Raw genomic sequence first — 57,671 nt, 5'->3', positions numbered from 1 at the left:
GTACGCGAGAAACGCGGGCTCTGCTATGCTGTGGGCGCTAATTACAACACGCTCAAAGACGAAGCGGGAATCTCCTGCTACGCCGGCACAACGCCGGACAAGGCTGAGGAAACGCTCGAAGTGGTTATAGATGAATTCAAAAAGCTCAAAGACGGCGTTTCCGAAGATGAGCTCGCCCGCGCAAAAGCAGGGCTCAAGAGCACAACAGTAATGCGGAGCGAATCTTCAATGTCTCGGGCGTCTTCAATCGGCGGAGACTACAACCTCCTCGGCGAGGTACGCTGCCTTTCGGAAATCAAAAGGCGGATTGAAGCGGTTACTCTGGACAGCCTCCAAGAATTCCTCGATTCAAATCCGTTTGAGGAATTCTGCGTTGTGAGCATCGGCCCGAAAGAAATTGAAGCAGCAAAGAAAATTTGAGGTATCAGAATGCAGTTTAAGAGTAAAGTCCTTGATAACGGACTCAAAATAGTAGGCGAGACCACCAGCTCCTCACTTTCCGCAGCTGTGGGATTTTTCGTTAAAACCGGCTCACGCGATGAATCTGCTGAGAACAGCGGGGTATCCCATTTCCTCGAGCATATGGTGTTTAAAGGCACTGAGAATATGAGTGCGCTGGAAGTGAATGCTGCTTTCGACCGCACAGGAGCCCAGTTCAACGCATTTACCAGCGAGGAGAATACGGTTTTCTTTGCGGGTGTATTGCCGGAATTTCTCGAAGATGTTACCGCTATCTGGGCGGATCTGATGCGCCCTTCGCTCAGGACAGATGATTTCGATATGGAGAAGAATGTAATCCTTGAAGAGATTGCGATGTATGAGGATATGCCGCAGTTTGATGTTGTGGATAAGGCCAAAGAGCTGCACTTCTCCGGCCATCCCTGCGGAAACAGCATCCTCGGCACGAGCGAATCGATCAAAAATCTCAAGGCAGAGCAGATGCTCGAATACTTCCGCCGAAGATACAGCCCCTCAAACATTACAGTCTGCTGCTGCGGGAATTTCAACTGGGATAAATTCGCTGCGCAGATTGAAAAGCTCTGCGGGCATTGGGAAAAGGTTGATACCAAACGGGAAACCACCTTCACTGAAGGCACAGCACAAACCAAAACCTACACAAAGAAGAACCTCTCCCGAGAGCATATATGTATGGTGAGCCCGGGCGTTTCAGCGCAGGATGAAAGGCATTATGCGATGAACCTGCTGAGCCTGATTATCGGCGATGAAAAGGGCTCACGGTTTTACTGGCAGCTCGTGGATACGGCAATCGCCGAGATCGCCTCAATGCATTTCGAGGATATGGACGGCGTTGGAGCTGTTTACAGCTATTTCCAGTGCAGCCCCGAGAATTCCGAGAAAACAATCCAGACTGCAAAAAAGGTGCTGGAAGATGTGCGCGATCAGGGCATTACAGAAGAAGAGCTCGATAAGGCCAAGCACAAAGCCCTTAGCGCCCTTACGCTGAAAAACGAACTGCCCATGGGCAGACTCATCAGCGTGGCCTTCGACAGCGTGTATCTCGATAAATACATCCCCACGAAAGAGCAGATCGAGAAGATCAGGGCTGTGAGCGTGGAGGATGTGAACTCTGCTGCAAGGCTCTTCGATATGGTAAACTGCTCGCAGGCCGTTCTTACGCCCGAAAAATAAACAATAAACAAAACGAGAATCAAAGCCCCTTGCCCTGCCGGCTGGGGCTTTTTCATTTTACAGCGGCTTGCAGGCAGGCTGGAATAAGTTAAAATATTTCTGCCGTTAAACTGTTATTGTTTTAAGGATCGCAAAATGACTGATGCTGATAATAACCAATCCATTCCCAATATGCCTCAGGAGAAAAGAGGCAGGAGCCTTGAGATATGGTATAAAATTCTCTTCTCGCTATTGCTTTTAACCCCTGCTGCCTTACTTCTCTTGGCATTTGCAGTTGCGGGGAGTTTGTTTATTTACATCATTTTTGCAATTTTATTTGGATTACTATGCATTGCAGTTCTTTGCCTTGCTCTTAAGAAAAAGAATCAAATCCAGAGCGAGGGTGGCGCTGTTAGAAAAGATGAATTTGCAATCCCAGGCTTAATAACGCCCGCTGTTTGTTTTATTTCATTAGCGGCAGTGTTTGCAGGAACATTTTTGATGGAAACCGGGATCTACTCCCTTGGGTCTGATTGGAGAATTGGACAAGTTGGAAGATCTGTAACACTTTACAGCAATAACCATAACGGCAGATTCCCTGATGCGGATAAATGGTGCGACCAGCTCATAGAATCTCAGGGAGAAGGCAGCCTTATGTATCAGAAGGAAAATGCAAACTGCCCGTTTGCATTAAATGAAAATGCCCTCACCCTTGGCAAAGATGCGCCTGATGATATGGTTCTGATTTTCCCCGCCAAAGAGGGCTGGAACAGCTCCGGCGGCCTTGAGCTTTTCCAAGCCGATTCCGGTTCTTATTTTGTGAAAGTGTTTTTGGCCGGCGGGAAAACTGAAACGATACGCCCCAAAGACGCAGAAAATCTGCGTTGGAGCATTGATGATAAGATGAACATCCCCGAGCCTCCCGCTTATGCCTCTACAAGTATTGGGGCATTGATTTGCCTCTCTGCTGCAGGGGTGTTTCTCCGCAAACGCTCAGTATATCTCCGCCGGCGGGCAGGTTTGGCGGCTTTTATCACCGTGCTCTCAGCAGGAGCTGGGGCAGGATTTGCGGCTCTCGCTGAGATGATCTTCTATTCTCAGCACGTTAGGAATTACGGTATCGGCTGGGCTGCAGGCGGGGCGGCGGGAATTGCTGCCGGCGCAGTTTTCACAGGCCTTCTCTGCAAATGGAAGAGCGAATCCCCAGAGGGCTTCAAGCTGATGGGCTGGGCAACCGCAGCGGGAGCTCTAACAGGCCTTCTCGCATCTTCAGCGGCGCATCTGATCCTGATGGCAGCTTACGATTTCTTCCTGCCCCACCCGATTATGTTCGCCTCGCCTTTCGGGACGTACTCCGGATTACTGCTCGGCGGGCTGAGCATCGTCTTCCTTCAAGAACTGCCAAGGAAAAACACTCAATCTATCGAGCAGCAATAATGGATTTGAAAACCGCTTCTCGGTTTGCATATCATTTCTTTCGGTGTCTGGGCAGGCTGCCTGCAAAGCATCTTCTCTATCTTGCCCGAAAGATGGGCAGCGAGAACCCGCATATGCATAGCGGGAAGCTCTGGATAAACACGTTCTTCCCGCCTATTCCATCGCCGGCATTCGATCGGTTTATGGATTCAGTTTTGGCCAGAGCAAGAACGCCGTACTCGGCATATTTCGCTGTTACGAGCCGCTGCCCGCATTCATGCGCCCATTGCAGTTTCGCCGGCAGGCAGGCTGGAGAGCTGCCGACCGCTGATGCCCTCGAAATTATCTCGCAGATTGATTCGCTGGGCTGCCCTGTAATCGGGTTCACAGGCGGCGAGCCTCTGCTACGCAAAGACCTGCCCGAGCTGATAGAAGCCGCCTCGAAAAACGCCTCTACGGTGCTTTTTACCACTGCCTCAGGTCTCACTGAGCCAATCGCCCGCAAATTGAAAGATGCCGGGCTGAGCAGTGTTATGGTGGGGATTGAATCGGCGGAGATGGCAGAGCACAACCGGCTTCGCGGCAGGGAAAATTCCTTCCGTCAGGCTTTTGAGGGCATTAAAATCGCAAAGCAGGCTGGGCTCTATGCCGCAGCTTCCACAATCGCATTCAGAGAAAAGATTCGCTCTTGCGAAATAGAAAAAATCGCACGATTTTGCGAAAGCCTTGGTGCGATGGAGCTCCGCATACTCGAACCGATTCCAACAGGCGGCGTTTGCGGGGATGATTCGATTATCCTCTCGAGCGAAGAATCAAGAGAGATGGCGGATTTCCAGAAACGCTGGAACAGGAGAAAAACAAGCCTTGCGGTTTGCAGCTTCTCGCACCTTGAATCGGGCGAGATGTTCGGCTGCGGAGCCGGCTATCACCACCTCTTCATCGATTCGGCGGGGAACGTGTGCCCCTGCGACCTCACGCCGCTCTCATTCGGAAACGCCCTTGAAAAGCCGCTCAGCGAAATATGGCAGGAGATGGAGCAGTTTTTCCCGCTGCCCAGAAGAGGCTGCTTTATGAAAGAGGCAGCGAAAAAAGGCATTCTGCCCGCCGCCGGCAGTGCGCTGCCCGCAGGGCCCGAAACAAGCCGAAACATCTGCCGCCAGCTACCCCGCAGAGGCCGGCTCCCGAAGGTGTACGAAAATTACCTCAACCGATAAATAATCCCCCCAAGATGCTTTTAAAGCATTCTCGAGCGGCCGCACTGCCTTCAACTCTTCAATGTTATAACCCACAAAACTTCAAACACGCCCCGTTTTGCTGGAGGGGCTGTAAGGGTTGGTATAACTGCTTAAAAAAATTAAAAAAACCGGTAAATCTACCGGTCTAAAGTTTGCGTTATGCAATAAACTGTGATAAAATAAAATAATCGAAGTTTTTAGTAATATTTATGAGAATTAGAGAAGAAAGTTTGGCGTTTTATTATGAAAAGAGCAGTCTTTTATCTGGCAGTATGCACAATACTTGCCTCTGCGAGTTTTGCAGTTTATCAGGAAAATTTCGGAAACGGCAGTAATCAGTTTACTATCAGTTTCGTTGACATCTCCGGCGATGCGAGCAGTGCAAACGGAACGAATATCGGAGAAGGAAAAACTTTTTCAGACCCGGGCTACCAGTACCGTATGGGCACCCGTGAGATTACCAACGCCCAGTGGGATAAGTTTAAGGCTGATTACGGACAGGTAACCGGCGATCCTTCCAGCGCCTATGACAGCGATCCTGAGATGGGCACTAATGCCCCCACCGGCAGGGTTAGCTGGTATGAGGCTGCGCAGTTCGTGAACTATCTGAACACAAGCAAGGGACATCAGGCGGCGTATAAGTTTACCGGCACGCAGGGAACAAGCAATTACGCCCTCGATACATGGAGCACAGCAGAGGCGGCTGGCGGAACAAACCTCTACCGCCATAAAGACGCCCAATTCTTCCTGCCCACAGAGGATGAATGGGTGAAGGCGGCATACTGGAACGGAAGCAGTATCCAGACCTACGCAACAAAAGACGGTTCAGTACCAGAAGCTGGTGTGGATACAAATTATAACGATGCCAATCCTGATACTTGGGACGCAGGCAGCGGCGCAGAAGAGCTCAACGGCACATACGATATGATGGGTAACGTTTTCGAGTGGATGGAAAGCCCTTTCAGTGATCAAAACACCGCCGCAGACAGCGAACGAGTATACCGCGGCGGCTCTTATTACAATGGTGCCGATGTACTTGCTTCATCTGACCGCAGAGATATGAGTCCTTATGGTGAGTACGGAGATATAGGTTTTCGCGTGGGCACCGTCCCCGAGCCGGCAACAATGGCTCTCCTCGGCATTGGCGGTCTCTTTATTCGCCGCCGCAGGGCACGCTAAGGGTTGGTTGGGGGTTGCCTGTGATGGGCATCTGCTGACCACTTATTCCGTACGCCGCAGACGGACTACATGCGTGGCTCGGTTTAAATATCTCGTTTTGTGAAATCGCTGCGTAATACTAAAGACAATCAGAGCCGTGCGTGGGGAGGGATGTGATAAATTAGACAGGATTAACAAGATTTACAGGATGGGATAAAGATTTCATATTAATTTTAATTTGGCTTTCTCCATCAAAAGAACTTATCTTAAATCATTAGAGAAAAATTAGTGCTGATTAGTGGCTGAAAAATTTCTCTCCGCCTTTTTCTTATTTAATATTTATCCTGTAGATCCTTGCCCCGTAGCCAAAGCGGTTCGGGGCTGTAAATCCCGTCAAAATTGTATCTCCCCTCTCCGCCGCAGGCGGACTGACTCTGTCAAAAAAAACACTGTCCACATCAGAGCAGGATTGTGTATTTCGTTGAAGCGTCCTTGCCGGCAGAAAGCCTACCCTCATTTATGTACCTGTTTCCTCCAATGTAAATTTGGATTTATGGCAGTGTCCCAAATTGTGTGTCTGAAGGTTCTTTTCAGCATTTATGCTTATAAAAGGAATCCCTCTTTCTTTAGACACGCTAATTGGGGCGGTCTCGCGCCGAGGAATTTACAGCGAATTAACATATTAAATTCATTGAATTTGCGGATTTTTGATCGTTTTGCAGGTTTGTGGATTAAATCGGCGCATAAAAAAACGGGAGGCGGCCGGAGAAACCACCCCCCGAGATCACAATGAAAGCATTTACGTCCGAGTTTATTCTTCGTACAGCACAGAGTGGAGCTTGCGAAGCTTGGCCTCGTCAAATTTAACCACATCTCTGTCGTACGTCATAAGTCCGTTCACCTCGCCTTCCACGTCTGTGGTCTGTGTGTACACAGCAGCGGAGAGGTCTTGGTTTTTCTTCATTTCCACGATCTGGTCGAATTTATGCTTGTAGTTCTGGAAGAGCTCTTCCTTGGAATCGTAAGACTGATACCCCCAGTTCCTTCTGTTCGGATCCCAGAGGTGTCCTTTGATTGCGTAGCCTATTCCGCCGAATTCGCCTACAGCGGTCGCCCTGTCCTTCTCGTTTACATCCGGTTTGCGGAGGTCTTTGTGGTATGTGTGGATATCGAGGATATCGCCGCAGTCTCTCAGAGCCCATCCGCTCACAGCATCCACGAGCCTTGTTGGGTCGAGGTCTTTCACCATCCGGCTGATTCTGCATGTGTCATACTGCCCCCAGCCTTCGTTAAACGGCACCCAAACCACAACGCTCGGGCTGTTGTAGTGCTGGCTTATCATCTTCCTGAGCTCCAGCTCAAACTGGGCTTCCACCTCGGAATCCTTATACTGATCGGACTGATTTCCGCCCACGTGTTCGGGGCTGCCGCTTTTCCCGGGATTTGGTTCAATCATCCCCGACGGCATATCCTGCCAAACCATAATCCCCATCTTATCGCACCAGTAGAACCATCTGTCCGGCTCAATTTTGATGTGCTTGCGGATCATATTGAAGCCCATCTTCTTGGTCATTTCAATGTCATACTTCATCGCCTCATCAGACGGCGGTGTATGCAGTCCGTCCGGCCACCACCCTTGGTCGAGAGTTCCGTAATGGAAGAGCGGCTTGTTGTTGAGCATAAGAACCTTTGTATGATCGCCTTGTCCAAGGCTGATTTTACGCATTCCAAAGTAGCTCTTTACTGTATCAAGAAGCTTGCCTGAGCTGCTGTTTTTACCTTCAAAGAGCTCAAGCTTCAAGTCGTAGAGGAAGGGATTATCCGGAGACCACAGCTTCTGATCATCAATCTTAATTTCAAGAGGCTTATAAACGTGCCCTGTTTTCTGAGCAACACGGCTGCCGTTTTCGTAAACGCTGCAGCGAACAGAATAATTGCCAATCTCAGGGCTGTCCATAATCGGAATTATCGTAACTTTGCTGCTGTCTATATCCGGAGTGATCTCAACGTCCGCAAGATGCGCCTTTTTATTCACCGCTTCGAGCCATACTGTCTGCCAGATACCGGAATTTGGTGTGTACCATATACCGTGCTGAGAATTTTTCTGCTTGCCTCTTGCCTGCGAGCCGTAGCTGGAGGGATCTGTTACCATCACGGTAATGCTCTGCTCGCCGGTGGATTTGAGGCAGTCTGTGATATCGAAGGTGAAGCGGTCGTATCCGCCTTTGTGCCCGCCAACGTATGAATCGTTCACCCAAACGGCTGTTTTCCAGTCAACAGCTTCAAAATTCAGCAATACTTTCTTGCCGCTGAAATCATCGGGGCATTCGAATGTCCTGTGATACCAAATTTTATCGTCCGGTTCTACAAGCTCTCCCACACCTGAAAGCGAAGATTCAACGCCGAAAGGCACGAGAATTTCTTTGTCGAAATATTTTGGTTTCTCGGATGAACTGCCTGCCACTCTAAGATCCCAAAGCCCGTTGAGGCACATCCAGCCGCTTCTTTCAAACTGCGGCCTCGGGTATTCATCCCAAACTGTTTCCGGATTTATTTCTTCTGCCCATCTGGTTTTAATCTTATCGCCCACTGGTTTCCAGTCGGCAAAAGACACGGCTGCTGCTCCCAGCAGGATAAGTAATGTAACTTTTTTCATAGAATCGGTTTCTCCATAATTTAATTAAAATGTTTCCGCTTACTTTATTATCATAGATGGGCTCAAATTTTTACAAAAAAAATGTTTTTTTAATAAACTTTTTTAGAATAAAATCTGAATCGCAGCATTTTTATTCGCTTCGGAACACTTCACTTGGTTACCGATAGTTCCAATTTTCATCATAAAACCGTTATTTGGTCAGTTTCTGGGGGATTTTAGTTTCTTATTTGAATCATTACTTCCATCCCCTTATTATTTTTCGGGAATTCGAGCCGCCAGAGGCCTCCGCCCATATCTGTGATTTTCTTTGCCTCGCTGCATTCAACTGGTCTTTTGTTGTAAACAACCAAAGGACCAGACTTAACGAATTTTACAGTTAGGGTTTTGGACTTGTATTCAGCAGATTCAACTGCAGCAGCAGAAAGATATTTATCCGGCCTTCCGATTACTGCCCAGCCCTCTTTAATCGGCGAGAGCTGTACAAAACGGTCTGAAAATCCGTCCAGCTCAAATTCATACTTTGTGCCAAGCTTTCCGCCGGTTTGTTTATACCAGTCGTAATAGGCAAGGCCTTCTTCGGGAATTTCCCAAGACGGCACAGCCGGCTGGATAAACGAAGATGCGGATTTATAATCGGATTCTCTCACAGCCGCTTTCACCGGCGAATCTGGGGTTGGGTTTGCCAGATTGTATGCAATAATTGAAGCTGCCCCGTTCGGCAGGGGTGCAATCACCCTGTAGGCCTGCGGGGTGGATAAAGCTGAAAGCATCACAGAATCGGGCAGCGGAATTGCCGGAGCGAGCGGACGCAGGAGCTTGCCGTTTTCCCAGCACAGCGGCTCAATCAATTCAGGAACAAAATCCTTCGGCGCATCAGAGAGGTAAATCGGAGCCCCCGCTACAGCCTTGCTAACCGCCATCATACGCCCGGAAACCGGATCGCAGGAATGGAACATATCATGGTCCGGCCATACAGCTTGCCCCACCCAGAGCGTATTCTGATAAGACTGGAGCAAATGGGATTTCGCCTTATCTTCGTGATTAAGCAGATAATCAACGCTCACTCTTGAAACGGCGCTGTATTTTGTATTCATAACGCTGATCAGGTCAACGCAGAAACAGTTTATCAATCCATCGGTAAACTTTTTGCAGGCCTTCTCCAAAGACTGAGCGTTTTCAGCTACCGCCTCGACGGCATTTTTCCGACCCTTGTAATAGCCAACCTGCCGGTTCTGGTTGTCAATCTTCACAAAATCGAATCCATGCTCTTTCGCTGAGCCGATCAAGGCATTGTAGAATTTCTGCGAAGAGCCAGGGTCGTCTTTGGGCATCATAACCGTAAAGTCTTCATTTCCCCTTTTCTGATGGATACTGATAAGATGCGGGTCGAGCTCTTCAAGCTGATGATCTGGGCTCAGCCCCTGCCAGAGGCCGTTCATCGTATGCCAGATTCCTGTCCACTTGATTTTATCCGAACGCTCCTCCATAAGCGGGGCAAATCCTTCGGGGAAGGTTTCGGGGTTAGCCTGAAATGAAAGCATCTGGCTGGTTCTCATCCCCGAACCGCTTTGATGCTGATGCCCGTCATCAACCAGCACCCACCGAACAGGCACGGGGGAGCTCTCTATTTTTTCCATCGCTCCAACGAGCAGTTCAGAGCTAATCTCCCTGCGGTACTGCTCCCAGCTGCACCATCCCAAATATTTGAACGGCTCGGGATAGTTCTTCTGGTAACGGGGAGCAACGCGATCCTCAAATTTCCTGCAGTTGAGAATCTTTTTCCATGCATCATTGAAAACCTCAACCGGGCTGGATGCCTCTGCCCAAGCAAGCAGAGGTATATCTCCGGAAACACGGGCCTTTCCGAAAGTAGCAAGATTTATAGTAAATTTGCCGCTGTCGTGAATCTGGAAATAGCTCATAGTTTCAGCGCCTGCGAGCCCTTGGAGAAGGAGGTAACGACCGCTTTTTAGCTGAAAGAGAACCTGTAGGCCGTTTCTTGAGGGCTGGCGGGTTGTTGGGTCGGGATCGAAATCGCTGCTGATTATTTCTTCAAGACCTTTGGCTGCCCATGGGAAAATTCGATTTGCCGCTCCGAGCAAACGATTCCGCCCGTCGGTGCTGAAATACACAACCGATTCAACCGGCGGCAGACTTACTTCAAAGCTTTTCAGAATCCCGTTTTCAGGCGTTTCAGAAAAGCCTTGCAGTATCTTTAACCCGCTTCCTTTTAAGGCTTTTGCATCAAGCGCATCAGCCTTAGCTGCCATAGTGCTGACAAGCAAGATCAGCAGCAGGCTTATTTTTCCCATTGAATTTCGATTGAACATAACTTCATTACCTTTCAAAAGTATAATATTTTATTTAATTCTTAGATTTTTAAGCCAAAAGCTTTAGAAAGCATAACCTTCTGTAATGTTCATCAGCAGAGTCAGCTATGCTCTCTTCACCTAATAATCTATAATTTCAAAGCGAATTATTACGAAAAAAATGATAAGTTTTGAAAAATATAAAAAAAACCTTGACAAATAAGAGCAGCTCCTATATAGTTTGCACTAAGATTTAGATTGGCGGAAAAACCTTATGAAATCTACTGAAGAAAAAATTGAACAATTTATAGATTTGTGCAGGGGAAACGGGCTCAGGGTAACCCCGCAGCGTGTGGCTGTTTACAGAGTCCTCGCTGAGACTAATTCCCACCCTTCAGCGGAAATGGTGCACAGGGAAGTAAAAAAAGAGCACCCTGGCATTTCGCTGGATACGGTAAACAGAACTCTGCTTACGTTTAATCAGATTGGAGCGGCTTTCATAGTTGAGGGAAGCGGCGATGTTCGCAGGTTTGACGGCGATCTTGAAAAGCACCAGCACATAAAATGTGTGAGATGCAAAAGAATATTCGATTTTCATCACAAGCCGTTTGATGAAATAGAAACGCCTGAAGATATGCCGGAAGGGTTTAAAATTTTGAAAAAGTCGGTATATTTTGAAGGATATTGTAAACAGTGCTTAATTGAAATTGAAAAAACAGGTAATTAGTTAATTTTTCTAAAACAATAATATCAAAGGAGAACTATATGGAACTTAAGGGAAGTAAAACAGAAGCTAATCTTCTAAAGGCATTTGCAGGCGAATCGCAGGCAAGAAACCGTTATACATACTTTGCCGAGAAGGCAAGAGAAGAGGGTTATGAACAGATTGCAAATATCTTCGAGGAAACAGCTAATCACGAAAAAGAGCATGCCAAGAGGCTGTTCAGCTTTATGGAAGGAAGAGAAGTAGAGATAACCGCCGCTTACCCGGCAGGCAAAGTCGGCACTACTGTAGAGAATCTGCAGGAAGGCTTCGAGGGGGAGAACTACGAAGTAACAACGATGTATCCGAATTTTGCAGACGAGGCCGAACAAGAAGGCTTTAAGGACATTGCAAGACTCTTCAGAAACATCGCAAAGGCTGAAATGCACCACCGCCAGAGATACACTGACCTGAAGAAAAACCTTGAAGAAGGAAAAGTTTTCTCAAGAGACGGCAATTACATCTGGATGTGCATCAACTGCGGATACCTTCATGAGGGAAAAGAAGCGCCAAGCATCTGCCCGACATGCAGGTATCCAAAGGCCTATTTCCAGCTTAAGCCTGAGAATTACTAAAATCTGTAAAAATTTGCAGCGCCGGAGCCTTTATACTTCGGCGCTTCTTATAAAAATCTTTGAATTATCCCGCCAAGACTGTAGAATCAGTTTTAGAGCAGCGAAGTATTTAAATCAGGGATTGGAGAGAATATGGCGGAAATAAAAAACAACATCTACTACGTTGGTGCAAAAGACTGGGACAGGAAGTTCTTTGATGAGCTCGTTCCACTCAGCGAAGGCACAACTTACAACGCTTACTTCATCAAGGGCAGCGAGAAAAACGTTCTGATAGACAGCGTTGACCCCGAAAAATTTGATACGCTTCTGTCTAATCTGGAGCGGCTCGGCGTTGAAAAAATCGACTATATTGTAAGCCTTCACTGCGAGCAGGACCATTCAGGCTGCATTCCTGTAATACTTCAGGAATTCCCTGAATGCAAAGTGGTTACAAACGAAAAGAACTGCGGGCTCCTTCAGGAACACCTGCATATCAGTCCTGAGCAGATACAAGTTATCGAGGAGTGGGAGACACTCAGCCTCGGCGATAAGACCCTTCAGTTTTTCTTTATCCCGTGGGTGCACTGGCCTGAGACAATGGCCGCATACCTGCAGGAAGACAAGGTGCTTTTCCCGTGCGATATGTTCGGCTCTCATTATGCCACAAGCGAGATGTTCGCAAAATCCGACGCTTATCAGCTCGAGCTTATAAAAAGCTACTATGCTGAGATTATGATGCCTTACAAGAAGGTGATAGTTAAAAATCTGGAAAAGATCGACCAGCTCGATATTGATATGATAGCTGCAAGCCACGGCCCGATATACGACGACCCGCAGTTCCCGATAAACGCTTATAAAGACTGGGTGAGCGATAAGGTTACAAACCACGTGGTGATTCCGTATATCTCCATGCACCACAGCACGAGGATTATGGTGGAGCATCTGATTGATGAGCTTACCGAAAGGGGCATCCATGCACGGCCTTACAACCTGATTGGCTGCGATATAAGCCAGCTTGCCTCCTCTCTTGTTGACAGTGCTACGGTAGTTCTTGCGGGACCTCAGATTCTCGCAGGCCCGCATCCGGCTCTTGCCAACGCTGCTTTCCTTGCAAATATGCTCAAGCCCAAAACGAAATTCGTTTCGATTATGGGCAGCTACGGCTGGGGCGGAAAGATGGTGGAAAAGCTTCAGGCAGCTATACCGAACATAAAGGCGGAGCTTATCGAACCATTGATGATAAAAGGTATGCCTCGTGAAGATGACCTGCAGCTTATTAATGAGTTTGCAGACAAAATACTTGAAAAACACAGGTCAGAAGGGCTGGTTGAGTAAGGCCGGCGTTTGTTTGAGCTGTAACTTTAATTTAGGAGTAACTAAAATGGCTAAGAGACAACAGATTTATTTTTGCCCTGTATGCAGCAATGTAGTAGAGGTTTACTGCGGAGCCGACGGCGAGCTTTACTGCTGCGGCGCTCCTATGAGGCTTCTTGAAGGCAACACAACCGATGCGGCCACAGAAAAGCACGTGCCGGTAATCGAAAAGACCACCGACGGGTACAAAGTGTCCGTAGGGAGTGTTTTGCATCCGATGGCTCCGGAGCATTACATAATGTGGATTGAGCTTGTAGCAGACGGCTTCAGTTATGTGAAATTCCTTAAACCGGGAGATGAGCCGATTGCAGAATTCAAGGTTGATGCTGAGAAGATAACTGCAAGAGAGTACTGCAATAAACACGGGCTTTGGAAGGCTGAGCAATGATAAAAGAAAAAGTAAACAAAGCTATTAACTCCCAGATTAATGCCGAGCTGTACTCTTCATACCTCTATCTGGCTATGAGTGCTTGGTTTGCAGATAACGGTATGCCCGGCGCTGCCAACTGGACAAAGATTCAGGCGCAGGAAGAGCTTACCCATGCGGACAAGTTCTTTGAGTATGTTCTTGAGCGGGGCGGAAAGATCGAGCTTGATAAGATCGATAAGCCTGAAGGCAGCTGGGACAGCCCTATTGAGGTGTTTGAGGCAGTGCTCGCCCACGAGCAGAAGGTTACATCTTTGATTAACGATCTTATGGACGTTGCTATCAGCGAGAACGACCACGCCTCCAAGATATTCCTCAACTGGTTTGTTGAAGAGCAGGTGGAAGAAGAGGCCAGTGTGCAGGATATCATAGACAAAGCTAAAATGGCCTGCGAGACAAAAGGCGGGCTGTTTATGATAGACAAAGAGCTTGGCCAGCGGGTATTTCATCCGGCGCCGGCAGAAGAATAACACCACGGGAGAAGCCTATGAACGCAATGGAAGTTTTGGAAGTAGCCAAGACGATGGAAACAGACGGAATTGAGTTTTACTCAAGGGCCGCTGAGTCCGCTGATACTGAGTCTGCTGGAAAGCTGCTTGAGGAGCTTGCCGGTTGGGAGAAAAACCATTTCGAATATTTCGAAAAGCTTCAGGAGGCGGTTAAAAAGGCAGACAGCTTCAACCCCGACAACGAGGCAATGAAGTATCTTGACTATTTCGTGAAGTATGCGGTTTTCTCCCCCGAGAAAGACCTCGCTAAAAAAGCCCGCTCTCTTGATACGACGGGAGTTTTGAGCTATGCAATAGGGATGGAGAAGGACTCAGTTTGCTACTACCTCGGCGTAAAGGCATCACTGAAGACAGAGCAGGCCAAAGAAACTGTAGAAGAGATTATTAACGAAGAGATGAGTCATATAACGATTCTCAGCGAAGAATTGAGCAAGGTTTAGGAGAAATGCTATGCAAAAGTATGAATGCGATGTGTGCGGCTATATTTACGACCCTGCTGTAGGCGATCCTGACAGCGGGATTGAACCGGGAACATCATTCGACGATCTCCCCGACGACTGGGTATGCCCGGAATGCGGGGTTGGCAAAGATGAATTCAGCCCGGTAGAATAAGATTTATCGCCGGCAGGTTAGCAGCTTGCCGGCTTTTTCTTTTTTCAGCATAAAAGCTGTTTGCACAATCCTTTTCTGAACCCCCTCCCGCACCTCATAAACTTTTAAGCTTGCCGCTGCATTAAATGAGCTTAGAATATTTCTATCAGGTTTTACCAATAACCACTGTTTTATGTTTACAGGAGAGGCGAGATGGCTGAAAACGGTTTGATATATTTCTATATTATGGATGGGGACGGTTCTGCTCAAGAAGGCGGATGGCAGGAAATTGAAAAATGGCTGCCAGAGCAAGGCCCCTGCTGGCTGCATTTGGACTATACCGCATCTGATCCTGAAAAATGGCTTGCCGAGAAAAGCGGGCTTGATGAGGCAACAGTATCGGCGTTATTATCCGAAGAAAGCCGGCCGAGAGTTTCGATTATAGATAAAGGGGCGTTGATTGCGCTTAGAGGGGTTAATTTGAGCCCAAACTCTGAACCTGAAGATATGGTGGCAATAAGGCTTTGGGTGGATGAGAATCGAATTATCAGCACCCGAAAAAGAAAGCTGCTTTCTGAAAACGATATAATACAATCTTTCATCGATAACAAAGGCCCGAAAACCACAGGAGAATTTATAAGCGATTTGGCCGAACACCTGATTGGAAGAATAGAGAGTACTGTCCAGAACATAGAAGACGGCCTCGACGATCTTGAAGAGCAGCTTATCGCAACAGAATCCTATGACCTCCGCACAGATCTCTCAGAGATAAGAAGAGAAGCTATAATGCTCAGAAGATATCTGAACCCGCAAAAAGAAGCCATGGCCAGACTCCAAACGGACCGCTTCCACTGGCTGAGCGAGAACAACCGCCGGCATCTGCGGGAAACTAACGACAATCTAATCAGATACACCGAAGACCTCGATTCCATCAGAGACCGCGCAGCGGTAGCTCAGGAACAGCTTGCGGGCAAACTATCAGAACAGTTGAACTCCAGAATGTATATACTTTCACTTGTTGCTGCTCTTTTTCTGCCGTTAAGCTTTCTGACAGGACTTCTGGGTATTAATGTTGCCGGAATTCCCGGGGCAGAAGCGGAATCGGCTTTCTGGATATTCATATTGATATTGGCTGCGGCGGTGATAACACAAATAATCATATTCAAAAGGAAAAAGTGGCTTTAGGAAATATAGCGGCATAAGGCAAAAGCGGAATGAGCAATGGTACAGGTAACAGTTTAGGTTCACTGCCTCCAGCTATTCAAAACACAAGGCCTTTTCGGAGGCGAAACTCTGCGGCGATCATTAGTGCAAGGCGAGCTTATACTTATCAGACGCCGAAGGTGAGCAGATCTGCGAGCGAGCCGGCGGTAATCAGGAAAACCTCGCAGTACACAAGCCTTATTGCTCGCGAGGGCTTTTGCCCGACAGCACCGAAAGCAAGCAGAATCGCCCCCGCTGAGGAGGCGAGATAAACCTCTCTGCACAAGCCGGCAAAATAAGGAATCAGAGTAATTAGAGAGGCTGCGGGGATGATGATTTTCGCTGCGAGAAGGTAATTTTTCTCCCTGCTTTTTAGATTTGCATTGCTGAACTTGCTGTCTCCCTCAATATCGCGTACGTCTTTAAGCATCTCATAGCCCAGCGAGCTGAAGAAAAGCCAGAACGGGTGGATGTAGAGCACGGTAAGGCGGGGAGTCTGCACGGGTTCTGCAAGGATAAACGCAAGCGGATAGAGCGAGGTGGTGAGCCCGGCAGCAAGCAGCACCTTGATAATGCCTGCAGATTTCGATTTAGTATCGTAAAGTACAAGCAAAACTGAAAGCCCCGCAGCGGCAAGCGAGAAATCTGTCCCGCAGAAAATGGCCGCTCCAAGACCGGCGGCAAACAAACAGCCGCTGAAGATTAGAGCCGCCTTTATGCTCAGCCCTCCGCTCGGAAGCACGCGTGAAGGTTTGTTTACAGCATCAATCTCTCTGTCGCATATATCATTCAGGCAGTATGCAGCGCAGATTATGCAGAAAAGCGAGCCGAAGGCGATAAGCGTTTTCCCCCAGACCCCGGCGAGCGAGCCGCCTCTGAGATACATCATTATCACTATAAAACCGCCTGCAAGCGGAAGCGAATAATACAGCCGAATAAGCCTTAGAAGCGAAGCAGTCATTTTACTGCAATCCCCGCAAGGTAACGATGTGTTATCGGGATCTTGCCCTTGGATTTGTATTTCTCTTCGATCAGCTCGGCGAATCTGGCGTAAATCTCTTCCCTGTCTTCCGGCCGGCAGGCGTATTCAAAGCCCGCTGCTGCGCCCGTTGCGGTTAGCTTTTCGATAGCCTCTTTGCCTGAGCCGGCATAATATGTTTTCCTGCCCTGATCGCTGTAGATTTTGGTAAGGCCGGAGATTCTAAAGAAAAATCCCAGCATTCCCGGGCCTGTAAGAAACTTAAACCGCATAAGGTTTTCGAGCTTCTCTGGGCTCTCGGCGAAAGTGAGAAACGAGCAGGATAAAATCTCCCGCAGAGAAAAGATTGAATTGTCGATCACTGCCGTCTTTCCGCCCGGCTTGAGCACGCGGGAAATTTCCCTTATCACGCTCATCGGCTTGGTGTATCCAAGCCCCCAGCAGCAGGTGATAATATCGCAGCTTGCCTTCTCCTTCTGCCTGAGAAAATCGAGTACGTCTGAATTAACGAAGCGGCAGGAATCGCCGCAGTTCTCTCTTGCTTTCTCCAGCATACCTCCTGAAGAATCCACTCCAATCACCTCGCCGCCGGTGCGTCTTGCAAGCAGTTCTGAGGCGTAGCCTGTTCCGCAGGTGAGATCTATACATTTGCTTCCGGCAGGCGGGGCGAGGCGGTTTATCATTGATTCGGTGAGCCCGCGCATATGATTTGTCCAGCTTTCGTCGTAGCCGGAGCTGATCCGGTCGTAGCTTTGGGTTACAAGTGTTTCACAGTCGGCGGGGCGGGCGAAATAGAGCTTTAGCAGACGCCGGAACATCTCAATGTAATGTCTTTGTTTTTTATCGCTCATAGAAAATGTTTCCGCCGGACGAATGCGCAGAAAATCATCTTTCTGCAAGCCCTTTTGCCTATTGTATTACAACTTCTTTACTGCCTTTGCAGATTTCACCGATTTGCCAAGCCTGCTGTCCATTCTTGGTGAGAATTTCAACAGCCTTATCGGCCTTCTCCGGGCTCACAACCATAACAAAGCCGACGCCCATATTAAACACGCGGTACATCTCGCTTTCCTCAACAGGTCCGGTTTTTTGGAGGAACGGGAAAATATCGGGCTTTTCCCAGCTTTTTCTTTTGATTACAGCCTTAGTCCCTTCAGGAAGCACTCTCGGGATATTACCCACAAGCCCCCCGCCTGTAATATGCGCCATCGCCTTAATCTCGCTGGCTGCCTTAAGCTCTTCCAGCACAGCAAGCACCGGCTGGACGTAGAGCTTTGTTGGCTCTAAGAGAACCTCGCCAAGCTTTCTCCCCCCAAGCGAATCTACGGGAGAATCGAGCGAGAGCTTAGCTTTATTAAAGCAGATATTGCGCACAAGCGAATAGCCGTTTGAATGCACACCGGAGGAGGACAGGCCAATAATTACATCGCCCGGCTCGGCGCTGTCTCCTTTAATAATCTCATCTTTTTCCACAACCCCCACAGCAAAACCTGCCATATCGAAATCGTTTTTGGAGTATATACCGGGCATTTCCGCCGTTTCTCCGCCAATCAGGGAGCAGCCCGCTTCACGGCAGGCAGCGGCAATCCCCTCCACCAACACTGCCACCTTCTCGGGGTTAAGCTCATCTGCTGCCAGGTAGTCGAGGAAGAAGAGCGGGGCAGCACCCAGCACAATCATATCATTAACGCTCATGGCCACCAGATCCTGCCCTACAGTATCAAACTTGCACATATCCCTTGCGAGCATAACCTTAGTGCCCACGCCGTCTGTGCAGGAAACGAGAACGGGATTTTTGTAGTTCTTTGAAAAATTATTGCTGTTTTCAAGGCTGAAAAGCCCTGCAAAACCCCCGTGCAGATCCATCACTCTCGGCCCGAAAGTGGAGCCTACAGAGCCCTTGATCTTCTCCACCATCTCATCGTTGGCTTCAATATTCACGCCGGAAGACTGGTAGGTGAGATAATCGCTCATCGGCTGTCCTCTATCTGGAAAAGCATCTTGTGATTGCTTCCTCCCATGGCATCTTTGCTTCGGGCTCGGTGGGTTGGAGCCTTGTATTTGCCCGTCCAGCATGCAGTGCAGTAATGCTCGGGGGGCAGGTTTACGCAGCTCAGCATACCTTCTACGGAAAGATATCCGATGCTGTCTGCCTCGAGGTATCGGCTGAGCTCATCCATATCCATTCTGTTTGCCACCAGTTCATCTTTGGATGCAAAGTCAACGCCGTAGAAGCAGGGGAATTTCAGCGGCGGGCAGCTCACGCGTATATGCACTTCTTTAGCTCCCGCTTCTCGAAGATTTTTCACCTTCCCCCTTGTGGTTGTTCCTCGAACGATTGAATCATCCACTACGACCACCCGTTTGCCTTCAACCGCCTCCTTTATCACCGCAAGCTTCAGCCTCACGGCCAGATCACGCATCTCCTGTGTTGGGGCAATGAAAGAGCGGCCTATATAATGGCTTCGAACAAATCCCATATCAAACGGAATCCCGCTCCGGTTCGCATAGCCGATCGCTGAGGCGGTCCCGGAATCCGGAATAGGGATCACAACATCCGCATCAGCAGGGTGTTCGACTGCAAGCTGAGCCCCGAAATTCTTCCTTGCTGTATGCACGTTTTCGCCAAAAACCTTGCTGTTTTGGCGTGAAAAATATACGTGTTCGAAGATGCAGTGCGACGGCTTTACAGAGCCCGGTTCAATGAAAAACCTGCTTGAGAGGCCGTCGTCGCTGAGCGTTACAATCTCTCCTGGCTCCACATCCCGCACAAGTTCGCCGCCGATAGCATCGAATGCGCAGCTCTCACTTGCCACACACCAAGCTCCGTTCTTAGATTTGCCGATGCTGAGCGGCCTTATTCCATGGGGATCTCTTGCTGCTTCAATCCTGTCAGGGAAGAGGTATAAAACGCAAAAAGCCCCGTCGAGATGCCTCATAACGTGGGCTATTGTGTCTGTTTTGTTTATATGGGCGGGCTTGGCAAGCATATGAATAAGTATTTCCGTGTCGGAGGTGGTTTTGAAGATGCTGCCTGTGGATTCGTATTCTTCTCGGAGGATATCGGCGTTGGTAATATTCCCGTTATGAGCAACTGCCACCTCGCCCTGCGAGTACGCCGCCACCATCGGCTGGGCGTTATCACGCATGCTCGCTCCGGCCGTGGAATATCGAACATGTCCTATACCGCCTGAAGCGCCGTCGCTGAGCTTGGGGATTATATTCATGGATGATTTGCGGAAAACCTTCGATACAGTGCCCATGCCTGCGAAATGCTTGAGCGAACTGCGGTCTGTTGTGGTCATTCCGGCAGATTCCTGGCCCCTGTGCTGAAGGCTGTGAAGCCCGAAATATATTTTTTCTGCGGGGTTTTCAGTGTTCCAGATTCCGAAAACACCGCATTCTTCTCTCTTGTAGCTCATAAGTATGTCTCAAAAGTATAATGAACTGAACCTTAACCCTGAGCTAATAGTTTACTGAAATATGAGTTTAAGTCAATCTGAACCCCCAGCCCCCAAGCCAGCCATCTTTTGTGATGATGAGATTTTTTGCTCCCTGCCGGCGTGATCCCTGCACCGACCAGCACGGGCTTTTTTTGGCGTGTGGCTCGTGGCAAGTGTTGATCAAAAAATTTTTTGCCTTTTGCCTTCTCATTTCCTTGAACCTTAAAAATCCTGTAGATCCTGTAAATCCCGTCAAAAAAATCCTCTGTGTAATTCGTGCAATCTGTGGATTAAATATTTCCTCTGTGTCTGCCCGCCTGCGGCGTATAGATTCGGCTTTAAAAAAGCTTTGCCCAGCCCTGACGCAGATTAATTATGGCCTGCAATTTTCATTGCAAAACTCTGCTTAAACATAAAACCTCGTACCAACGCCTGAGCTGCGGATTGAATTGCTTGAAAATTTGGTTAAACAGTATATACTATTTGCATAGAAATTTTTATTTATGGAAAAGCTTTATGCAAAAATATACCGTTAAGCAGCTCGCAGATAAGTTCGGCTGCGAGGTAAAAGGCGATCCTGAAACCGTCATACACACCGCCGCACCGATACAGGAGGCGGGCGAGGGGGCTGTTACGTTTCTCTCGAATCGGAAGTATTTCAAGTTTTTGAAAGACACGAAGGCCGATGCTGTGATCCTTGATCAGGAGGCAGAGACCTCCGCCAAGGCCCTGCTGATTTGCAGCTCGCCTTACTATGCCTTCTGCAGGATAGTTGAGTTTATGTTCGGCCACAGAAAACACCGTGAGCCTTCAATCAGCGAGAAGGCATTTATAAGCGATTCTGCTGAGATAGGCCATGGATGCACGATTTACGAAAACGTATTCATCGATGAAAATGCCTCTGTCGGTGAGGGCTGCGTGCTGTATCCCGGGGCGTTTGTGGGCAGGGATACAAAGCTCGGCGATGGCTGCATACTCTATCCGAATGCGGTTGTTTTTGAGGACTGCAGAATAGGCAGCCGGGTAATACTGCAATCGAACTGCTCAATCGGTCAGGACGGGTTCGGTTTTGCCGAAAACGACGGATTTCACCACAAGATCCCGCATATCAAGAGCGTTGTTCTCGGGGACGATGTGGAGATAGGGGCGAATGCTGCGGTAGAGCGTGGTTCGATGAGAGACACTCTCATCGGCGACTGCGCCAAAATAGGCGATTGCGTTGTTATCGGCCACGGCGCCAGAATCGGCAGGGGGTGTATGCTTGTCCCTCAGGTAGGTATTGCCGGAACGGCCGAGCTAGGGCAGTACTGCCTTTTAGGCGGTCAGTCTGCGGTTGTGGGGCATATAAAGGTGGGCAATCAGGTTATGGTTGGCGGAAAGTCTGCGGTAATGAACGATATTCCCGACGGCAAGCGTGTTATCGGGCAGCCGGCGATGGATGAAAACGAAGCGAAAAGAATGTTCGTCTCATTTCCGAAAGTTCCCGAGATGCGCAAGCAGATAAGGCAGCTTGAAAAACGAATTAAAGCTCTTGAGGCCGGCAGGGAGGAGTAAAGTTGGCAGTGAAAGCCCCAGATGAAGCCGTTGTAGGGCTGATTGCGGGTCAGGGAAGGCTGCCGTTTAATGTTGCCGAGGGGATTCGCAGGGCGGGCAAGAAAATTGCGTGCGTTGGAATTGCGGGCAATGCCGAACCGGAGCTTGCGGATTTGTGTGATTTTTACAGGCCTGTTCCAATAAGCAGGCTTGGGACGTGGATAAAATGGCTCCGCAGGTTCGGAGCGAGAGAAACAATAATGGTTGGCAGGGTGGCCAAGGCAGACCTGCACAAAGCGGGGCTGCTCAACCTCGTGCTTTCGTACCTGCCGGATTGGCGCGTGCTGAGAATCACCGCCAAAATTCTCCGTTCAGACTGGCAGGACGATACAGTTTTGAATGCAATTTCCGATGAACTTCAAACCGGAGGGATTACCTTGATAGATTCCACGCAATACAGCACAGAGCATCTCGCAGAAAGCGGGATTATGACCCGAATAAAACCGGGCGAGAGGATGATGGCCGATATCGAATACGGCTGGGATATCGTTAAAAAGCTTGGGGAGTTTGATGTTGGCCAGGCGATCGCCGTGAAGAACAGAGAGGTGATAGCGGTGGAGGCGATTGAGGGCACGGCCGAAATGATCGAAAGAGCGGGCAAATTCTGCAGAAGCGGGGGCTGGACGCTCATAAAAACTGCAAAGCCCGGGCAGGATATGCGGTTTGATGTCCCGTGCATCGGGGCGGATACTATAAAAGATCTCAAGGAAAACAAAGCAGGGTGTGTGGTAGTAGAGGCTGGTAAGACATTCATAATCGATAAGCCCGAAACACTCGCACTGGCAGACAAACTCAAGATTCCAGTGTACGGGCATTGACAGAAGCTAATATAACAACTTACTAACAGGTTTAAATATGTATAATTTTAGTAAATTGCTTGCAAGCAGCACAGACAGCGACTTCGAGGAAAAGCTCGCAAGGCTTCGAAGAGAGCATTCAATGACTGAATACCTCCTGCACAATCAGGACATTGCAGGGCGGGTGCGTGATGTGGTTTTGGATGTTGGCAAACGCGGCGATAAGGCCGTATGCGAATACACCGAGCGTTTTGATAATATAAGCTTTGAGCCTTCTGAGTTTCGGGTATCGGAGGAGGCGATGCATGTTTCGCATGAGCATCTTCCAGAGGATCTGCTCAGCAGTATGAGGCGGAGCATAGAGAACGTGCGTGATTATCAGAGCCGCATTTTTGTTGGCGGCTGCTCGCAGGAAGGGGCAGTGAAATACACTCCCCTCAAGCGAGTTGGTCTTTGCATTCCCGGCGCAAGTGCTCCGCTGCCTTCTACAGTGATAATGACAGCCGTTCCCGCTATGGCAGCGGGAGTTGATCAGATAACGGTTATCTCCCCGCCGAGATTCGAGGGCTCGATTCATCCTGTAATCCTTGGGCTTTGCTGGGAGCTCGGAATCAGCGAGGTGTACCGCATAGGCGGAGCGCAGGCTGTGGCGGCGCTTGCCTGGGGCACTGAAACCATACCTAAGGTTGATAAGATTGCAGGGCCGGGCAATGATTATGTGCAGCTTGCCAAGAAAGAGGTGTTCGGGCTTGTCGATATGGATTCGTTTGCCGGCCCGAGCGATGTTTTGATTATGGCCGATGAGAATGCCAATCCAAGCTGGATTGCTGCTGATATGCTCAGTCAGGCAGAGCACAACCCGGGTGCAGGGATCGTGGTTACAAACAGCGAAAGCTTTGCGAAAGAAATAATCAGCGAGGTTGAAAGCCAGTGCAGCAGGCTCTCCAGAAGCAGAGAAACAGCCGAATGCCTCAAGAAATACAGCGCTGTGGTGGCAGTGGAGGATGAAGAGGCCGTGATAGATTTTGCCAACAGCTTCGCTGCGGAGCATCTTGAGGTGCAGTTCGGCCGGAGGAGTAGGGAGATTGCAGAAAAGATTAAAAACGCAGGGGCGATTTTTATCGGCCCATACAGCCCCGTAGCAGCGGGCGATTATTTCGCAGGCCCGAGCCACACACTGCCCACCCGTCAGAGCTCGAAATATTTCTCCCCGCTCTCAAGCAACGATTTTGTAAAATCATCGAGCATTATAGATTTTTCAGAAAATATGCTGCGTGAAGGGGCGGATGATATAATACGCCTTGCAGAAATCGAGGGTCTTGATGCGCATGCCAAGAGCGTTGCTATTAGGCTGGGCAAGGCCGATTAACTTTTAACAAGGGCAAAATGGAACTGAAAGCGGAAAACATCAGCTTTTACTACGGCAGCTGGAAAATCATAGACAGCCTCAATTTCAACCTCCCAGCAGGCGGGTTTATGAGCATAACCGGCCCTAACGGCTCAGGCAAAAGCACCCTTATGAAGCTGATTATGGGATTTCTCACGCCCGCAGATGGCTGCTTTTACTGTGGCGGGGAAAGCCTTGAAGGCAGGAGGGTGGAAGAAAAGGCCGGAAAGATGGCGTATGTCCCGCAGGAGTATGTGCCCGCTTTCGGTTACACCGTTTTTGAGACGGTTCTGATGGGCAGAACTAGCAGCTTCGACCGCTTCGGATTTGAGTCGCCCGAAGACAGAGACATTGCAATGCATATGCTCAAGATCACCGAGACCCACCATCTTGTGAACCGGCCTCTCGATAAGATAAGCGGCGGGGAGAGGCAGAGGGTTTTCATCGCCCGTGCGCTTGCGAGGAAAACTCCCGTTCTTCTTCTGGATGAGCCCACAAGCTTTCTTGATATGCGCCATCAGGTGGGGATTTTCGATATCCTCAAGCGGCTGCAGATGGAGGAGAAGAAAACTATTGCCGTGATAATGCATGATATAAACCTTGCGATCCAGTATGCCGACTACTCCCTTATGTTCGACGGCTGGGGCGGCATAAAAATCGACACCCCTGAAAATCTCTTCACAGAAGAAAATATCAGAAACAGCTATCAGGTTGAAACAATAAAGGCAAGCCGCGACGGCATACCAATATTCATTCCGGCCGGCCGGCTATCCCGAAGCAGCCAAATGAAGAGCTAATCATTCAAACTGCTTGAGGATTTCTCCAGTTTGGGAATTCAGCTCTATTAGAGAAATTCTGTACTGAATTTTGGAGGTTTCTAAAGCCCCCGCAGCGTTTACCATATCGGTCTGCGCTTCATTGAGCCTCGTAAGAGAAACTGCTCCTGCTTTGTAGCTCTTTTCCACGTCATCCCTGATTTTCTTTGAAAGCTCATAAATCTTCTGATTTCGAAGGCAGGTTTGGTAGTTTATCTCTGCCTTCTCCACAGCCTGTCTCACTGAAGACTGAATCGAGAGCACTTTGAGCGTTTTCTGCTGTTTTAACTGGCTGAGCTCAGAACGAGCCTGATTCACCTTTCCGCTCCTTGCGCCGCCTGTATAGAGCTGCCATACTGCATTAACGCCGATGTATGAGGTGTATTCATCCTGATCGTAATCGCCGGCGTTTGTCTTTGAATAATCCACCCCCGCCACAATCGCTATCTCGGGGGCATAATCGGCCTTTTGTTTTTTGATATTCTGCCTTCCCGCTTCAATCTGATAATCAATCGCCTCAAGATCGGGTCTTGACCTTAGAGACTGAGCGATAAGCTTTTCGGTGGTGAGCTCTTTTGATTTTACGTCTTTGCTTGAGCGAATCGGATACATCTCTTTGGGAAGCTCAGAGCCCGGAACAGCAAGCAGCTCAGCAAGAGCGGCAGCTATCACTCTGAAATTCTTCTTCGCCTGAAGGAAATCTGTTTCGGCTTTCAAAGCCTTCACTGAGAAATTCATCGCCTCAGAAGCAGCTATGGTTTGTGCGGCCAATTTCTTCTCTGCGTCCTTTTCCAGGAGTTTATTGAAGTTTCGGTTCTGCCTTGCAATAACCATATTCTCAACAGCGAGCTGGGCTCTGTAGAATGCTGAGCTCACAGCCTCAAGCAGCAGTCTTCTGGTGTCGTAGAGCCTCTGAGACTGGCTTTTGGAATAGCTTTTTGATTCAAGAATAGCGGCCTTTCTGCCGAATCCGTCGAAGAGAAGGTAGCTTGCTTCAAGGCTGAGCGATTTTTCGTTGAAGGCCTCGCGCTGGTGGGTGTATGGCGCCCAGCCGGGCTCTTCTGCTGAATTGAGTGCCTGATATCCCGCCCCGCCTTTTACAGATGGATAGTTTGCAGCCTTTGCCTGCTTAACAATCGCCTCAGCGGCTTTGATTCTATCAAGAGCTGCATCAATCTGTGGATTATTATCCAAAGCGGTTTTGCAGGCCTTTTCAAGGGTAAGACTGCCTGCCGGCAGCTCAAAATCAGAGCCTGCTGCAAAGAGCGAGGCTGTCAGGATCAATATTGCTGATATGTTTTTTTTCATAATAACCCCTGTCAATTACAGTTTACTTTCATCTGTCTTAATCCTGTAGAATATGCAGTACTCCACGGGAACAAGGATCAGCGTTAGGAACGTGGCGGCGAAAAGTCCGCTCATTATCGTTGCAGCCATTCCTGAATAGAGCGGCTGAGGCACTAACGGGGCCATACCGAGGATCGTAGTTCCCGCTGCCATAAGCACAGGCCGGAGACGGCTTACAGACGAATCAAGCACGGCTTTGTAAGGTTCTTTGCCGGAGTTGAGGTCTAACTGAATCTGATCTATGAGCACAATTGCATTCTTGATCAGCATCCCGGAAAGCCCGAGAAAACCGAGAATCGCCATAAATCCGAACGGCACGTTCATAAGATACAGCCCCGTTCCGATTCCAATAATGGAAAGCGGAAGGGCGAGGAAGATAATCAGCGGCTTTTTAACAGAATTAAACAGCCACACTACTACGATAAACATTCCCAGCATACAAATTGGGAAAACCTTCTTCAAGGGGTCTTGAGCCTCTTGGGTGCTGTCGTATTCACCCTGCCATTTGAGTGAATAGCCGGGAGGAAGATTGAAGCCTTCTATTTTTGGGGCAATCTCCTGCCGCAGGGCCTCAGCATTACCCACAGCGTTGCACTGGGCCTTTACGCTTTTCTGCCTGTTGAAACGCTCTATTATTGGCCACTCCCACTTCGGCTTCATCTCAGTTACTACCTGCCTTATCGGGAAGTAGGCCTGTGCATTGGAGCTCCATACCTGAACCTTCTCTATATTTTCCGCTGAAACCCGCTGGTCTTCGGGGGGCCTTGAGATAATCGGTATCAGCTCATCCTTCTCGCGGTAAAGCCCAACTCTAAGCCCGTTGAAATTCCACTGAAGCGAGTTGGCCAGATCGCTCCTGCTAACGCCGATGCGGTGCGCCTGGCTTTCAGAGAATTCAGGCCTGATTACCTTAACCCTCTGGCGCCAGTCTTTGCGGATATTCTTTGCTCCAGGGGTTTCCCGCATCACTTCCACAGCCTTACCCGCAAGGCGATGGAGAACTTTTGGGTCTTTGCCGCGAAATCTCGCTTCTATCTTATAGGGAACTGTCGGGCCGGTTCCTATCTTCTGCACCATCGGATCGGAATTTGGGAAATTATCCACTAGGTACTTCTTTACCTTTTGCTGGTAAATACCGATTTTCTTGTAGTCGTCCACTTCTACCAGAAACTGCCCGTAGCTGGAGTTTGGCGTTTGGTATTCATAAGAGAGGATAAATCTTAGCGTCCCCTCGCCGACAAAAGTGCTTACATTTTCTATACCATCAAGCGAGGATATGTATTTCTCAATAACGCGCATATCTTCGGATGTTTTGTCGATGTGAGTTCCCTCAGGTTTCCAGAAGTTTACGTAGAAGTATGGTTTTGTAGAGTCTGGGAAGAAAGACTGGGAAACTTTGCCCATAAAGTGCAGCCCGCCTGCAAGGGCCAGCCCTGCAGCGGCCAGAGTCAGCCAGCGATACTTTATTGCAGTATGCAGGAATCGCCTGTATTTTCTGTACATCGGTCTGCTGTATGGATCAAAGCCCTCCTCAGTTTTTGGGATCTTAAGAAACCACACGCAGAAAAGCGGCGTTACTGTAACAGCAAGCACCCAGCTTATAGAAAGCGAAAGCGCCATTACATAAAAAAGGCTCCTGCAAAACTCTCCCACGCTCCCCGGCGCAAATCCGATAGCTGTAAATGCGAGAATTGCAACGGCAGTAGCTCCGAGAAGGGGCATACCTGCAGCCCGCACGATATCAACAGCAGCTTCCTCGCGCCGTTCGCCTCTCTCCACCTTCACGAGAATCCCGTCTGCCACAACGATCGCATTGTCAACGAGCATTCCGAGGGCGAGAATCAGGGCACCGAGCGAAATCTTCTGAAGGTTAATGTCCATAACATACATACCAAGGAATGTGCAAAGGATCGTCATCAGGAGTATCACCCCTATGAGCAGTCCGCTTTGCCATCCCATGAAAAGCATCAAAAGAACGATTACAATCGCCACGGCCTCAGCAAGGTTGAGCAGGAATGTGTTTACCGCTTCTGTAACAATCTCGCTTTGATAGTATATTCTGTGAAGCCTGATGCCATCGGGGCGTTCGGATTTGAGGGCCTTTAATTTATCCGCAACGGCCTTGCCCATATCAACAACGTTTCCCCCGTCAACAGTGGAGATTCCGAACCCTATCGCCTTCTGACCGTTGAAACGCATCATATTTCTGGGAGGGTCGATATATCCCCGTCTGACCTCGCAGATATCTGAGAGCTTAACGAGACCGTCCGCTCCGCCTATTAGCAAATCCTCAATCGCCTCAACGCTCTGGAATTCTCCCGTAGGAGTTATGCGTACATATTCCCCGTCGATTTCCACTTTCCCGCTTCTCTCCACAAGGTTCTGGGATTGAAGGGTGCCGTAGATCTGCTCTGGGGTTATGCCGAGTTCTGAGAGCTTTGCCCTGTCGAACTCTGCGTAGAGAACTTCCTGCTGGGTGCCCCAGAATTCAATCTTCGCAACGTCTTCGCAGAGAAGCAGCTCTGTTTTCAGCTGGTCTGCATAATCTTTCAGCTCTGCATAAGTTTTATTCTTGCCTGTGATTGCGAAAAACAAGCCGTACACATCGCCGAAATCATCATTAACCACAGAAGGCCCCGCCCCGGGCGGGAGCAAAGGCTGGGAGTCTGCGATTTTTTTTCTGAGCTCATCCCAGATTTGCGGGAGCTGCTCATGGGTGTAGGTGTCTTTTACATCCACATACACCACAGACAGCCCCTCTCTGCTGGTGGAGTAAATCTCCTTAACCTGCCCCATCTCCTGAATGGCCTCCTCTATCACATCTGATACCTCCTGCTCCACTTCCGAAGGCGAAGCCCCGGGGTAGAGAGTTGATACAAGGGCAGTCTTTATGGTGAAAGTGGGGTCTTCAAGACGGCCTATCCGCTGATATGAAATAATTCCGGCACCTGTAAAGAGGATAATCAGCACCACCATCAGGGTTCTTTTTCGAAGAGCAAATGCTGCAAGATTCATCTTATCTCCTTAGCGGGCTGAAATTTCAGTGTTTTCTGATTGTGCGGTATCTCGAAGCTCAGTGTCTTCTGTAATGAAATCGGCCCCTTTGGTTACGATAGTCTCGCCGCCCTTGAGCCCGCTTTCTATTACTATTTTCGATGAACCGTAGAGCCTTCCCGCAGAAACCTCTTTCTTTGAGGCTCTTCCGTTTTCTTCGTTGTAAACCCACACTGCGCTTCTGTTTCTCCCGAGACTTACAACTGCGCCTGCTGGAACTATTGTCTTGCCGGCCTGAGTGTTTGTTTTAAGGCTTAGCTCTGCCGTCATCCCGGGAAGCAGCTGGCTGCCCTGAGGGTCTAAAGTGAATGTGAGCTGATACGTTCTTGTTCTGTTTGATGCAGACGTATTCCACTCTGACAGCGAAGCACTGAAAAGTTTTTCGCCGAAAGCAGGGAACTTAACCCCCGCCTCTTTGCCTCTTTCTAACTCATAGTTTACAATCTCGTTTTCCGGTACATTGATATCCACCTCCAGCCTTGAGATATCCTGCATACTCATAACCACCTGCCCCTTCTGAATCATCTCGTGATTTTCAGCGAACTGCTCTGTGATTACTCCCTCGTAGGGTGCCCTCAGCGAGGTATCTTCAAGCTTATGCCTTGCGATTTGGAGCTGGGCTTGAGTGCTTTGGATAGACGCTTCTGCACTCTCGTAAGCGCTTTTTGCTGCGTCATAATCTGCCTTTGGAATTACGTTCTGGGAAAACAGCTTTTTCGCCCTGTCGTAATCGAGTTTGGTTTTGAGCTTCTCAGCCTTCGCCCGTGCTAAATTAGCTTCTAAAACACTGATGCTGTCGTTGTAGTCTCTGGGGTCTATCTGCATAAGCAGATCGCCCTTTTTCACATTATCCCCGGGTGCAGCTGCCACCTCAACAAGAGGCCCTGAGACCCTGAATGAGAGCCTCGTATTTTCGCACGGATTTACTGTCCCCGGATAGCTGTTACCCGTGTTCAATTCGAGCTTCTTAACTTCTCCAAGCTCCACATTACGGGTTTTCTGAGCAAACAGCCCCGAAACAGAAATCAGAATTATGATTACTATATTCTTCGCCTTCATTTTTTCCCCAAATTACGTATATATCTATTTATCAGAGGCCAGACCCACTGCGCACTGGGTCTGGCAGGTGATAACATCCTCAAGATAATTCAAATATTCTTCTGAATACTCTTCAGTTTCAAGCTTATCTTTGATTGATCTGCTGTAGTCGGCATGGAAATAGACCGGTATCCCCATAAGAAGGGCGTGCTGGAAGGCCTGTTCATCCGTTAGCGAAGGCTTAACCTTCTTGAAAAATGCCTTCAATGCGTTGATTTCAGGGTCTATCATTTCTTTCTGCACGATATCCTTCAGCCGCCACTCTGTTTGAAGAACCTGAAATACCGCCCTCGAATGCCATACGGGATTCTCGCTTCTGAACATATTGTCTATATTTCGCCTTACAAGCTTGCGTATCATCTTGGCCTGTTCGGCCTTTGATGAAAGCTCACCACCTTCTTTTAGGACATTTCTGAGCAGATCCTTTTTCTTTTCGATAACTTCATAAACAACTGCCTCAAGCAGATTGTCCTTGCTGCCGAAGTGATAGTGTATCGTGCCGATGTTCTCGCCTGAGAGCCTTGCAATGCCCCTTGTGGTTACATTCGGGAAACCTACTCTTGCCGCAAGCTCGCCTGCGGAATTGATAAGGTTTTGAACGGTTATTTCGCTTGTAGAGTATTTCATTATTCATTTCCTTGAATCGTTTTTAATCGGTCGCACAAATTTACTCGAATGTTCAGCTCAGTCAAGTCTTTTTGCTCAATTTTATGAAAATTTCTGAGGTTATTTGATCCTGTTTCCCGTTCAGCACCCGATTAAGCTGCTGCGTCTATATTTCTCACTTAGGGGTTGAAAAGTGCGTTTTTACCCCCTTAAGAGTGGTTGGTCTGTCTCCATAAAACTCCTTTGTGCGAGGATATATTTTAGGTGGGCTGGTAAATTTCAGGCAGTGAAAATTATTTTTTCTGTGCTGGTTGATTTGTTGAATATTATGCGGTATAATAATATGTTCAGTTGTGTCGGGTCCCATGCAAGCTGCGGGACGTGAACCTGGTCAGGCGGGGAACCGAGCAGCCATAAGCGATTCCGGGCTGTGCGTGGTAAACCCGACACCTTTTTTAAGATTATCTATAATGTCCTGCCAAGCGTTTCTGCAATTTTCGTTACAGATTTCACCATTTCCGTAAGTCCTTCCGGCGTGATGGATTGAGCTCCGTCGCTGAGGGCGTGTTCCGGGTCCAAATGACATTCCACGAGCAGACCGTCTGCGCCAGCGGCAACTGCCGCTCTGCACATAGCAGGCACCATATATGAATGCCCCGTTCCATGTGAGGGGTCCACAACGATCGGCAGGTGAGTGCGTTCATTCAAAGCCGGAATTGAAGCAAGAGGCAGCGTGTTGCGCACATACTCCTCATAGGTGCGGATGCCCCGCTCGCAGAGGATTACCTGTTTATTGCCGGCGTTTATTATATATTCAGCGGCGAGCAGGAATTCATCGAGTCTTGAGCAGAGCCCTCGCTTGAGAAGGATGGGTTTATTCACCTTCCCCAGAGCCTCAAGCAGGGGGTAATGCTGCATATTTCTCGCCCCAACCTGCAAAACATCTGCAAATTCTGCCACAGCTTCAACGTTATCAAGGCTCACTACCTCAGTAACAACTGCGAGTCCTGTTTCCTCTCGAGCCTTTGCGAGGATCTCAAGTCCTTCGTATTTGAGCCCCTGAAAGCTGTAAGGGCTTGTGCGGGGTTTGAACGCTCCGCCCCTCAGACCTATGCAGCCTGCTTCTTTTACCTTTTCGGCTGTTTTGAGCACCTGATCGAGATCTTCAACAGCGCAAGGCCCTGCTATAACGCCCACTCGATTCCCGCCAAGCGGAAATTTTTCAGGTCCGATCTCAATCGCTGTTTTCTCTTTAACCACCTCCCGAGAGGCGAGTTTGTATGGGGCGAGAATCGGAACCACCTTCTCCACGTTACCAGCGTTCTCAATAGCACCCTTCTCAACGTGCCTTTTATCCCCGATGCAGGCGATAACGGTCCTGTCTGTTCCGTATATAATGTTTTCCTTCAGGCCGAAGTCGTTTACAAGATTCACTACGTGCTTTACGTCTTCGTTTGAAGCTTCCGGCTTCATTACAACGATCATACAATTTCCTCTTTCTAATTTTAGTTGATATGACGCTTGCGGGAATTATCAGAAAAACAGGCTGTTTAGTCAAATGTTAATATCATTTGCGCCGCAATTATGCAAGCGTTTTGCGAACCTGTTCTGCTATTCTTTCAGCAGCCTTGCCGTCCCAGAGCTTTGGGCATTTGCCTGCCGCTTTGAAATTATTCCCAGAGAGCCTTTGCAATTCTCCGCCGACTCTTTCAGGATTGAGGCCTGTTAGGATATTTGTTCCCTCGCTGATGGTAATGGGGCGTTCGGTATTTTTCCGAAGCGTGATGCAGGGGATCTCGAGGGCGGTTGTTTCCTCCTGCACGCCGCCTGAATCGGTTAAAACGCAGGCGCTGCTGGTTAAGAGCTTCAAAAAGTCAATATAGCCCAGCGGAGGGGTGATAATAACGTTGCTGATTTCGCTCAGCTTCCCTTCAAGGCCGGCTTTCTTGAACGCCTTTCCTGCTCTTGGATGTATGGGGAAAACTATCGTTGATATTTTCGCAGCCCGCTCTATCAAATCCAGCACTTTCAGAAGCTGCCTTTTGCTGTCAACGTTTTCAGGGCGGTGCAGTGTGAGGGTGATAAACTGTCTTTCTCTGAGCCCGAGCCTGTTTAGGATATCCGATTCTTCTGCGATGCTCAGCCGCCTGCGAAGGGTATCAATCATTACGTTCCCTGCAAGGAAGAGCGATTCTTCCGGCCTGCCCTCCCTGCGCAAGTTTTCAATGCCTGAGGGCTCTGATACAAAAAGCATATCGCTGATGGAGTCTGTGAGGATTCGGTTTATCTCCTCGGGCATGGCCTTGTCGCAGCTTCGAAGCCCCGCTTCCACGTGAATAAGCCTAATCCCGAGCTTAACTGCCGTGAGACCGCAGGCGATAGTGCTGTTTACATCGCCCACAACGAGCACGGCATCAGGGCTCTTTTCAATCACCACAGGCTCAAACCGCTTCATTATTTCTGCTGTCTGCTGCGCGTGCGAGCCGGAACCAACCTCAAGATTGACATCGGGTTTGGGAATTTCAAGCTGCTCAAAAAAGTCTCTGCTCATCTCGGGGCTGTAATGCTGTCCCGTATGCACAATCAAATATTGAATCCCGCTGTTTGAAAATGCCTCAGCTATCGGGGCAATCTTCATAAAATTCGGCCTTGCGCCGCAGACGCAGAGAATCTTCATCGCTCTAATCCCCCTCGCCTATATCCCAAGCAAACAAACAGTATCTTTTTAATATTATCGTTTTGAAGATGTCCGGCTTGCCGAGGTGATGTTCAAAAACAGCGGGCTGTATTGCCCATAAATGTTCTTTCTCCCATGTCCCCATACGTGCGAATGTGAATTCCGGCTCGTTTGGCACTGAGATAATAAGCTGCTTTCGTGCCACTCGCTTGAGCTCCTTCATCGCCTTCACAGGATCCGGCACGTGCTCGAGAACCTGCAGGCATATTACGATATCGAAGCTGGAATCTTCAAAGCTTAAGTTTTCAACATCCTGTTTTACTATATCGCCGTTTTGAGGCTCGCAGTCTGCAAGCGTAACATCGTAATGCTCTTTGAGCTGGTTGTAGAAATACATCTCCTGACAGCCTATATCGAGCACAGTTTGGGCATCAGGCTTCATTATTTCCATAACATCATTGCAGCGGAATACCCTTATAAAGCGGTATATCCCCATCTTAGCGTTTTCTAAAAGTCCCATATATCACTCTGAACAGTTTCATCATTGGAAGTTATAATTTTTCTTTTAAGATTTAAGATTATCAGCCCAGCCAGACCGGGGATAATCAAAAGAACGACTCTGTAAAGAAGAGCCGCTGCAAGCACCTTTTCAGATTCTAATCCGCTGCCGAGAAATAAAAATCCAATCACGGCCTCATCACTGCCAAGCCCGTTCAATGAGAATGGAAACAGCCTGGCGAGAGTGAGAATCGGAGAAACCGAAAACACGTAATATAACGAAATTTGAGAATCTATCATCCTAAAACATATAAAAAAAATAAAATAAGTTACAGCCCAGCCAAGAACTGAAACGATAACTGCATAGAAAAGCTTGCCCTTGGAGCTTTCAATCTGCCTGCTGAAAAGCTGAAAATCGAATTTCCTGCCCGCTCGTTTATCGATAAAATCCTTAGCCTTTTCGCTCCTTGAAAACCAGCCGGCAAAGAACAAAACGAAAAGAAGCGGTATGCCGGCAAGAAGCGAAAGGGCGGCAAATATCGGGCGCGAGGTTATAAGAGAAGCGGCAAGGCCGGGTATGGATATGGAACTTACGGCTATGAGCTTATCCAGAAAGCTTATAGATACCATCCTCTCCTTCACACCAGACCAGCGGTAGCCGAAGTATGCCTTGGCGATATCCCCGCTGCCGGCGGGCATAAACAGATTGAGCCCGAGGCCGGCAAAGAGAAGCAAAGAGGAATCCGTGAGGCTGATTGTATGAGAGCTGTCTTGAAATAAGAGCCTCCAGCGATACGCCCTGAGAAGGTAGTTTGGGATAAGCAGGGCAAAGCAAAGAAAAAGCAGCGGCAGGCTTACACCGCTTATAGCAGCCCCAAGCTCTTGCAGGTTTATGCGGGAGAATATAAACCCAATCAGCACCGCTGATACAGCAACCTGCAGCGTTATCTTCGTTTTCCTGTTCATTTTATCTGCCTGCTGTACGGCTTTGTAATCAAGCCGCTTTCAGTTTGTTTTTCTAATAAGAGTACACTTGAATAGATTGCCGTCTCTGTCGTCTTCGAACTGAATATCGGGATATGCTTTCAGAGCACGCCTTATCCCGCTGCCTAGCCCTCTGTATGGAAGGAGTTTTGCAGCGAAGGATGCAAGGATCGGGTTTCTTATGTTGGAATTACCGTTTTTAATATTCTCCACTGTAAGATTATTCGGCAGATGCCCGGGGCTTATAATCTCCACTCTGTCTGAGAAGATAAAAATTCTTACAGGGGCGGAGATAAAGTAGTCTCTGTGTATCAGGGCATTAACCACCAGCTCCACTAAGGCAATTCGCGGGATCTCGGGGTCTCCAATTGAATTTATATCTTTGCCGTTCTGAATCCATCGAATATTTCTAAGCAAAAATGCTGTTACTCCCTCAAACATCTGCGGGATAGTTCCTTTGATATCTTTGCTTTCTATGTAGTTGTTTGCGGATATCTCTTTGCCCGGGTAGCAGACGCACTTAACTATAAAAGCCGGAAGCTGAATGTGCGGCCTCTTACCGAACAAAAGAGCTCCTGCAAGATTCAAAGACCCGTCCCTCATAAGGTTGAGGTTTTTGAGTGAACGTTCTATCTTTTCTGTTTCCGGAGCTATGTCAAACTCCTTTTCCATAAATTCTGCGAAGGCCTCTTTGTCAATATCCTTTGAATCCATAAGCATATCTCCAGTCAATTATTAGATATCCCCTGTTTTTTCCCTGCTGCATTTTTTGTGGAGCAGGAGCTGGGTTTTGAAAAGCTCAGCCTGGAGGGTTTTGATCTGGTAGGCGAAGAAGCAGAAGAGGAACATAGTAAAGCCGCTGCTGAGCAGGAATATGGTTACGAGTATGAAAATGATCCTGTCTCCGATTACCTCGTCCCTGATGAAGTATTCAGCTGCCAGATGAAGCCCGAAAACCGCTCCGACTATCAGAAGGGCGAAGCCGAGCGTTCCAAAGAGCATCGCCGGCGCCTCGAACATACTGAAAAGCAGATGGCTTTTTATCAGCTTTCCCGCCTTGAATTTGGATTTCCGCTTCGGGCCGGATTTCTCCGCCTTCTGCCATTTCAGCACCGCCGGCACCTCGCTGAACTCAAGCCCGAGCATAACGCATTTTGAAACAATCTCGAGATGAATCTCTTTCCTGTCCTGCTCCAAGGGGAGGCTGCGGATAATATCGCCCTTGTAGCCGCGTGTCATGCCGCTGAGCATAGAAATTGGAGCTGGTACTGTGCGTTTGAGGATTTCATTGCCCATTCTGCTCAGCAGTGCACGCTTTGCGGGCACGTTCTCCAGCCTTCCGCCCTTTGCGTAAGGCGACGCTATCACTATATCCGCCACGCTCTCGATGAGCTCATTGTATAGCTTTTCGATTATTTCTTTGCCCCAAGTGAGGTCTGATTCGGTTGTGATAACGTATTTGCCTCTGCTGGCATTGAAGCCCGAACGAAGGGCATAACCTCTGCCGCGATTGCGTTTATAGCTTACTACCTGAATACGCTCATCTTCCCCTGCGGTCTGCTCTATTATGGCGGCGGTATTGTCGGTGCTGCCGTCATTAACTAAAATCAGCTCCCAGCTCACTCCCAGCTTTGCAATCGCCTCGGCAAGCCCTCGAACGCTCTCTTCAATCACCCCCTCTTCGTTGTACATAGGCGAAACAACGCTAAGCTCTATTGGATAATCATCGCGCACTTTCTTCATCCTTTCTCAGCAGTATGCAAGGAAGGCTGTCTCTCTGGCTGCCTTTCTCTGCCGATAATTTCTAAAGCCTTTTCCCAGTGCCGCAGGAGCAGCTCTTTATCGGGGCCTCCAAGATGCTGCCACGGCAGAATCGAATCAAGGCTGTAATCCTTTTGAGCAATCTGTCTGTAGTCAATGCCTCTTTTGGCGAACTTCTCTTCCCATTTATCGAAATCGAATTTTTCGTGCCAGAGATCGAACATCCCGCCTGAGCGGTAAACATCTTCTATTACCCCGCAAAGCTCCCTTGAGCCCCGCGCAAGCGCTGTTTCAAGGATGCTCTGGCGTATATCGTGGAATTTGAAAGAAACCTTGCGGCCTAAGCCGAGCTCTTTTTTTCTCTGGAGAATAATTTGCTTTGCATTTTCGAAATACTCCCCGCTCTTCTGTCCCTGCCATTGGAAAGGCGTATGCGGCTTTGGCACAAGCCAGCTTACCGCAGCATTCACGGCTGCCGGCCGGCCTGTAATCTCCTTTGCCATCCTGCTCAGCTCGCCTGCGAGGTCTGCAATTTCCCGCAGATCTTGCTCTGTCTCGCCCGGGAAGCCGGCCATAAAATACAGCTTCACTCGCTGATAGCCCGCTTTGTAGGCCTCTTCAAGGCCGGCGAAGAGCTTTTCATTGGTAATCGGTTTGTTGATAAGCTCCCGCAGATGCTCGCTTGCCGCCTCCACAGCGATAGTAAGCCCGCTTTTGCGAACCGATGCCCCAAGAGCTGGAATCAGCTCAAGCTGCTTTTCCACGCGAAGGCTCGGCAGAGAAATGCCCACCTTCCGCGGGGCGAAATATTCATTGAGCCTCTCTGCAAGCTCTTTTAGCTGCGGGTAGTCTGCTGTTGAAAGGCTCAGCAGGGAAACGGTGTCAAAGCCTGTTGCCTCATAGCTTTCTACGGCCGCATTGAATATCCTTTCTACGCTTCTAAGCCTTACAGGGCGCTTTGTGAAATTCGCCTGGCAAAACCTGCAAGCATTTGGGCAGCCCCGCATAATCTCCACGCTCACCCTCTCATGAACTGCCTCAACAAACGGAACTATCGGCTTTTCGGGTATGCAGGCATTCTCGAAATCCTTCACTGCGGCATTCTCAACCCGTTCGGGCAGCCCGCTTTTTACAGGCCGAACGCTGCTGTCTTCAGATGGCTCATAGAATCTCGGCACATACGCCCAGCTAAACATTCTTCCAGCTTCAAGGAGAAACTCCTTTTTGCCCCTGCCTTCTGCCTTGAATTTTCTCAAAAGCTCAAGCAGCTCGGGCAGGGCGTCTTCGCAGTCTCCAAGGAGAAATATATCGAAGAAATCCGCCACAGGCTCGCAGCAGTTTGCAATCTGCCCGCCGCCGAGGATTACAGGGTCTTGTTCATTTCTGTTTTCGCTTCGCAGCTCAAGGCCGGCAAGGTCGAGCATTGCGAGGATATTCGTATGGCAGAGCTCTGTTGTTATGGAAAAACCGAGCATATGGAAATCTTTTGCAGCAGTTTTACTTTCCAGAGAGAAAAGCTCAATCCCCTTTTCACGCATTGCTTCAATCGCATCTGTCCAAGGGGTGAAGAATCGCTCACAGCCCGCCCATTCAAGCCGGTTTACAAGTTCGTAGATAAGCGAAACTCCCGTATTGCTCATGCCGATTTCGTATGTATCGGGAAAGCATATCCCGAAGCGTATATCGCAGGCATCAAAATCCTTTCTGCAGGAATTAACCTCTCCGCCGATATATCTGCCGGGCTTTTCCACTATCGGGAGGAGCTCGTGCTGAATCCTTTGCTGGTTTGTCTTTTGTTTGTTTTCCATAAAGCCGGATTATATTTACAAAACCCGGGCAGGCAAAGATTTATTCGAGAAGAGGGCACGCCAATCTTGGTAAGATTTTAGAATATCCTGCTCTTTCGGGTGATGAACATAATCGCAGCTAGAATAATAAACAGCCCCCACGAGCAAACCAGAAGCGCTGTATCCTGTAGGTTTAGAACGAGATACCAGAATCCGTAGAGCAGGCCGAGGGTTATAAACATCGACAAGGCCGCCTTGCCCTTTTTGGATATCGCCCAGCAGTATGCCGAATTCAGAATTGTCATAGCTGCGGCGGAAATCAGGAAGGCAGGGGCGTAGCTGAGATGCTCGCTGGTTGCAAGAAGGATTATGTAGAAAAGCGTTGAGGCGGCTCCCACAAGCAGGTAATGGAAGTACTGGAAGCTGAAATCGCAGGCAGATTCAATCAGGAACATCGCAATAAACGTGAATATCACGAAAAGAATTGCATACTTTGCCGTACGCTCATACTTATGATACACATTCAGGCTGTTGAAGAATTCGACGCCGAAGAAAGATTCGCCGATTCTGTAGTCGCGGTTGTTCCATATCTGAGGGTATTCGCGGTTCAGCCCGAGCACCTGCCACTCCGCAGAGAAGCCCGAATCGCTTATCTTCCTCGATTTAGGGAGGAACTGCCCTGTAAAGCTTGGATTCGGCCATGAAGATTCCAGCTCAACACTCGTTTCATTGCCCAGCGGGGCGAATGAAAGGCTGCCCGCACCTTTAACGTTCAAATCTATGTTAAACTGCACCTCATCCCCGAGCTTCTGATTTATAAAGCAGTACAGATCGCCCTGAGGGAATGTTTTTATCTGTGTTGCTCCTCTCCGGAGCACCTTTGAATTGCCGTTTATCTCTGCCTTAACGTTTTCAGAAAAAGATTTCGTGCTGTTTACGAATAGTGCCAGCTCCGGCTTGCCTACTGTAACGTTTTCCTCGCTTATTTTGAGCTGATCGGCTTCCGGGAGCACAAACCTGCCCGAGATGCTGATCTGAGAATTGTAAACCACTGCCTCATATATGCTTCGATACCTCACATGCGCATCGGCTCCTGCCTGAATATTGAGCGTTTCGGGAAGCACTGCAATCTTTCCGTTTGCAGTTTTTACTGTGCTGCCGGTTTCTGTGCCGGTCTTATCGTATTTCGGAACAATCTCCCGCTCCTGATAGGGCAGGATAATCACGGGGCCTGTAATCGTTTGAGCGCCTCCGCTCCACTTCTCGCTTATCTCCCTTTTCACCTCCTCGCAGCGGCTTCGCCGGCTGCGCATAATGCCGTCGAACATACCAAGTGGAATCAGAAACAAGAGAAGGGTAATTATTATCGCAGCAAATTTGATGATTGAGTATGTGGTATTCCATGCACTGGGAACGTTGGTTTTTTTCATTTTTTTCACTCACTGATTTTAGTATTAAACTCAGTAAAATTATACTATACTAACCGCAATTCCCCAAAAAAAATTTTACTCTACCCTCTTGGGTGGTGTTTTTTATGCGTTTCGAGAAGCTGGTTTTCCTGCAGGTGTGTATAGATCTGGGTTGTAGTAACGCTGGAGTGTCCCAGCATCTCCTGCACGCTTCTGAGGTCTGCCCCGCCTCCGAGCAGGTGGGTAGCGAAGGAATGACGGAAGCTGTGGGTAGTGAAGTTTGGGATTCCTGCCCTCGCTGCATATCCTTTAACGATTCTCCATATATTTGTCCTGTCCAGCGGATTTCCAAGGCGGGAGAGAAAGAGATTCGCACCGCCTTCGGGCTTTTCCATTACAGGCCTTTCCCGTTCAAGGTAGTTTCTGATATGGGAAATTGAGGAGTTTGCCAAGGGTACAAGCCGCTCTTTACTGCCCTTGCCAATGCATCTGAGATAACCCAGGCGGAAGTTTATATCCTTTGTTTTGAGCCCTGAAAGCTCGCTTGCCCTCATTCCGGAGGCGTAGAGGATCTCGAGGATTGCCTTGTCGCGGTAGAAGAATTTATCCCTTTCGATATCCGGCGAATTCAGCAGTTTGATGATCTGTTCAATGCTGTAAACCTCGGGCAGATTCTCTGGTCTCTGCGGGGTTTCGATGAGGATTGTGAAATCGTTATCGAGCAAGCGACTGCTGATGAGGTATTTTATGAATGTGCGTATCGCTGCTGCTGAGCGTGCTGCTGTGGCGGGGCTGAGGCCGGATTCAATCTGCATCCGGAGGTATCCTGAAACAGTTTCAATGCTGAGGTCTGCAGGGCTTGTTATTCGCTTATCGCCGCAATATTCGAGGAAGCCTCTGAGGTCTTTGCCATATGATTTGACGGTTTCCTTCGAAAGCCCCGCTTCCACAATCAGCATATTCAAAAACTCGTATGCCTCGCTGCCCATTGCAAGAGAGCTTATCTTCTTGAGGGTATTGCTAAGCTGCACATCCTTCATCTACATCCCCAGATGCCTTTTCTTTATATACTTAAACTCCCTCGGATACTTCCTCGGGGTGGATTTTATCTTTTTCGCCCGCAAGATCCTCAGGTCTGCCGCCTCCTCTCCGGAGGTCTTATACGGGATCTGCTCGGGCCTGGCGAATCCCATAAGCTTCAGCGCTTCGGCGCCTGTTTTGAGCTCATCATCCACTTTCGGCCCCTTGTAAGAGAGAAAATAGCCTCCCCTTCGCACAAGCCCCCCTGTGATCTCGGCAACAAGCGAAACAGTTCCCACAGCCCTGTTCAGGGCGAAGTCGAATGTTTCTCTGTATTCCGGCTCTTGGGAGAGCGTTTCTGCTCGGTCGTTTATCACCTCGGCATTCATAAGCTGCAATTCTTCCACCACGAGCTGCTGGAAATCGGCCTTTTTGCCCGTAGCCTCAATGCTCACAATATGCCATTCCGGCAAAACTGCCGCGAGAACGAGCCCGGGGAAGCCTCCGCCCGAGCCGATATCGGCAAGCGAGGGGAGCCTGTCGGTATTGTTTTGGTAGTCTATGAACATCTCCAGCGGGGCGAGAGAATCCTCAAAATGTTTCGTTTTGATCTCTTCAGGCTCTATGATTCTGGTAAGATTGAGTCTTTCATTATGCTCAATCAAAAGCCTTGCAAATAGATCAAGCTTTTCTCGCTGCTCATCGCTGAGAGATTCGAGCCGGGTTTGTCCCATTTCCTGATTTCCCAAAAAAGTTATACGTTGAAGAGGAAGTTCACAACATCCCCGTCGTTTACCACGTAGGCTTTGCCTTTTGCGGCCATTTTCCCAGCCTCCTTAGCCGCATTTTCGCTGCCGAAGTGAATATAATCCTCGTACGGGATAACCTCCGCCCTGATAAAGCCTCTCTCGAAATCGGTATGAATCACGCCCGCTGCCTGAGGGGCTGTCCAGCCCTTTTTGATGGTCCATGCCCGAACCTCTTTCGGGCCTGCTGTGAAGTAGCTCATAAGGCCTAGCGCATCAAAACCGTGGTGGATTACCTTTTCAAGCCCGCTTTCTTCCACTCCCGCAGACTCGAGAAATTCGCCCCTCTCCTCGTCTGTCATATCCACCATATCCTCCTCAAGCTTTGCGCATATCTTCACTAGCTCTGCGCCGCGGTTTTCAGCGATCTCGCCGAGAGCCTTAGCGTATTCGTTGTCTTCTGTGAGACCCTGCTCATCCACATTCGCAGCAAAAATAACCGTTTTGGCAGTTATAAAGCCCATCTCCTGAACGAAGTTCTCAAACGCCTCAGAATCGGCCTGCTCGAATGAATTTACGGGCCTGCCCTCTTCAAGATGCTCTTTGAGCCTGCCGGCAAGAGTGAGAGTGGAAGCGAGTTTTTTATCCGCCTTAACCTGTTTTTCAAGCCTTTCGATCTTTCTTTCAAGCTGCTCCAAATCCGCTAGCGCAAGCTCTGTTTCTATCGTTTCAACGTCCCGCTTCGGGTTCGGCTCAGCGGAAACGTGCACAACATTCTCATCCTTGAAGCACCGCACAACATGCACAATAGCGGAGGTCTGGCGGATGTTCCCGAGAAACTTGTTCCCAAGTCCCTCGCCCTTGCTCGCCCCTTCCACAAGGCCGGCAATATCGACAAACTCTATCGTTGCAGGCGTAACCTTCTTGGGGCTCACAAGCTCTGCCAGCTTGTAGAGGCGTTTATCCGGCACCGGCACAATCGCCTTGTTCGGCTCGATCGTGCAGAACGGATAGTTCTGTGATTCTGCGTTCTGCGCCTTTGTCAGGGCGTTGAATAATGTGCTCTTGCCTACGTTCGGCAGACCTACAATACCTATGCTTAAGGACATAAACTTTCTCTGTTAAATTCTGTACAATTCGATAACATTTTCGTGTGAAGCAGGCATTATATTATAAACATTTCTCCGCTCAAGCGAAATGATTACGATACAAGTTTGTAGTGCGCGACAATATTTTTAGGCAAAGCTTTTTAATGCCGAATCTGTCCGCTTGTTCTCCGCCTGCGGCGGACTCCACGTGCGGCTCTGATTGTCGTTAGTATTACTCAGCGGTTTCACGAAACTAATCTTTAAACCGAGCTACGCATGAATCCGCCTTCGGCGGGCTGCTTGAATCGGGCGAGTTAATCTATCCGCTTGTTCCGCTCGATTATCTCTTTCAGCTCCTCGGGGCGGGAGATAATATCGTCTGGCTTGTGTTCTCCGAGCTCTTCAAGCTCTCTGAATCCCCACTTCACCCAAACCCCCCGGCAGCCGCAGTTTTTCGCAGTTTCCACATCCGTCTCGCCGTCGCCAACGAAGAGCGTTTTCGCTGGCTCTGAGCCCAGCCTCTCCAACACTCCCAGCGCTGGCCCGGGCTGGGGCTTGCAGCCTATCCCGTCTTTTGCCCCTCGCACAGCGCCGAAAACATTGTTTCCGAATATCTTCTCCACTATCACAGACGATATATCTTCATTCTTATTCGTGATAACTGCCAGTTTGAATCCCCGCTCTTTGAGCCAGCTCAGCAGCTCCGGGATCCCATCATACGGCTTTGTTTTCTCACAGAAATTATCGTTGTAGATCTTGCGGAAAACCTCCATCACCTCATCCACCATACCCTTTTTGCCCTCAGGCAGGGCGGATTCGCAGAAATGCCTCAGCCCAATCCCGAGCATAACACGGCACTGCTCATAAGTGATCTGGGCAAAGCCGAATTGCTCCAAAGCTTTGTTCATCGTGTCTCCGAGGTCTTCTACGGTGTCAATAAGCGTTCCGTCGAGGTCGAAGAGTACTGTATCGTATTGCATATTTATTCTCTTTAGCAAAATGTTATAATCAGTGCAGCTCAGCCGCTGCCTTGCCGGCGGGAACAAATCAGGCCGGAAAAAAGTACTGCAATAAAGTATCGCTGAGAGAAGTAAAGTCAAGAAAGCTGTTGATTAAAAAACAAAGGAGCAAAGCAATGAAGATTAAGGTAATAACGCTCTGCGCAGTTATGCTGGCAGCAGTTTGCACGGCAGAAAACTACGACCGCGTAACGCCGGTGGTTGAGGCGTATAAATCCGCTAAGGATTCGATTGTCAATATCTCAGGCTTTCATACCGTTGCCAGGCCGCGCAGGGGCTCGGGCGATATTTTCGATTTCTTCGGCCCGAGGTTTGCCCCGCGGGAATACGAAGAGAAAAAGCACGACCTCGGCAGCGGATTTGTGGTGCATCAGGATGGATACGTTGTTACAAATGCCCACGTGGTGAAGGGGCAGGAAAAGGTGATGCTCACATTCGCCGACGGCAAGGAATACGAGGCAGAGATCATCAGCGCCGACGAAAAGAAAGACATCGCCTTTCTGAAGATACAATCCGAGGAAGAGACGTTCAAGGCCATAAAGATGGGCGAGAGCTGCGATTTAATGATAGGCGAAACTGTGATAGCAGTTGGCAATCCGTTCGGGTTCTCAAGCTCGGTTACTGAGGGGATTGTCAGCGCTAAGGGCAGGAACATCAAGGTTCGAGAGGGCTTTTGGCTGCGCGGCCTTATCCAGACATCCGCCGCCATTAACCCGGGCAATTCCGGCGGGCCTGTACTGAACATAAACGGAGAGCTCATCGGCGTTACTACCGCAATCAGGGCCGAGGCTCAGAATATCGGATTTGCGATTCCAGTGGACACTGTGGCCGGCGGGCTGGCCGATATGCTCCTGCCGGAGAATATGAGACGCGTGAAGATGGGGCTCGTGATTGGGAGAATGGGCTGCCTCAAGGATAAAAGCGGCCTGAAGGTGGATAAGGTGTTTGAAGACAGCCCCGCTTCGAAGAAGGGCGTTCAGCAGGGCGATATTATCACCGAAATAGACGATAAGAAGGTGAGCGGATTTATCGATTTCTATGTGAAGATGATGAATAAGGATATCGGCGAGAAAATCCGGCTTACCTGCGTCCGCAGAGACACCGCTGCTCAGTATGCAGTGGAGCTGAGCCTCCAGCCAAGGCCAATCCCAGACGGCGGAAAGCTCGCTGAGCGGTTTTTCCAGATGGAAATCTCAGAGCTGGACAGCAAAATTGCACAAAATTTCGGCTTCCAGAGCGAATACCCCGTTATGATTATCGAAGATCTAAGCCCCGAGGGAAACGCCGCAAAGGCCGGGCTCAAAAAAGGTGATATTGTGCTGCAGATAGATGGTACGCCGGTTACCAATATGAAGGAATTCTCGCTCGCAATGGAAGAGATCAGCTCCGGCCAGACCGTGGAAATGCACATCCTCAGAATCGCCCTGTTCGGGAATCGCCAGATCTCACGGCAGTATATCGCCGAGGTGAAGGCAGACCCATCCGCCGGCGTATCCGAAAAACTGGCTATCTGAAAACGAATCTAAAACCGCTGAGAGAAGCCTCAATCGGGGCTTCTCTTGGTGATTAAGTTTATTTAGTTATCTTGTTAACTTTGCCTTTTTAGCTTGTAACTGCCGCTTCTTCCGGAAGAGATATGGACATTTTTAATAGTAGTATTTTTGCAATTAGGCAGTAAACTTTTTTACCTCCTTTTTTCAAGAATATCAACATCATAATTTGGTGGAGTTGGTTTAAACCCAAACTCAGAATTTTTTTGTAATGAATATGTTTTATGTTGGTGTTCTCTTAGCGCTTTAATATCCAGAGTAGCCGTCAATATAGTAGTGTTTTCTCCACCTTTAACCTTTACAACATCCATAAAGTCTTTTTTAGAAGGGCTTACTATTCTTGAGTCTCCGTAATTTGAACTATTGACTTGAATATAATAGCAATGCAGGTCTCTTGAAACTGATTCTGCAATATTCGAGAAATACGAAACATCTTTGTTATATTCACAGGCCACTACTAAATCAACCATTGATTTAAACATTGAGCGGTGATGAATATCTGCTAATTCAAAACAGTTATATGAACAAAAATGAAGACCTTGCCATTCAAACTTTGAATAGCTTTCATTTTCCACCGGTGGAATATTTAAACGATTCCCTTTTAATAATTCAGTTTCTTTGTAAGCATAATGTTTTTTGAGTCTCAAGTTTGGATAGCAATATTTTCTTTTTTTGGAGTCAATATATGGCAATATTGTTGCTAAATAATTATAGGCATATCCTTTATCTACAAAATATTCTAAACCTAATATAAGACCAATTTGCCTTTTTTTGGAATAGTAAATTAAGTCTTGAAACCAACGAAATGGGACCGATAATTCAGGCATTATCAGTAAATCGCAATTCTCCCTAGTTGCAAGGTTAAGAGTCGCATTCAATTCTTGATGTCTTGCTATAGAAATTGCTGGTTTGTTTTTATAAGATGCCTCAATGTCAGAATCTTTTACTTTAAGGTTAACAATCCCAACTTTAATTTTTTCCTTAAATTTTTGCTTTTCCTTGTTAACTTTTATATCCCAAAATGAGCCATCTTTCGGACATTTCTCTTTATCATTTTTACCACAATAACGGTTCTCTATCTTGCAAGATAAATCGCCATAATTAGTTGGCTGAAGAAATTGGCCTACTATTTTATTATATTTCTCAAGTAATTTGTCTGGTTCTACTTCGGTAGGGTTTGTATAATAACTATAAATTAAAAATTCATCCATGTGTATAAAACGAGGGGATAAAGCTATTTTTTTGTCTTTAAATTTACACTTTGAAACATTAAGAATGTTAAATTCGGTATAGTCATTTTTATAGTCAGTATAGTTGGTCAAAGGCAATGAAATGTAATTATGGCGAATAAGATTAGCTTTTCGAATATCTTTGACATTTCTTAAAATACGCTGCTCATCAAATATTTTGTAAAGGGTTTTCTGCACATACTCAGGGATATAATTCTTTAATGCCAAAGGTATTACTATAGAATAAACTATATGATTATTGAAAAAGGTTTTTAGTTGTTCTGAGATTCTCGCATTTTCAAGACTGTCATTTATATAAGTTACTTTTTCGACACTTTTAATTAAATTATTGATGAGGGTTTCAGCGTTTTTATATGATTTGCTTACAATCAAATACGTTAAGCATCTTTCCCATAAAGAAAAATATTCCAATCCTGTTTTTCCTGAGAAAAAAAACAACAATTCAGAATTGCTTTGAAAATCGGGCTTATGGTGAGAGTGGATAAGTAGTGAAATTTTACATCCCAGGAATTTCGCCATTTCATATTTGTTTTCGGTAATACCAATAACATTTGATAATTTATTAGGTGAGCCCTTATAAAGTAAATCATACGCCACCTCATCAAATTTTTCGTCAATGTCATCCTCAGGGAGATATCTGAATTCACTGCTGTTTTGTTTTATTTTATTTACAAATTTTTCAAGGCTTGCTTGGGAATGATCCTTACTAAAGTGTTGCAAAAGAACTTTCTTATCATTAATTCGAAGGTTGTGATTATCCTTAAAGACGTATTTAGAGTCCTTTTCAGCTAATATATCCGTTTTAATAAAATAATCATGGACGAAGCTTTTGAAAGAATCTTTTTCATTGATAGTTGGATTAGCCAGCACTATTAACATATCATCAACATAGCGGCCGTAATATTCAGGATTAATTTTTTTCTCAATTGCTTTGTCAAAATCACTAATAAACCAATTTGCGAGAATAGGTGAAAAGTTCATTCCAAGAGGAAGAGTGTTATTCGAAGTACAAGGGTGAGTGAGTTCTTTTAGATGCTTTATTTTGGAATTGTATCTTTTGCATATAACTTCAATAATTTCCGTTAATTTAATTGCAATACTAATATCTTCATCTTTAGAATCCTTATCGTTACGTTTGTCATTCAGACAATTCTTTAATTTGTCAAAATTGAATTCAATAGAATAATAAAATTGTTCAATATCTAGTGCTAAGATGGCTACATCTTCTTTTGAGTTTAAAAGTTTTTTTGCTTTTTTTAAGCCGTTATCTCTCCAACCACTGTATTGTTCAGGGTAAAATTTAAATAGATTACCTGTTTCATTATTGTCGCAATATAAATTAGGATTGATTCTGTAGCCATAGCACTTATCAGAAAACTCTTTATCAAGTAATACACCTGCATACATACACCATAAAGTTGAAATAATATGCAGCTCAACTGGAGCTTTAATATGATAATTAACTTTGTCTATTATATATTTTTCTTTGGTGCTAATGTTGGTTAAATAGTTTGGCTTATCATGCTCAGAATTGTTTTTAGAACCGTCAAAGGATTTAGGGATAATTACAAAATCAATACTCTCTAAATATTTGGTAATTGTGGTGTTTTCATTGGAGTACTGGAATTTTTTAAAGATATTTATTATATTTTCCCAAAAATTGGGGAAGTCTTTTTGGTTTTCGAACTCTGCAAGCTTACATCTAAGCATTAAATCGTTTTTGTCATAATATACTTCATGTTTTAATATTTTATAGGCTAACTCAATCTTTTCTCTATTTAGCATCTATAAACCACCTTCAAAAACTTTACTAAATTTATTTCATTCTTTTATTAGCATATTTAAGTATTATAAAAATTCAGCCCCTTAGGGGATTTTTCGTTTATAGTTGAGTTCAGGAGAATACCTGAAATATCAGGCAGATTTTTATCTTTAAACTGATTGTAAGTCTCTATAACCTTATCTTTTGTAGGCTCAAGAACGCAGTCCAGCCTTCTAAGAACCACGAAAGGCAGTATAACATCTCCATACTCATGGGCTTTGAATGAGCCTCTCAGGATATCATCTGCAATTTTCCAGATAAAATTCGCTTTTCCCTGTTTATCGGCCATCTGTTTGGGATCTCCACATAACAACGGATTTTTAATGTTTGATAAAGGATTTTACGATAAAAATGACCCGCCGCAAGTATAGTAACATATTCGAATCGCTAATGAAACTGTTAATTGAAGATGGATTTGCGGAAACTATGAGGATTCTGCTCAACGAATCAATGAAGATCGAAAGCGGGAGATAATAGACGTGAGCTGTTCAATTGGCGGGGCAGACACTGCTGTGTATCAATGGCTTTTTGCCTGAACCGACCAGCACTGGTTTCCACGGGCTGCCGGCTATTCACCACCGAGAGTCCGTGAGGGGCTGTGAGCAATTTTCTGCCTTTTGCCTGAATTTATGTTACCATTGCCCCTGAAATTATCATTTCGGGGATTTCGGAGTAAGTTCTTCAGGTGCATATCTCTGGGTTTATGTTATATATGGCCTGAATAGAGTATTGTCATTTTCCGCTGCCCGCTTGGGAGTTTTTTTACTCACTGAAGAACAGCGTGATTATTTAATTATCGAATTCCTTAGAGAAAAGCTGGAAATCCTGAATGTTTACTTTGCTGTCAGAGTTTATGTCGCTCTGCAGGCTCGTTTCAGAGAGCCATTCAGACTGCATTACAGCAAGGTCAAGCAAATCTACAAACCCGTCTTCGTTGAAATCTCCGGTTTTATAATTTGCTTTTGCCACAACCACAACAGGGTTCACCACATCTCCCAGAGTGGTGCCGGCAGCGAAATCAAAGATGTATTCCGTTTCAAACACCTCATCAAGCTCGCTGTCGTAAACCTTCACAGTTAGATTTTCTGCCATCGAAAGTTCGTGAAACACCTGAAAAGTAAAAATTGTCCCTGCGGGCGAATCCACCGGCTCTGACGTGCAGCCGGCCAATGTACCCTCTGATGTCCAAGCAGAAATAGCCGATTCCGGAGCAACTGCCATTTCGCTGCCCTGCTGATCGAAAACTTTTGCATAAATGCACATTGAGTAATCAAGCCCCTGCGGGTTTTCCCATCCTGGAGAGGCGGCTTTGGAAATTTGGGGCAGCATTATACATATAATTGAAAATGCTGTCAGGTTCATAAATAACGCCTTGGTTTTCATTTTGTGCCCCTTTCACTTAGAGTAACGTTTTCCATAACGTTATATTAAGTGTTATTACGTTAATATGCAAGGAAAAATTAAGAAAAAATTCAAAAAATTTTTTCATTTCTGACTAATTTTTCCCTCGCAAACAGTTAGACAGATTTGCGTATTAGCTCTTGAAAATATATGTTATGATTATCAGGCAGGAAAAACAAGTTTAAAAAACAGGAATTGTTATGGAAAATTCCTGTTTAAATGAAATCTATTTTTGTTTTACTGAAAGTAAAACTCTAAAGGCAAATCAGCCAGCTATCTTCCGTCTGACAAGCAGTCCGCCGAGAGAGAAAAGCATTATACTGCACGGCTCAGGGACAGAGGCAACTCTGAATCCAAAAGTAGTATCTTCTATGTCAATAGTAGCATTATGTCTTTGAGTTAGTTCAAGCCAAACTTCAGGGTATTGGTAGGCATTTCCTCTTAGTGCTCTTTTGGAATCTGCAAGATAGTCTCCTTTAAACGAAGATTCAACCCATTCAAAGACATTCCCCATCATATTGTAAGTATCGTTCAGTTCAATACTGCCATCATCAACAAGCCAGAGAGCCCCATCATTTGGTTTATCGTAGTTAGAATCAACAGAAATTTCCGGCTTAGTGCCGTCGGGTGTTGCATAAGTCTGAAGCCCGGAGCCGTTCCAGTATGCCGCTTTAACCCATTCATCTTCTGTAGGTAGGAAGTAGTGTGCGTCTTTATGGCGGTAGAGGTTTGTTCCGCCGGCGGCTTCTGCCTGAGTCCAAGTAGATATGGCGTAGTTATCTGTACCTTTATCTCCTGTGAAATTATATGCGGCCTGATAGCCTTTGCTTGTATTTAGGTAATTAACGAACTGGGCAGCCTCAAGCCAGCTGATCTTGTTTACTGGTTGAGAACCAGTTGTATCTGAGTCGTTTCCGTAAGCGTTGGTCGGCGTACCGTAAGGAGTACCGTCTTCATTTATAAATTTGCTCCACTGGTCGTAGCTTATTTCATACTGGCCGATACGGTACTCAGTCCCGGGATCAGTGAAAGTCTTGTAGCCATCTACCCCTGGATCGTATTGGCTGATAACAGTACCGTTAGCAGAGCTTGCATCGCCCGAGATACTAACAAAGTCCACCGAAAACTGATTTGCTCCTTCGCCGAAGGTGTCTGTAGTTACGTAGCCAGCCATTGAAAAAGAAACTGCAACAGCCAGCAATTCCATTACTGAAAAACGCCAAAAACTCATAATAACTCTTTCAATTAAATACAAACATTTACACATGAACCTTTAACAATTATAGTTTCATTTAATACATATACAATATTTTATCAAATATTCAAGAAGATTTTGGTATTATCTTAAAAAATTTTTGAAAAATTTCCTCAATCCGGCAGATTGCGTTTGAGAACCATATTTAGGCCTTCATTTGAGGCGAGCTTTGAGAAGCCGGCATAAACTCCCGCGCATACTGCCACAGCAGCGGCTATTCTTATTGCATCGAAAGCGGCAGTTTTATCCATGCCGGCGAGGAAATAATTAACAGCTATTCCAGCGGCAAACATCAGCCCGGCAGCGATAAGTGATTTCACAAGGAACGGCCTGAAGCCGGAATCAAATCCGCCGTATCTCTTCCTCAGCACAAACAGCATAACAGCCACCTGCACATAACTGCAAATTGCCGTAGAAAGGGCGAGGCCTGCCGCCCCTGCGATCCAGATTAGAGTAAGATTCAGCACCACATTTATCCCCACAGCCCAGCAGGCCGTTTTGGCGGGCAGCTTTGAATCGCCCACAGCATAAAAAGCCTTTATCAGAATCTGCTGGAGGAAGAAGCCTGTAATGCCGATCGCATATCCGTACAGCACTCCGGCAGACTGGGCTGTATCGCCTGCGGTAAATTCGCTCCCGTTCTCGAAAAGCAGCCTTATCAGCGGCTCTGCAACAACAACCAGCCCGAGCGAGCAGGGCAGTGCAGCGAACACCGCCATTTTAATCCCGCCTGAGAGCGAGGCCATCATCTTGTCGGTTTCCAGCCTTGCGGCCGCCCGGCTCAGCACGGGAAAAATCGCTGTGGCGAGTGAGATCCCGAATACGCCTAAAGGAAGCTGATAAAGCCTCTGCGAGAGGTAAAGATGCATAACGCTTCCCCTCCATAGCGGGTATTCAGCAATTCGCCCGAAGAGCATAAGCTCGCTGCCTTTGGCTTCCGAGCCGGAAAAAAACCACGCAATCAGCTCATCGCTGAGCGTGTTGATCTGGGTTACAGTTGCCCCGAGAATCATCGGCGCCATAAGCAGCATCACCTTCCGCGCAGCCTTCATCTTCAGATGCAGCTCCGGCCTGAGGCGAACTCCGAGCCTTCTTAGCACGGTAATCTGCATCGCTGTCTGCACGGCGCCTGCAATCAGCACGCAGAATGCAGCGGTGAACGCCTGAGCCCTGGGCGGCATACCCATCGCCCAGCCTGAAATCAGTATTGCAGAGATGATGAACGCATTGAGTATTACAGGAGCTGCCGCAGGGGCTGCGAAGTGTCCGTGCACGTTTAGAATCCCCGCCATAATTGCAACGGTACAGATAACCGCAGCGTAGGGGAGCATAATTGAGGTGAGCTGGATTATGAGCTTCCCGTCGGCTGTCAGTTCTGAAAATATTCCTGCCCCAAGGAGAATCGCCCAGCCTGCTAACACCGCTCCAGCGAGAATTGTGAACACTGCTGTGGTGATTGTGTTGGCCAGTTTTCGGGCGGCCTCGGGGTTGTGTTCAAGCTCTTCAGAATAAACGGGTATGAAAGAAGATACCGCCGCCCCTTCGCCGAACACACGCCTTGCAAGATTCGGTATGCGGAACGAGATTATCCAGGCATCCCCAAGGGCGGTTGCGCCGAAGAAGTGGCTGTAGCAGATGTCCCGTACCATACCAAGCACCCTGCTGAGCATAGTAAAAGAAACAATCTGCCTGAATCCTTTGAACATCTTCTGCCGGTATAAAATTACGCCTTAAGCATTAAAGCAGCTCACGGCCTACTTATTCTTCTTCTCCGCACGGAATCTTAGATAGCTTTCTATAAACCGCTCTATATCGCCGTCGAGCACTGCCTGCACGTTGCCCGTCTGGGTGTCTGTGCGGTGGTCTTTCACCATCTGATATGGCTGGAGCACGTAGCTTCGTATTTGGTTGCCCCAGGCGATTTCGCCTTTGTTGCCGTAGAGCTCTGCGATTTCTTTGTCGCGTTTCTGCTGTTCGAGCATATATAGTTTGGCCTTGAGCATCTTCATTGCCTCGGCCTTGTTTTTGTGCTGGCTCCTGTCGTTCTGACACTGCACAACGATTCCCGTAGGCTGATGGGTGATCCGCACTGCTGAGCTGGTCTTGTTTACGTGCTGACCGCCCGCTCCGCTGGCGCGGTAGTAGTCCACTCGTATATCAGATTCGTTTATCTCAATATCGATATCATCTCCCGCCTCCGGAGTTACATCCACAGCCGAAAAGCTTGTATGCCTTCTGTTTTGTGAGTCGAAAGGGCTTATTCTCACCAGCCGATGAACCCCGGCCTCGCAGGAAAGCTTCCCAAATGCAAACGGCCCGCTCACCTTAAGCATCACAGAGCGGATTCCAGCCTCTTCGCCCGGGGTGCTGTCGAGTTCTTCGTATTTATAGCCGTTGTTTTCGAAGTAGCGGGTGTACATACGCAGAAGCATCCCAGCCCAATCGCAGCTTTCTGTCCCGCCGGCGCCAGCGTGAATCCCGAGAAAGCAGTTGTTGGTGTCGTTTGGGCCGTTCAAAGTGCCTGCCAGCTCAATCTTCTCGCATTCAGCCTGCATACGTTTCACATCCGATTCGATTGACGCTACCGTTGAATCATCATCTTCTGCCTCTGCAAGCTCGAATATATCTTTCAGATCAGTGATTTCCTGTATCGCAGAGCTTACAGGCTCCACGACGCTTTTCAAGGAGCTGAGTTCCGAGACGGTTTTCTGCGCCTTCTCCTGTTCATCCCAGAAGTCCGGCGAGCTCATCTGCTTTTCAAGCTCGTTTTTTCTGTCCTGTTTTTCAGGGAGGTTAAAGCCAGTCGCGAACTTTTAGTATTCGCGCCTCCAAGTCGGCAATCGCCTCTTTGATTTCAATTCTTTCCATATATTCTCTGCGTAATATTATAATCTTAAAGTAGAACGCCCCTTTATAGCAAATTTCACCGATTTTGCAAACACCGAAAGACACCATTTCCTGTGGCAGGGGTTGAAGTTTTGTCTTTATTTTGTGAAGCAGTGAACATTAAAATAGCTATGCAGTGCATTAAAGCGGGGGTTTATTGTGATTTGTTACATACAAGAACATTGGATTTGCTTATAAGTAACATTATTAGAAGCTTAAAAATAATAATTGTCCTGTTTGAGGCCAAAAAAATAATTAAAAGTTTATAAAAAATACTTTTCGTAACATTTTCTTTTAGACCTCAGGGCTTTTTATGTTATAATCTGTATCGACCCTTGCAAAAAGGGTAAACTTTAATTTTTTTGTAATTGGTGTAATTTTGCGCTTGATAAGCGGGAAAAAAACTATTGGGAGCATTAATCAAACGCTTCCTGCATTTTCCTGCCGGCGGCAAGCTGAAAAACTTTCAGCACTCTACTACCGGCCAGAAAACTTCTGCGCCTCCTTTTTGAAACAACTTGCCCAAACGGGCAAAATCTATATTTCGTTTTCAATTTTCTTCTGCGGCATACTGAGCAAACATCTTTCCGGCATTAAATCATCCCCGTCCGCAGAGTTATAATAATTTTTTCGTCAATCGCAATTTTCGGCTGAAAATGCGGAAATTGCGGGAAATATTGAACTTAAGTTTCAACAAGGAGAATCTATGTGTGAAGTTGAATGTGCAAACGGATGCAGTCTTGAACAGGCTGAGAAGGAGCTCTATCCCCAGCTTGATCAAATCATCGACAGGCTCAAGGATGAAGACGGAGCTTTGATTCCGGTGCTTCAGGAAACTCAGGAGCTCTTCGGGTATCTCCCTGAAGGTGCTTTGAAGAAGGTAAGCCTCAAGTTAGACATTCCATACAGTGAAGTTGCCGGCGTGGTTAACTTCTATTCATTTTTCTCAACAGTTCCCCGCGGCAAACATCTTATCCGTGTATGCCTTGGGACGGCCTGCTATGTCCGCGGCGGCAAAGAGCTTCTGGAAGGCTTCAAGAAAGCCCTTGGCATAAGCGTAGGCGAAACAACAGAAGACCGGCTCTTCTCGCTGGATATAGGCAGATGTTTCGGTGCCTGCGGGCTGGCTCCTGTTATTATGATAGACGATCAGGTTTATCAGAGGGTGCGTGCATGCAAGATTGATGAGATACTTTCAGAATACAAAAACGATGAAAGCGAGCAGTGAGGATAATGATTATGGATGAGATTAAAAAATTCAATTCTCTTGAAGATTTCAATAAGATAAGAGAACAGCTCAAAGACAGCAGCTCCCAGCCCGGCGATACTGAAAAGGTTTTCATATGTACCGGCGGCGGCTGCATTGCCTCAGGGGCATTGAAGCTGAGAGACGAGCTGAGAACTCAGCTTCAGGCAAAAGGGCTCAGCGAAAAGGTTCAGGTAGTGGAAACAGGCTGTATGGGGCCATGTGCTGCAGGGCCTGTACTGCTTATGGGCAGAGACAAAACGTTCTACGTCCAGGTTCAGCCGGATGATGCTGAGGAGATTGTGCAGAGCCATATTATGCAGGGCAGACCAATTGAAAGGCTCTGCTGGAGAGATGAAAAAACAGATAAGCCCGCTGCATCAAAGCTGGATATTGAGTTTTTCAAAAAGCAGACAAAAATCGCCCTTCGCAACTGCGGCCTAATCACCCCTACAGACCTCGAAGCTTCAATTTCAGTTGGCGGGTTTGACGGGCTGGCTTCAGTTCTTGCAGGAATGAGCCGCGATGATGTTATAGAACAGCTCAAGGATTCCGGACTCAGAGGCAGAGGCGGGGCAGGTTTTCCCACCCATATGAAATGGACATTCACAAAGAAGAGCCCGGGCGAGGTTAAATACGTTGTATGCAATGCAGACGAGGGAGACCCGGGGGCGTTTATGGACAGAAGCGTTCTCGAAGGAGACCCGTACAGCCTCATCGAAGGTATGTCTATCGCAGCATACACTATAGGAGCCCAGCGGGGCTTTGTTTATGTTCGTGCTGAATATCCTCTCGCTATCGAAAGGCTCAGCGAATCAATAGAAAAGTGTTACAAAGCAGGCCTTCTTGGCGAGAATATACTCGGCACAGATTTCAGCTTCGATCTCGAGATAAGAAAAGGCTCCGGCGCATTTGTCTGCGGCGAGGAAACAGCCCTGATGGCTTCTATCGAAGGCAAGAGAGGCGAGCCGAGGCCGAGACCTCCATTCCCCGCCCAGAAGGGGCTATGGGATAAGCCAACTCTCCTGAATAATGTTGAAACATACGCAAACGTTGCTGCGATTGTGGCCAAAGGCGGGAAGTGGTTTGCTTCTTTCGGCACAGAAAAAAGCCGCGGGACGAAGGTTTTCGCTCTGGCAGGCGCTATAAGAAACTCAGGGCTTGTGGAAGTTCCAATAGGTACAACGCTCGGCGATCTTATCTATGATATCGGCGGGGGAATCCCGAACGGCAAGGCCTTCAAGGCAGCGCAGATTGGCGGGCCTTCAGGCGGCTGCGTTCCGCTTCAGCATTTGAACGTTCCTCTGGATTACGAATCGCTCAATAAGCTTGGAGCTGTAATGGGCTCAGGCGGTCTTGTTGTGATGGATGAAGATACGTGTATGGTGGATGTCGCACGTTTCTTCCTTGAGTTTGTTCAGGAAGAATCCTGCGGGAAGTGTATTCCGTGCCGTGTTGGAACGAAACGTATGCTTGAGATCCTCGATAAGATATGTTCAGGCCAAGGCGAGCCGGGCGATATAGAAAGGCTTGAAGTCCTCGGCGAGAAAATCAGAGATACAGCCCTCTGCGGTCTCGGACAGACAGCACCAAACCCCGTGCTTTCAACTGTCCGTCATTTCCGCGATGAATACGAGGCTCACATTGTCGATAAGCACTGCCCGGCGGGCGTTTGCCCGGATATGGTTCTCGCTCCTTGCAAGAGCGCATGTCCGGCGGGCGTGAACATCCCGGGATTTGTTTCTCTTGTGGGCGAGGAGCGATACGCAGAAGCCCTCAGGCTGCATAGAGAACGCAATCCGTTTGCAGCAGTTTGTGCGAGGGTATGCTTCCACACCTGCGAGGATAAGTGCAGAAGGACATCGCTCGACGAGCCTGTGTCGATAAGAGGCGTTAAACGCTTTATGGTTGATCAGGAAATCGTTGCTCAGATCCCAGAGGTTCAAGAGAATGATGAGAACGCAAAACGAAAGATTGCAGTAATCGGGGCAGGACCTTCGGGTTTCTCCTGCGCATATTTCCTTGCAAGGCTCGGCTATAAGCCCACGGTTTTCGAATCACGTTCAAGGCCGGGCGGAATGCTTGTTCAGGCTATTCCGGAATACCGCCTGCCCAAGGAGATAATTGCCCGTGAATACAGAATGATTCAGGGAATGGGCGTTAAACTCGTTACAGGCAAAACATTAGGCAAAGATTTTACGCTTCAGGAGCTCAGAGAGCAGGGCTACGAGGCTGTTTATCTGGCAATCGGTCAGCCGGACGGCGTTATGCTCAATATGGCCGGCAGCGATGCCGAAGGCGTTACTGAGGCCCTGGATTTCCTCAGAGA

General features: G+C 47.7%; 49 protein-coding genes and 1 other RNA gene (2 of these 50 cut by a window edge). 22 read left to right on the top strand and 28 right to left on the bottom strand.

Translation table 11 applies throughout. The features are described from left to right. The 5 genes from STSP1_RS06550 to STSP1_RS06535 all read left to right on the top strand — a co-directional run. On the top strand, positions 1 to 420 hold the 3' end of the coding sequence (locus STSP1_RS06550) for a M16 family metallopeptidase (protein ID WP_085755583.1). The gene continues 822 nt to the left of window position 1, outside the view; the window shows 420 of its 1,242 coding nt (coding positions 823–1,242); its start codon lies off the left edge, out of view; its stop codon occupies positions 418 to 420. A 9-nt stretch (positions 421 to 429) separates the two neighbouring features. Then, entirely contained in the window at positions 430 to 1,650 is a 1,221-nt protein-coding gene (locus STSP1_RS06545) for a M16 family metallopeptidase (RefSeq protein ID WP_085755582.1), read from the top strand. A 135-nt stretch (positions 1,651 to 1,785) separates the two neighbouring features. After that, positions 1,786 to 3,066: a hypothetical protein gene (locus STSP1_RS12490; RefSeq protein ID WP_161491645.1), complete on the top strand. Its 1,281-nt coding sequence runs from the start codon at positions 1,786 to 1,788 to the stop codon at positions 3,064 to 3,066. Beyond that, the gene (locus STSP1_RS06540) at positions 3,066 to 4,259 is read left to right on the top strand and encodes a radical SAM/SPASM domain-containing protein (RefSeq protein WP_161491644.1); all 1,194 of its coding nucleotides are present in this window, start codon (positions 3,066 to 3,068) and stop codon (positions 4,257 to 4,259) included. The genes STSP1_RS12490 and STSP1_RS06540 overlap by 1 nt, the downstream gene beginning before the upstream one ends. A gap of 264 nt (positions 4,260 to 4,523) precedes the next feature. Continuing rightward, positions 4,524 to 5,459 carry an SUMF1/EgtB/PvdO family nonheme iron enzyme gene (locus tag STSP1_RS06535; protein ID WP_085756676.1) on the top strand — a complete coding sequence of 312 codons (936 nt, stop codon included), beginning with the start codon at positions 4,524 to 4,526 and terminating at the stop codon, positions 5,457 to 5,459. Between the two features lie 790 nt (positions 5,460 to 6,249). On the opposite strand, the gene STSP1_RS06525 is transcribed toward STSP1_RS06535, so the two are convergent. Beyond that, complete coding sequence (locus STSP1_RS06525) at positions 6,250 to 8,094, bottom strand: glycoside hydrolase family 2 protein (RefSeq protein ID WP_085755579.1); 1,845 nt, start codon at positions 8,092 to 8,094, stop codon at positions 6,250 to 6,252. A 215-nt stretch (positions 8,095 to 8,309) separates the two neighbouring features. Further along, on the bottom strand, positions 8,310 to 10,424 hold the full coding sequence (locus STSP1_RS06520; RefSeq protein WP_085755578.1) for a Sip1-related alpha-galactosidase: 2,115 nt from the start codon (positions 10,422 to 10,424) through the stop codon (positions 8,310 to 8,312). A gap of 253 nt (positions 10,425 to 10,677) precedes the next feature. On the opposite strand from STSP1_RS06520, the gene STSP1_RS06515 reads away from it, so the two are divergent. From STSP1_RS06515 to STSP1_RS06480, 8 genes are all read left to right on the top strand, one after another. Further along, positions 10,678 to 11,130: a Fur family transcriptional regulator gene (locus STSP1_RS06515; RefSeq protein WP_085755577.1), complete on the top strand. Its 453-nt coding sequence runs from the start codon at positions 10,678 to 10,680 to the stop codon at positions 11,128 to 11,130. Between the two features lie 38 nt (positions 11,131 to 11,168). Then, on the top strand, positions 11,169 to 11,741 hold the full coding sequence (gene rbr, locus STSP1_RS06510) for a rubrerythrin (RefSeq protein ID WP_085755576.1): 573 nt from the start codon (positions 11,169 to 11,171) through the stop codon (positions 11,739 to 11,741). 132 nt (positions 11,742 to 11,873) lie between these two features. Next, entirely contained in the window at positions 11,874 to 13,055 is a 1,182-nt protein-coding gene (locus STSP1_RS06505) for an FprA family A-type flavoprotein (RefSeq protein WP_085755575.1), read from the top strand. 46 nt (positions 13,056 to 13,101) lie between these two features. After that, positions 13,102 to 13,482, top strand: a complete 381-nt coding sequence (locus STSP1_RS06500; RefSeq protein WP_085755574.1) for a desulfoferrodoxin — start codon at positions 13,102 to 13,104, stop codon at positions 13,480 to 13,482. After that, positions 13,479 to 13,991: a ferritin gene (locus tag STSP1_RS06495; RefSeq protein WP_085755573.1), complete on the top strand. Its 513-nt coding sequence runs from the start codon at positions 13,479 to 13,481 to the stop codon at positions 13,989 to 13,991. The genes STSP1_RS06500 and STSP1_RS06495 overlap by 4 nt, the downstream gene beginning before the upstream one ends. A gap of 17 nt (positions 13,992 to 14,008) precedes the next feature. Next, entirely contained in the window at positions 14,009 to 14,470 is a 462-nt protein-coding gene (locus STSP1_RS06490) for a ferritin family protein (protein WP_085755572.1), read from the top strand. 10 nt (positions 14,471 to 14,480) lie between these two features. Further along, on the top strand, positions 14,481 to 14,642 hold the full coding sequence (rd, locus tag STSP1_RS06485) for a rubredoxin (RefSeq protein ID WP_085755571.1): 162 nt from the start codon (positions 14,481 to 14,483) through the stop codon (positions 14,640 to 14,642). Positions 14,643 to 14,834: 192 nt separating this feature from the next. Next, positions 14,835 to 15,806 carry a zinc transporter ZntB gene (locus tag STSP1_RS06480; RefSeq protein WP_085755570.1) on the top strand — a complete coding sequence of 324 codons (972 nt, stop codon included), beginning with the start codon at positions 14,835 to 14,837 and terminating at the stop codon, positions 15,804 to 15,806. Positions 15,807 to 15,951: 145 nt separating this feature from the next. On the opposite strand, the gene STSP1_RS06475 is transcribed toward STSP1_RS06480, so the two are convergent. Genes STSP1_RS06475 through purF form a run of 4 tightly spaced genes read right to left on the bottom strand, consistent with a single transcriptional unit; the run spans position 15,952 to position 20,225 of the window. Next, positions 15,952 to 16,785: a UbiA family prenyltransferase gene (locus STSP1_RS06475; RefSeq protein ID WP_085755569.1), complete on the bottom strand. Its 834-nt coding sequence runs from the start codon at positions 16,783 to 16,785 to the stop codon at positions 15,952 to 15,954. Continuing rightward, positions 16,782 to 17,654 carry a class I SAM-dependent methyltransferase gene (locus STSP1_RS06470; protein ID WP_123807005.1) on the bottom strand — a complete coding sequence of 291 codons (873 nt, stop codon included), beginning with the start codon at positions 17,652 to 17,654 and terminating at the stop codon, positions 16,782 to 16,784. Before STSP1_RS06470 ends, STSP1_RS06475 begins: the two co-directional genes overlap by 4 nt. 58 nt (positions 17,655 to 17,712) lie before the next feature. Next, positions 17,713 to 18,777: a phosphoribosylformylglycinamidine cyclo-ligase gene (purM, locus tag STSP1_RS06465; protein WP_085755567.1), complete on the bottom strand. Its 1,065-nt coding sequence runs from the start codon at positions 18,775 to 18,777 to the stop codon at positions 17,713 to 17,715. After that, the gene (gene purF, locus STSP1_RS06460) at positions 18,774 to 20,225 is read right to left on the bottom strand and encodes an amidophosphoribosyltransferase (protein WP_085755566.1); all 1,452 of its coding nucleotides are present in this window, start codon (positions 20,223 to 20,225) and stop codon (positions 18,774 to 18,776) included. Before purF ends, purM begins: the two co-directional genes overlap by 4 nt. Before the next feature lie 537 nt (positions 20,226 to 20,762). Between purF and lpxD the strand changes: the two genes are divergently transcribed. The 4 genes from lpxD to STSP1_RS06440 are packed head-to-tail and all read left to right on the top strand — an operon-like array spanning position 20,763 to position 24,820. Beyond that, on the top strand, positions 20,763 to 21,800 hold the full coding sequence (gene lpxD, locus STSP1_RS06455) for a UDP-3-O-(3-hydroxymyristoyl)glucosamine N-acyltransferase (protein ID WP_161491643.1): 1,038 nt from the start codon (positions 20,763 to 20,765) through the stop codon (positions 21,798 to 21,800). An 8-nt stretch (positions 21,801 to 21,808) separates the two neighbouring features. Beyond that, positions 21,809 to 22,657: an LpxI family protein gene (locus STSP1_RS06450; protein WP_226997527.1), complete on the top strand. Its 849-nt coding sequence runs from the start codon at positions 21,809 to 21,811 to the stop codon at positions 22,655 to 22,657. 37 nt (positions 22,658 to 22,694) lie between these two features. Beyond that, positions 22,695 to 24,005 carry a histidinol dehydrogenase gene (gene hisD, locus STSP1_RS06445; protein ID WP_085755563.1) on the top strand — a complete coding sequence of 437 codons (1,311 nt, stop codon included), beginning with the start codon at positions 22,695 to 22,697 and terminating at the stop codon, positions 24,003 to 24,005. A 17-nt stretch (positions 24,006 to 24,022) separates the two neighbouring features. Continuing rightward, positions 24,023 to 24,820, top strand: coding sequence for an ABC transporter ATP-binding protein (locus STSP1_RS06440; protein ID WP_085755562.1), 798 nt, complete (start codon positions 24,023 to 24,025; stop codon positions 24,818 to 24,820). On the opposite strand, the gene STSP1_RS06435 is transcribed toward STSP1_RS06440, so the two are convergent. The 4 genes from STSP1_RS06435 to STSP1_RS06420 are packed head-to-tail and all read right to left on the bottom strand — an operon-like array spanning position 24,821 to position 30,964. Then, entirely contained in the window at positions 24,821 to 26,146 is a 1,326-nt protein-coding gene (locus STSP1_RS06435; protein WP_085755561.1) for a TolC family protein, read from the bottom strand. It lies immediately after the preceding gene. 15 nt (positions 26,147 to 26,161) lie between these two features. Beyond that, entirely contained in the window at positions 26,162 to 29,200 is a 3,039-nt protein-coding gene (locus STSP1_RS06430) for an efflux RND transporter permease subunit (RefSeq protein WP_085755560.1), read from the bottom strand. A 9-nt stretch (positions 29,201 to 29,209) separates the two neighbouring features. Next, complete coding sequence (locus tag STSP1_RS06425; protein ID WP_085755559.1) at positions 29,210 to 30,298, bottom strand: efflux RND transporter periplasmic adaptor subunit; 1,089 nt, start codon at positions 30,296 to 30,298, stop codon at positions 29,210 to 29,212. A 24-nt stretch (positions 30,299 to 30,322) separates the two neighbouring features. Next, positions 30,323 to 30,964, bottom strand: coding sequence for a TetR/AcrR family transcriptional regulator (locus STSP1_RS06420; RefSeq protein ID WP_085755558.1), 642 nt, complete (start codon positions 30,962 to 30,964; stop codon positions 30,323 to 30,325). 333 nt (positions 30,965 to 31,297) lie between these two features. On the opposite strand from STSP1_RS06420, the gene ffs reads away from it, so the two are divergent. Next, positions 31,298 to 31,395, top strand: an RNA gene (gene ffs / locus STSP1_RS06415) — signal recognition particle sRNA small type. Between the two features lie 13 nt (positions 31,396 to 31,408). On the opposite strand, the gene aroF is transcribed toward ffs, so the two are convergent. From aroF to STSP1_RS06355, 12 genes are all read right to left on the bottom strand, one after another. After that, positions 31,409 to 32,428: a 3-deoxy-7-phosphoheptulonate synthase gene (gene aroF / locus STSP1_RS06410; protein ID WP_085755557.1), complete on the bottom strand. Its 1,020-nt coding sequence runs from the start codon at positions 32,426 to 32,428 to the stop codon at positions 31,409 to 31,411. A 97-nt stretch (positions 32,429 to 32,525) separates the two neighbouring features. Further along, positions 32,526 to 33,620: a non-hydrolyzing UDP-N-acetylglucosamine 2-epimerase gene (gene wecB / locus STSP1_RS06405; protein ID WP_085755556.1), complete on the bottom strand. Its 1,095-nt coding sequence runs from the start codon at positions 33,618 to 33,620 to the stop codon at positions 32,526 to 32,528. Positions 33,621 to 33,624: 4 nt separating this feature from the next. Beyond that, the gene (locus STSP1_RS06400; RefSeq protein WP_085755555.1) at positions 33,625 to 34,140 is read right to left on the bottom strand and encodes a class I SAM-dependent methyltransferase; all 516 of its coding nucleotides are present in this window, start codon (positions 34,138 to 34,140) and stop codon (positions 33,625 to 33,627) included. Next, positions 34,128 to 35,084: a lysylphosphatidylglycerol synthase transmembrane domain-containing protein gene (locus STSP1_RS06395; protein ID WP_085755554.1), complete on the bottom strand. Its 957-nt coding sequence runs from the start codon at positions 35,082 to 35,084 to the stop codon at positions 34,128 to 34,130. Before STSP1_RS06395 ends, STSP1_RS06400 begins: the two co-directional genes overlap by 13 nt. A 39-nt stretch (positions 35,085 to 35,123) precedes the next feature. After that, entirely contained in the window at positions 35,124 to 35,816 is a 693-nt protein-coding gene (locus STSP1_RS06390) for an ATP-binding protein (protein WP_226997466.1), read from the bottom strand. 21 nt (positions 35,817 to 35,837) lie between these two features. Next, a complete protein-coding gene (locus tag STSP1_RS06385; RefSeq protein ID WP_085755552.1) occupies positions 35,838 to 36,845 on the bottom strand; it encodes a glycosyltransferase family 2 protein in 1,008 nt (335 codons plus the stop codon). Next, complete coding sequence (locus STSP1_RS06380; RefSeq protein ID WP_085755551.1) at positions 36,842 to 38,671, bottom strand: TIGR03960 family B12-binding radical SAM protein; 1,830 nt, start codon at positions 38,669 to 38,671, stop codon at positions 36,842 to 36,844. The genes STSP1_RS06385 and STSP1_RS06380 overlap by 4 nt, the downstream gene beginning before the upstream one ends. Positions 38,672 to 38,748: 77 nt before the next feature. Further along, positions 38,749 to 40,080 (bottom strand): cell envelope integrity protein CreD, encoded by a 1,332-nt coding sequence (gene creD / locus STSP1_RS06375; RefSeq protein WP_085755550.1) that lies wholly within the window; start codon positions 40,078 to 40,080, stop codon positions 38,749 to 38,751. An 80-nt stretch (positions 40,081 to 40,160) separates the two neighbouring features. Continuing rightward, a complete protein-coding gene (locus STSP1_RS06370) occupies positions 40,161 to 41,099 on the bottom strand; it encodes a tyrosine recombinase (protein ID WP_085755549.1) in 939 nt (312 codons plus the stop codon). Then, on the bottom strand, positions 41,100 to 41,813 hold the full coding sequence (gene rsmG / locus STSP1_RS06365) for a 16S rRNA (guanine(527)-N(7))-methyltransferase RsmG (RefSeq protein ID WP_085755548.1): 714 nt from the start codon (positions 41,811 to 41,813) through the stop codon (positions 41,100 to 41,102). It lies immediately after the preceding gene. Positions 41,814 to 41,833: 20 nt separating this feature from the next. Beyond that, positions 41,834 to 42,934 (bottom strand): redox-regulated ATPase YchF, encoded by a 1,101-nt coding sequence (ychF, locus tag STSP1_RS06360; protein ID WP_085755547.1) that lies wholly within the window; start codon positions 42,932 to 42,934, stop codon positions 41,834 to 41,836. 293 nt (positions 42,935 to 43,227) lie between these two features. Beyond that, positions 43,228 to 43,893 carry an HAD family hydrolase gene (locus STSP1_RS06355; protein ID WP_123807004.1) on the bottom strand — a complete coding sequence of 222 codons (666 nt, stop codon included), beginning with the start codon at positions 43,891 to 43,893 and terminating at the stop codon, positions 43,228 to 43,230. A gap of 155 nt (positions 43,894 to 44,048) precedes the next feature. On the opposite strand from STSP1_RS06355, the gene STSP1_RS06350 reads away from it, so the two are divergent. Beyond that, positions 44,049 to 45,446, top strand: a complete 1,398-nt coding sequence (locus STSP1_RS06350) for a trypsin-like peptidase domain-containing protein (protein WP_123807003.1) — start codon at positions 44,049 to 44,051, stop codon at positions 45,444 to 45,446. Positions 45,447 to 45,616: 170 nt separating this feature from the next. On the opposite strand, the gene STSP1_RS06345 is transcribed toward STSP1_RS06350, so the two are convergent. Both STSP1_RS06345 and STSP1_RS06340 read right to left on the bottom strand, forming a co-directional pair. Then, positions 45,617 to 48,517 carry a reverse transcriptase domain-containing protein gene (locus STSP1_RS06345; protein WP_085755544.1) on the bottom strand — a complete coding sequence of 967 codons (2,901 nt, stop codon included), beginning with the start codon at positions 48,515 to 48,517 and terminating at the stop codon, positions 45,617 to 45,619. A 56-nt stretch (positions 48,518 to 48,573) separates the two neighbouring features. Next, complete coding sequence (locus tag STSP1_RS06340; RefSeq protein WP_085755543.1) at positions 48,574 to 48,843, bottom strand: type I restriction-modification system subunit M N-terminal domain-containing protein; 270 nt, start codon at positions 48,841 to 48,843, stop codon at positions 48,574 to 48,576. 38 nt (positions 48,844 to 48,881) lie between these two features. On the opposite strand from STSP1_RS06340, the gene STSP1_RS12485 reads away from it, so the two are divergent. Further along, positions 48,882 to 49,028, top strand: coding sequence for a hypothetical protein (locus STSP1_RS12485; RefSeq protein ID WP_161491642.1), 147 nt, complete (start codon positions 48,882 to 48,884; stop codon positions 49,026 to 49,028). Between the two features lie 315 nt (positions 49,029 to 49,343). On the opposite strand, the gene STSP1_RS06335 is transcribed toward STSP1_RS12485, so the two are convergent. The 4 genes from STSP1_RS06335 to prfB all read right to left on the bottom strand — a co-directional run bounded on the left by STSP1_RS06335 (position 49,344) and on the right by prfB (position 54,078). Further along, positions 49,344 to 49,937, bottom strand: coding sequence for a dockerin type I domain-containing protein (locus STSP1_RS06335; protein WP_085755542.1), 594 nt, complete (start codon positions 49,935 to 49,937; stop codon positions 49,344 to 49,346). Between the two features lie 283 nt (positions 49,938 to 50,220). After that, positions 50,221 to 51,186, bottom strand: a complete 966-nt coding sequence (locus STSP1_RS06330; protein ID WP_161491641.1) for a formylglycine-generating enzyme family protein — start codon at positions 51,184 to 51,186, stop codon at positions 50,221 to 50,223. A 137-nt stretch (positions 51,187 to 51,323) separates the two neighbouring features. Next, positions 51,324 to 52,916, bottom strand: a complete 1,593-nt coding sequence (gene murJ / locus STSP1_RS06325; RefSeq protein ID WP_085755540.1) for a murein biosynthesis integral membrane protein MurJ — start codon at positions 52,914 to 52,916, stop codon at positions 51,324 to 51,326. Positions 52,917 to 52,964: 48 nt separating this feature from the next. After that, positions 52,965 to 54,078, bottom strand: a protein-coding gene (gene prfB / locus STSP1_RS06320) for a peptide chain release factor 2 (RefSeq protein ID WP_123807002.1) whose coding sequence is annotated in 2 segments (ribosomal slippage) — positions 52,965 to 54,017 and positions 54,019 to 54,078 — 1,113 coding nt in all. Because the reading frame shifts where the segments join, the coding sequence is not laid out codon by codon here. 724 nt (positions 54,079 to 54,802) lie between these two features. On the opposite strand from prfB, the gene STSP1_RS06315 reads away from it, so the two are divergent. Together STSP1_RS06315 and STSP1_RS12770 are read left to right on the top strand one after the other, a co-directional pair. After that, positions 54,803 to 55,324 carry an NADH-quinone oxidoreductase subunit NuoE family protein gene (locus STSP1_RS06315; protein WP_085755539.1) on the top strand — a complete coding sequence of 174 codons (522 nt, stop codon included), beginning with the start codon at positions 54,803 to 54,805 and terminating at the stop codon, positions 55,322 to 55,324. An 11-nt stretch (positions 55,325 to 55,335) separates the two neighbouring features. After that, positions 55,336 to 57,671: the 5' portion of an NADH-ubiquinone oxidoreductase-F iron-sulfur binding region domain-containing protein gene (locus STSP1_RS12770; RefSeq protein WP_118158587.1), read on the top strand. It continues 868 nt past the right edge of the window; the window shows 2,336 of its 3,204 coding nt (coding positions 1–2,336); it begins with the start codon at positions 55,336 to 55,338; its stop codon lies beyond the right edge, outside the window.

Origin of the sequence: Sedimentisphaera salicampi (genome assembly GCF_002117005.1) — a bacterium.
Classification (GTDB): Bacteria; Planctomycetota; Phycisphaerae; order Sedimentisphaerales; family Sedimentisphaeraceae; genus Sedimentisphaera; species Sedimentisphaera salicampi.
This window is presented reverse-complemented; position numbering and strand designations above follow the sequence as displayed.

What these genes read in the sequence shown, in the direction of transcription:
- STSP1_RS06495 (WP_085755573.1), top strand. Translation starts at nt 13,479, where the DNA reads ATGATAAAAGAAAAAGTAAACAAAGCTATTAACTCCCAGATTAATGCC.
- aroF (WP_085755557.1), bottom strand. Translation starts at nt 32,428, where the DNA reads ATGATCGTTGTAATGAAGCCGGAAGCTTCAAACGAAGACGTAAAGCAC.
- STSP1_RS06340 (WP_085755543.1), bottom strand. Translation starts at nt 48,843, where the DNA reads ATGGCCGATAAACAGGGAAAAGCGAATTTTATCTGGAAAATTGCAGAT.
- STSP1_RS06395 (WP_085755554.1), bottom strand. Translation starts at nt 35,084, where the DNA reads ATGAACAGGAAAACGAAGATAACGCTGCAGGTTGCTGTATCAGCGGTG.
- STSP1_RS06535 (WP_085756676.1), top strand. Translation starts at nt 4,524, where the DNA reads ATGAAAAGAGCAGTCTTTTATCTGGCAGTATGCACAATACTTGCCTCT.
- wecB (WP_085755556.1), bottom strand. Translation starts at nt 33,620, where the DNA reads ATGAAGATTCTCTGCGTCTGCGGCGCAAGGCCGAATTTTATGAAGATT.
- murJ (WP_085755540.1), bottom strand. Translation starts at nt 52,916, where the DNA reads ATGTTCAAAGGATTCAGGCAGATTGTTTCTTTTACTATGCTCAGCAGG.
- STSP1_RS12490 (WP_161491645.1), top strand. Translation starts at nt 1,786, where the DNA reads ATGACTGATGCTGATAATAACCAATCCATTCCCAATATGCCTCAGGAG.
- STSP1_RS06315 (WP_085755539.1), top strand. Translation starts at nt 54,803, where the DNA reads ATGTGTGAAGTTGAATGTGCAAACGGATGCAGTCTTGAACAGGCTGAG.
- lpxD (WP_161491643.1), top strand. Translation starts at nt 20,763, where the DNA reads ATGCAAAAATATACCGTTAAGCAGCTCGCAGATAAGTTCGGCTGCGAG.
- STSP1_RS06345 (WP_085755544.1), bottom strand. Translation starts at nt 48,517, where the DNA reads ATGCTAAATAGAGAAAAGATTGAGTTAGCCTATAAAATATTAAAACAT.
- rbr (WP_085755576.1), top strand. Translation starts at nt 11,169, where the DNA reads ATGGAACTTAAGGGAAGTAAAACAGAAGCTAATCTTCTAAAGGCATTT.
- STSP1_RS06500 (WP_085755574.1), top strand. Translation starts at nt 13,102, where the DNA reads ATGGCTAAGAGACAACAGATTTATTTTTGCCCTGTATGCAGCAATGTA.
- rd (WP_085755571.1), top strand. Translation starts at nt 14,481, where the DNA reads ATGCAAAAGTATGAATGCGATGTGTGCGGCTATATTTACGACCCTGCT.
- ychF (WP_085755547.1), bottom strand. Translation starts at nt 42,934, where the DNA reads ATGTCCTTAAGCATAGGTATTGTAGGTCTGCCGAACGTAGGCAAGAGC.
- STSP1_RS06435 (WP_085755561.1), bottom strand. Translation starts at nt 26,146, where the DNA reads ATGAAAAAAAACATATCAGCAATATTGATCCTGACAGCCTCGCTCTTT.
- STSP1_RS06330 (WP_161491641.1), bottom strand. Translation starts at nt 51,186, where the DNA reads ATGAGTTTTTGGCGTTTTTCAGTAATGGAATTGCTGGCTGTTGCAGTT.
- STSP1_RS06540 (WP_161491644.1), top strand. Translation starts at nt 3,066, where the DNA reads ATGGATTTGAAAACCGCTTCTCGGTTTGCATATCATTTCTTTCGGTGT.
- STSP1_RS06420 (WP_085755558.1), bottom strand. Translation starts at nt 30,964, where the DNA reads ATGAAATACTCTACAAGCGAAATAACCGTTCAAAACCTTATCAATTCC.
- STSP1_RS06490 (WP_085755572.1), top strand. Translation starts at nt 14,009, where the DNA reads ATGAACGCAATGGAAGTTTTGGAAGTAGCCAAGACGATGGAAACAGAC.
- STSP1_RS06400 (WP_085755555.1), bottom strand. Translation starts at nt 34,140, where the DNA reads ATGGGACTTTTAGAAAACGCTAAGATGGGGATATACCGCTTTATAAGG.
- rsmG (WP_085755548.1), bottom strand. Translation starts at nt 41,813, where the DNA reads ATGGGACAAACCCGGCTCGAATCTCTCAGCGATGAGCAGCGAGAAAAG.
- STSP1_RS06475 (WP_085755569.1), bottom strand. Translation starts at nt 16,785, where the DNA reads ATGACTGCTTCGCTTCTAAGGCTTATTCGGCTGTATTATTCGCTTCCG.
- STSP1_RS06480 (WP_085755570.1), top strand. Translation starts at nt 14,835, where the DNA reads ATGGCTGAAAACGGTTTGATATATTTCTATATTATGGATGGGGACGGT.
- purF (WP_085755566.1), bottom strand. Translation starts at nt 20,225, where the DNA reads ATGAGCTACAAGAGAGAAGAATGCGGTGTTTTCGGAATCTGGAACACT.
- STSP1_RS06525 (WP_085755579.1), bottom strand. Translation starts at nt 8,094, where the DNA reads ATGAAAAAAGTTACATTACTTATCCTGCTGGGAGCAGCAGCCGTGTCT.
- STSP1_RS06380 (WP_085755551.1), bottom strand. Translation starts at nt 38,671, where the DNA reads ATGGAAAACAAACAAAAGACAAACCAGCAAAGGATTCAGCACGAGCTC.
- STSP1_RS06385 (WP_085755552.1), bottom strand. Translation starts at nt 36,845, where the DNA reads ATGAAGAAAGTGCGCGATGATTATCCAATAGAGCTTAGCGTTGTTTCG.
- STSP1_RS06335 (WP_085755542.1), bottom strand. Translation starts at nt 49,937, where the DNA reads ATGAAAACCAAGGCGTTATTTATGAACCTGACAGCATTTTCAATTATA.
- STSP1_RS06425 (WP_085755559.1), bottom strand. Translation starts at nt 30,298, where the DNA reads ATGAAGGCGAAGAATATAGTAATCATAATTCTGATTTCTGTTTCGGGG.
- STSP1_RS06520 (WP_085755578.1), bottom strand. Translation starts at nt 10,424, where the DNA reads ATGTTCAATCGAAATTCAATGGGAAAAATAAGCCTGCTGCTGATCTTG.
- STSP1_RS06430 (WP_085755560.1), bottom strand. Translation starts at nt 29,200, where the DNA reads ATGAATCTTGCAGCATTTGCTCTTCGAAAAAGAACCCTGATGGTGGTG.
- STSP1_RS06440 (WP_085755562.1), top strand. Translation starts at nt 24,023, where the DNA reads ATGGAACTGAAAGCGGAAAACATCAGCTTTTACTACGGCAGCTGGAAA.
- STSP1_RS06515 (WP_085755577.1), top strand. Translation starts at nt 10,678, where the DNA reads ATGAAATCTACTGAAGAAAAAATTGAACAATTTATAGATTTGTGCAGG.
- STSP1_RS06350 (WP_123807003.1), top strand. Translation starts at nt 44,049, where the DNA reads ATGAAGATTAAGGTAATAACGCTCTGCGCAGTTATGCTGGCAGCAGTT.
- creD (WP_085755550.1), bottom strand. Translation starts at nt 40,080, where the DNA reads ATGAAAAAAACCAACGTTCCCAGTGCATGGAATACCACATACTCAATC.
- STSP1_RS06390 (WP_226997466.1), bottom strand. Translation starts at nt 35,816, where the DNA reads ATGGATTCAAAGGATATTGACAAAGAGGCCTTCGCAGAATTTATGGAA.
- STSP1_RS06545 (WP_085755582.1), top strand. Translation starts at nt 430, where the DNA reads ATGCAGTTTAAGAGTAAAGTCCTTGATAACGGACTCAAAATAGTAGGC.
- hisD (WP_085755563.1), top strand. Translation starts at nt 22,695, where the DNA reads ATGTATAATTTTAGTAAATTGCTTGCAAGCAGCACAGACAGCGACTTC.
- STSP1_RS06505 (WP_085755575.1), top strand. Translation starts at nt 11,874, where the DNA reads ATGGCGGAAATAAAAAACAACATCTACTACGTTGGTGCAAAAGACTGG.
- STSP1_RS06370 (WP_085755549.1), bottom strand. Translation starts at nt 41,099, where the DNA reads ATGAAGGATGTGCAGCTTAGCAATACCCTCAAGAAGATAAGCTCTCTT.
- STSP1_RS06355 (WP_123807004.1), bottom strand. Translation starts at nt 43,893, where the DNA reads ATGCAATACGATACAGTACTCTTCGACCTCGACGGAACGCTTATTGAC.
- purM (WP_085755567.1), bottom strand. Translation starts at nt 18,777, where the DNA reads ATGAGCGATTATCTCACCTACCAGTCTTCCGGCGTGAATATTGAAGCC.
- STSP1_RS06470 (WP_123807005.1), bottom strand. Translation starts at nt 17,654, where the DNA reads ATGAGCGATAAAAAACAAAGACATTACATTGAGATGTTCCGGCGTCTG.